Origin of the sequence: Endozoicomonas sp. ALE010 (assembly GCF_049310165.1) — a bacterium.
Classification (GTDB): domain Bacteria; phylum Pseudomonadota; class Gammaproteobacteria; order Pseudomonadales; family Endozoicomonadaceae; genus Endozoicomonas.
This window is the reverse complement of the sequence record NZ_JBLYNV010000051.1, coordinates 1-40,482: the sequence shown is the minus strand read 5'-3', so window position 1 is coordinate 40,482 and position 40,482 is coordinate 1. Positions and strand designations below refer to the sequence as shown.

33 protein-coding genes are annotated in these 40,482 nt (G+C 48.6%); 12 read left to right on the top strand and 21 right to left on the bottom strand.

Annotated elements, in window-relative coordinates; translation table 11 throughout:
- From ACO6UY_RS18245 to ACO6UY_RS18220, 6 genes are all read right to left on the bottom strand, one after another.
- The coding region (locus tag ACO6UY_RS18245) for an Ig-like domain-containing protein (protein WP_422490825.1) at positions 1–925 on the bottom strand (925 nt) is incomplete at its 3' end.
- 70 nt (positions 926–995) lie between these two features.
- Positions 996–2,321: an HlyD family type I secretion periplasmic adaptor subunit gene (locus ACO6UY_RS18240; RefSeq protein WP_422444646.1), complete on the bottom strand. Its 1,326-nt coding sequence runs from the start codon at positions 2,319–2,321 to the stop codon at positions 996–998.
- Position 2,322: 1 nt separating this feature from the next.
- On the bottom strand, positions 2,323–4,086 hold the full coding sequence (locus ACO6UY_RS18235) for a type I secretion system permease/ATPase (protein WP_422444644.1): 1,764 nt from the start codon (positions 4,084–4,086) through the stop codon (positions 2,323–2,325).
- Between the two features lie 306 nt (positions 4,087–4,392).
- Positions 4,393–4,854 carry a nucleoside deaminase gene (locus tag ACO6UY_RS18230; RefSeq protein WP_422444642.1) on the bottom strand — a complete coding sequence of 154 codons (462 nt, stop codon included), beginning with the start codon at positions 4,852–4,854 and terminating at the stop codon, positions 4,393–4,395.
- Positions 4,855–4,942: 88 nt separating this feature from the next.
- Complete coding sequence (locus tag ACO6UY_RS18225) at positions 4,943–5,512, bottom strand: hypothetical protein (protein WP_422444640.1); 570 nt, start codon at positions 5,510–5,512, stop codon at positions 4,943–4,945.
- Positions 5,513–5,878: 366 nt separating this feature from the next.
- Complete coding sequence (locus ACO6UY_RS18220; protein WP_206679410.1) at positions 5,879–6,148, bottom strand: hypothetical protein; 270 nt, start codon at positions 6,146–6,148, stop codon at positions 5,879–5,881.
- A gap of 215 nt (positions 6,149–6,363) precedes the next feature.
- Between ACO6UY_RS18220 and ACO6UY_RS18215 the strand changes: the two genes are divergently transcribed.
- The 3 genes from ACO6UY_RS18215 to ACO6UY_RS18205 all read left to right on the top strand — a co-directional run bounded on the left by ACO6UY_RS18215 (position 6,364) and on the right by ACO6UY_RS18205 (position 9,029).
- Positions 6,364–6,963: a glutathione S-transferase family protein gene (locus ACO6UY_RS18215; protein WP_422444638.1), complete on the top strand. Its 600-nt coding sequence runs from the start codon at positions 6,364–6,366 to the stop codon at positions 6,961–6,963.
- Between the two features lie 256 nt (positions 6,964–7,219).
- The gene (pyrF, locus tag ACO6UY_RS18210; protein WP_422444636.1) at positions 7,220–8,047 is read left to right on the top strand and encodes an orotidine-5'-phosphate decarboxylase; all 828 of its coding nucleotides are present in this window, start codon (positions 7,220–7,222) and stop codon (positions 8,045–8,047) included.
- A gap of 349 nt (positions 8,048–8,396) precedes the next feature.
- Positions 8,397–9,029, top strand: a complete 633-nt coding sequence (locus tag ACO6UY_RS18205) for a hypothetical protein (protein ID WP_422490824.1) — start codon at positions 8,397–8,399, stop codon at positions 9,027–9,029.
- 106 nt (positions 9,030–9,135) lie between these two features.
- Here ACO6UY_RS18205 and ACO6UY_RS18200 read toward each other — a convergent pair whose 3' ends face one another.
- The 4 genes from ACO6UY_RS18200 to ACO6UY_RS18185 all read right to left on the bottom strand — a co-directional run bounded on the left by ACO6UY_RS18200 (position 9,136) and on the right by ACO6UY_RS18185 (position 15,505).
- Positions 9,136–11,964 carry a putative Ig domain-containing protein gene (locus ACO6UY_RS18200; protein ID WP_422490823.1) on the bottom strand — a complete coding sequence of 943 codons (2,829 nt, stop codon included), beginning with the start codon at positions 11,962–11,964 and terminating at the stop codon, positions 9,136–9,138.
- Positions 11,965–12,172: 208 nt separating this feature from the next.
- Complete coding sequence (locus ACO6UY_RS18195) at positions 12,173–13,021, bottom strand: ABC transporter ATP-binding protein (protein ID WP_422467896.1); 849 nt, start codon at positions 13,019–13,021, stop codon at positions 12,173–12,175.
- Between the two features lie 16 nt (positions 13,022–13,037).
- Positions 13,038–14,054 carry an ABC transporter permease gene (locus ACO6UY_RS18190; protein ID WP_422490822.1) on the bottom strand — a complete coding sequence of 339 codons (1,017 nt, stop codon included), beginning with the start codon at positions 14,052–14,054 and terminating at the stop codon, positions 13,038–13,040.
- 41 nt (positions 14,055–14,095) lie between these two features.
- Positions 14,096–15,505, bottom strand: coding sequence for a CmpA/NrtA family ABC transporter substrate-binding protein (locus tag ACO6UY_RS18185; protein WP_422490820.1), 1,410 nt, complete (start codon positions 15,503–15,505; stop codon positions 14,096–14,098).
- Positions 15,506–15,887: 382 nt separating this feature from the next.
- On the opposite strand from ACO6UY_RS18185, the gene can reads away from it, so the two are divergent.
- On the top strand, positions 15,888–16,562 hold the full coding sequence (can, locus tag ACO6UY_RS18180) for a carbonate dehydratase (protein WP_101749220.1): 675 nt from the start codon (positions 15,888–15,890) through the stop codon (positions 16,560–16,562).
- Between the two features lie 144 nt (positions 16,563–16,706).
- Here the strand turns inward: can and ACO6UY_RS18175 are convergent, their stop codons facing one another.
- Complete coding sequence (locus ACO6UY_RS18175) at positions 16,707–17,840, bottom strand: phosphatase PAP2 family protein (RefSeq protein ID WP_422444622.1); 1,134 nt, start codon at positions 17,838–17,840, stop codon at positions 16,707–16,709.
- Between the two features lie 196 nt (positions 17,841–18,036).
- On the opposite strand from ACO6UY_RS18175, the gene ACO6UY_RS18170 reads away from it, so the two are divergent.
- Both ACO6UY_RS18170 and ACO6UY_RS18165 read left to right on the top strand, forming a co-directional pair.
- Positions 18,037–18,570, top strand: coding sequence for a cytochrome b (locus ACO6UY_RS18170; protein ID WP_101749222.1), 534 nt, complete (start codon positions 18,037–18,039; stop codon positions 18,568–18,570).
- A 154-nt stretch (positions 18,571–18,724) separates the two neighbouring features.
- Positions 18,725–19,627, top strand: a complete 903-nt coding sequence (locus ACO6UY_RS18165; protein WP_422444620.1) for an ankyrin repeat domain-containing protein — start codon at positions 18,725–18,727, stop codon at positions 19,625–19,627.
- 85 nt (positions 19,628–19,712) lie between these two features.
- Here the strand turns inward: ACO6UY_RS18165 and ACO6UY_RS18160 are convergent, their stop codons facing one another.
- The 3 genes from ACO6UY_RS18160 to truC all read right to left on the bottom strand — a co-directional run bounded on the left by ACO6UY_RS18160 (position 19,713) and on the right by truC (position 22,239).
- Positions 19,713–20,762 carry a Fic family protein gene (locus ACO6UY_RS18160; protein ID WP_422444618.1) on the bottom strand — a complete coding sequence of 350 codons (1,050 nt, stop codon included), beginning with the start codon at positions 20,760–20,762 and terminating at the stop codon, positions 19,713–19,715.
- A gap of 259 nt (positions 20,763–21,021) precedes the next feature.
- Positions 21,022–21,456, bottom strand: coding sequence for a hypothetical protein (locus ACO6UY_RS18155; RefSeq protein ID WP_422444616.1), 435 nt, complete (start codon positions 21,454–21,456; stop codon positions 21,022–21,024).
- A 30-nt stretch (positions 21,457–21,486) separates the two neighbouring features.
- A complete protein-coding gene (gene truC / locus ACO6UY_RS18150; protein ID WP_422444614.1) occupies positions 21,487–22,239 on the bottom strand; it encodes a tRNA pseudouridine(65) synthase TruC in 753 nt (250 codons plus the stop codon).
- Between the two features lie 437 nt (positions 22,240–22,676).
- Between truC and ACO6UY_RS18145 the strand changes: the two genes are divergently transcribed.
- Positions 22,677–22,925, top strand: coding sequence for a hypothetical protein (locus ACO6UY_RS18145; RefSeq protein WP_422444612.1), 249 nt, complete (start codon positions 22,677–22,679; stop codon positions 22,923–22,925).
- Positions 22,926–23,070: 145 nt separating this feature from the next.
- Here the strand turns inward: ACO6UY_RS18145 and ACO6UY_RS18140 are convergent, their stop codons facing one another.
- From ACO6UY_RS18140 to ACO6UY_RS18130, 3 genes are all read right to left on the bottom strand, one after another.
- The gene (locus ACO6UY_RS18140) at positions 23,071–24,375 is read right to left on the bottom strand and encodes an HlyD family type I secretion periplasmic adaptor subunit (RefSeq protein WP_422467369.1); all 1,305 of its coding nucleotides are present in this window, start codon (positions 24,373–24,375) and stop codon (positions 23,071–23,073) included.
- Positions 24,375–26,084, bottom strand: a complete 1,710-nt coding sequence (locus ACO6UY_RS18135) for a type I secretion system permease/ATPase (RefSeq protein WP_422444608.1) — start codon at positions 26,082–26,084, stop codon at positions 24,375–24,377. The genes ACO6UY_RS18140 and ACO6UY_RS18135 overlap by 1 nt, the downstream gene beginning before the upstream one ends.
- A 124-nt stretch (positions 26,085–26,208) precedes the next feature.
- Entirely contained in the window at positions 26,209–31,242 is a 5,034-nt protein-coding gene (locus ACO6UY_RS18130) for a 5'-nucleotidase C-terminal domain-containing protein (RefSeq protein ID WP_422490818.1), read from the bottom strand.
- A gap of 339 nt (positions 31,243–31,581) precedes the next feature.
- On the opposite strand from ACO6UY_RS18130, the gene ACO6UY_RS18125 reads away from it, so the two are divergent.
- Positions 31,582–31,812, top strand: coding sequence for a hypothetical protein (locus tag ACO6UY_RS18125; RefSeq protein ID WP_422444604.1), 231 nt, complete (start codon positions 31,582–31,584; stop codon positions 31,810–31,812).
- Here the strand turns inward: ACO6UY_RS18125 and ACO6UY_RS18120 are convergent.
- Together ACO6UY_RS18120 and ACO6UY_RS18115 are read right to left on the bottom strand one after the other, a co-directional pair.
- The gene (locus ACO6UY_RS18120) at positions 31,783–32,127 is read right to left on the bottom strand and encodes a hypothetical protein (RefSeq protein ID WP_422444602.1); all 345 of its coding nucleotides are present in this window, start codon (positions 32,125–32,127) and stop codon (positions 31,783–31,785) included. The two genes, ACO6UY_RS18125 and ACO6UY_RS18120, sit on opposite strands and share 30 nt — an antisense overlap.
- 195 nt (positions 32,128–32,322) lie before the next feature.
- Positions 32,323–33,279, bottom strand: a complete 957-nt coding sequence (locus ACO6UY_RS18115) for a hypothetical protein (protein ID WP_422490817.1) — start codon at positions 33,277–33,279, stop codon at positions 32,323–32,325.
- Between the two features lie 402 nt (positions 33,280–33,681).
- Between ACO6UY_RS18115 and ACO6UY_RS18110 the strand changes: the two genes are divergently transcribed.
- Entirely contained in the window at positions 33,682–33,948 is a 267-nt protein-coding gene (locus tag ACO6UY_RS18110; protein WP_422444598.1) for a hypothetical protein, read from the top strand.
- Here the strand turns inward: ACO6UY_RS18110 and ACO6UY_RS18105 are convergent.
- Positions 33,945–34,778, bottom strand: coding sequence for a Cof-type HAD-IIB family hydrolase (locus ACO6UY_RS18105; protein ID WP_422444596.1), 834 nt, complete (start codon positions 34,776–34,778; stop codon positions 33,945–33,947). The genes ACO6UY_RS18110 and ACO6UY_RS18105 overlap by 4 nt on opposite strands.
- A 310-nt stretch (positions 34,779–35,088) precedes the next feature.
- Between ACO6UY_RS18105 and ACO6UY_RS18100 the strand changes: the two genes are divergently transcribed.
- On the top strand, positions 35,089–36,153 hold the full coding sequence (locus ACO6UY_RS18100) for an OmpA family protein (protein ID WP_422462981.1): 1,065 nt from the start codon (positions 35,089–35,091) through the stop codon (positions 36,151–36,153).
- A gap of 50 nt (positions 36,154–36,203) precedes the next feature.
- Here ACO6UY_RS18100 and ACO6UY_RS18095 read toward each other — a convergent pair whose 3' ends face one another.
- A complete protein-coding gene (locus ACO6UY_RS18095; protein WP_422462979.1) occupies positions 36,204–37,952 on the bottom strand; it encodes a hypothetical protein in 1,749 nt (582 codons plus the stop codon).
- A gap of 277 nt (positions 37,953–38,229) precedes the next feature.
- Between ACO6UY_RS18095 and ACO6UY_RS18090 the strand changes: the two genes are divergently transcribed.
- Both ACO6UY_RS18090 and ACO6UY_RS18085 read left to right on the top strand, forming a co-directional pair.
- On the top strand, positions 38,230–38,940 hold the full coding sequence (locus tag ACO6UY_RS18090) for a hypothetical protein (protein ID WP_422490815.1): 711 nt from the start codon (positions 38,230–38,232) through the stop codon (positions 38,938–38,940).
- 769 nt (positions 38,941–39,709) lie between these two features.
- Positions 39,710–40,075, top strand: coding sequence for a hypothetical protein (locus tag ACO6UY_RS18085; protein ID WP_422444588.1), 366 nt, complete (start codon positions 39,710–39,712; stop codon positions 40,073–40,075).
- Positions 40,076–40,482 lie beyond the last annotated feature (407 nt).

Genomic DNA, 40,482 nt, shown 5'->3' with positions numbered 1-40,482 from the left:
TCGCGATGGTCAGGGTGTCGGCTGGCAGGTCACTGTCTGTGTCGTTGTCACGGATGATGTTGCGGCCACTGAGCTCACCACCCTCTTCCAGGCGGTAACGGTCATTCTCCGCCTTTGGGGAGTTGTCATTCTGCGGTGCGACATTTACAGTCAGGGCTTGAGTATCGACCCTGAATCCATCACTAACTTGAACTTCAACCTCATAGCTTATTTTACCACTTTCAAAGTCTGGCTCTGTTATGAAACTGAGAGTGCCATCAGCTTCAATCTCAAAAGAACTAGAATCTGCCCCTCCTGAAATACTGAAAATAAGATCACGACCGCTTTGATCGACATCTATCGCTGTAACTTTGGTCACTGTATTACTATTTTCCAGAACTTCGATTACAGCTTTATCGCCGCCGCCATTACTCGTAATTATTGGGGCGTCATTTTCATCAATGTCTAATAGTTCATCAGCAACAAAGCTTTCACTGTCCTCAGTCCCCCTCTGAACCCCGGAAGTATCAAAACCCGCCTCCGGTTCCACCTGAATACCGCTGAGATCGAGAATAGTCTGGCTGCCAAAACCTGAATTAACCTGACTATCCGGCTGGCCTGTTGCGGGTAGAGGAGCATCCGGGACTGGCGGAAGTTCAAACTGTTCCGCTTCTATTTCTATTTCTGCATCGTCTGGCAGGAAATTCTGATAGAAGGCGGTAAAACTGAACTCATCATTATTGCTCAGTTCAAGTACCTGGCCATCAAACAGGTCGATATGAATAAAACCGTCGGCTCCGGTTATGACTGTTTCGTTTGGGTAGACGACATCACCAGCCTGAAGTACACGACGAGTTCCGTCAGGGGTAATGGCCTCGACCTTGCCAATGGCAAAGTGAATGGATCCGGCAGATTTGCTGGCAGTAGCTTCCTGAATAGTGTCCACGACTGGCTCCTTGTTATTGTTCCCGGGCAACTCCGGCCCTGTGTCAGTTGTAATTTTCAGATCAAAATGTTTATCGTTCACTGAAGGCCAGCTGTCTGGCTCTCAACACCGGCTTTAACAGGTACTCAAGGAGTGTTTTCTTGCCGGTTAAAATATCTACTGAGGCGACCATTCCGACGATAACGGGGCGGCTGTTATCACCTTCATTGCCCAGGTGGCTCTTGTCGGTTTTGATTCTGGCCAGATAAAAGCTTTCGCCCTGTTCATCCGTGATGGTGTCGGCACTGATATGCGTCAGTTCTCCATCAAGACCGCCGTGGATAGTAAAGTCATAGGCGGTAAAGCGAACCGTGGCTTTCTGGCCCGGGTGCAGAAATGCAATATCCTGTGGCCGGATTCTGGCTTCAACCTCAAGAGTGTCGTCTACGGGGATGAGTTCCATCATCACCATACCCGGCTGGACAACACCGCCTTCGGTGTTGACAAGAATCTGCTTTACCACGCCTTTCATTGGTGCCTTGACCCGGGTACGTTCAACCTGGTCACTGACGGCGGTTTCTTTTGCGGTTAGTTCATGCAATTGGGCAAGGGTTTCGTTTAACTCTACTCGCGCTTTATTGACGAAGTTCAGCCGTGCCTCATTAATTCGTTGTTGTGTCTCTTCCTGTTGTGCAGCGATCCGCTCCAGATTTTTCTCGGCAATGATTTTTTCACCCCGGGTATCACTGACCTGTCGTTCAAGGCGGAGCACTTCGACTCTGGACACTGCGCCTTCTGCAGACAGGTCACGGGCAAGCTGGAGTTCTTCATCCAGCAACGCAAAGCGGCGAGCCAGCATCTCTCGCTGCGCTTTTGTCTCAAGTGTCTGTTTCTTCTGCTGGGTCAGCTGTTGTTGATAAACACCAATACTACTGGCCAGTTCCAGCTGGCGATGATGAAAGAGTTCCTTCTCCCGGTCGGCAAGCACCGGCACGTTTGCTGTCAGCAACTCAGGCATGACCGGCTCTCCGCCTTCCACTTCTGCCAGCAAACGAGCCCTTCTGGCCATCAATGCATGACGGTTGGCCAGCTGGCCCTGGCGGGTGGAGGTAAACCGGGTGTCGTCCATCACCATCAGCACCTGCCCCTGTTCCACCAGTTCGCCTTCAGAAACCAGAATATCATCAACAATACCACCTTCCATATTCTGGACATTCTGCACCTGGCTGGAAGGAATCACTTTTCCTTCTCCACGGGTAATTTCATCCAGCTCACACCAGCCTGCCCAGAGGATAAAAGTCAGAAGACAGAGGGCAACTGTCATGATCAGTGGACGGCTTCCCCTGGTGATTTTATTGATTTCCGCCTCGCTGGCAGCATGCCAGTCAGAGCCTTGATGGTTGGCGAGGTCACTCATTTCAAATCACAACCTCCTCTGCGGTCTTCGGTGCAGAGTGTTGAGCCTTGTTCGCCCCCCTTAACACATCATTAGTACTGCCACTGACACTGATTTTTCCCTGATCAAGCACCACAATATGGTCCATCGCATCCAGCAGATTCATTTTGTGTGTCACCAGTATGACGGTGGTCTCTTTCAGTTCCAGAAGTAGCTGGCGAAAACGCGCCTCCGCCTGTGAGTCCATGGCACTGGAAGGTTCATCCATAATAATGGCCAGCGGGTTTGTCACCAGAGCCCGTGCCAGGCCAACAGCCTGAGCCTGACCACCGGACAGATGCCGTCCGCCCTCACCCACCATAAAATCCAGGCCTGTACTGCCTGCCTGGATTATGTCCTGCAAACCGGACTGCTCCAGTGCTCGCACAATATCGCTGTCGCTGATCCCTTCACGGTGCATAGTGATGTTGTCACGTAATGAGGCGTTAAACAGTTCGGTGCGTTGCCCAACATAGCCTACGTGACGACGGAACCAGTTCGGATCAATCTGACGAAGATCCATACCATCGACACCAATCAACCCTTTGCCAGGCTCCCGGAGCCCCATCAGCAGTTGCAGGAAAGTGCTTTTTCCAGAACCCATCCGCCCGAGAACGGCCAGCCTGGTTCCCGCCGGAATCTGCAGATTTATATCACTCAGCAGGTCAGGAGCATTCGGGTAAGCAAACGACATATTATTGATATAAAAATGCCCCTGAAACCTATCAGGCCGGAGCAGTTTGCGCTCCTCTGGATACTCCTGGGGAAGGTTCATGATCTGCCCGGTATGATCCAGCGCCTGCACTGTTTTTTCATACTGGTTCAATAAACCAATCACCTGTGAGACAGGGGCAGCACAACGACCGGAAATCATCATGATGGCGATTAACCCGCCCATGGAAAGATCACCCACACTGATGAGATAAACACCGGATATAACCAGTGCAACGGTGTTCAGCTGAAGCATTAATGTGGTGACCTGGCCGGTAATGGTCTGCAGATGACGTATTTTAAGCGAGGCATCGGCAACCTCGCGGTTCATTTGGCTCCACTGCTTCTGATTCTGGCTTTCAACATTACAGCTCTTCACCGAAATCAGCCCGAGTAACAGCTCCATTAAAAAGTTCTGCCGCTGGGCTGAGGCCCCCTGCTGCCGGGCAATCACGGACTGAAGAGGCCTGTTCAGCAGCCAGGCCACAGTCAGGGCAATACCAATGCAAACAACCGGAATAATGACCAGCCAGCCGCCCAGCCAGACCACCAGCCCAAGAAACAGCACAACAAACGGCAAATCGATGAACGCCATGACCGTTGTCGAGGTAATAAAAGAGCGAACGCTGTCAAACTCGGCCAGCTGATTCATAAGATTACCCGCACTGCCGGGGCGACTGGATAGCTTCAGCCCTAACAGGCGATCCATCAGGCGGGAAGACAGGGTGAGATCAACCTGTCGTCCAGCCAGGTCAATATAGCGGGATCGGATCAGTCGAATAACGCCCTCAAAAAAGAACGCAAGGACAACGCCGGTTGCCAGCATCCACAGGGTTTCAAATGCCTGGTTAGGAACAACCCTGTCGTATACATTCATGACAAACAGAGGGGATACCAGGGCAAAGAGATTGACCAGCAAACTGGCCAGCAGCACATCTCTGTAGACACGCCAATAAGGTGCAAGGGCATGCCAGAACCATGGGTAGAGAGAAGCCTGCTTATTGTTATAAGTGGTTTCTTTGTTGGTTGTATGCACTTTAATTCTTGTCGTTAGTTGAAACGTGGCTACTGCTGGATGACGGGTAATCTACGGCTCTGGGCACGGCAAATTATCCGTTGCACGAAAAAATCCGGTTTTGGCATCATCAGTGGATCAAAGCAACCTTAGCCAATCCGTAAAAAATGTGAATTCGTGCACATTTTTACCATTTTATAAGTATTATTACCACCCGAACTCACTTAACCCGGAAAAGTCAGCCGATTGAGATCAGCAGAGTTTTTTTGTGGCGGAAGGAATAATAAAAACTTATGGATGATAAGCAAAAGACAGGCAGTAATACTTTTATGACGGGTGCGGCCAGAACTCCATGATCAGTTCGGAGGCTCGCTCTTCTTCAATCGGGCCAACAACATTGATGGCCGGGTGGCAGCCTTTAAAAATCTCATGGCAATCTATATCAATAGACTGTCCTGATAGTTGCTGGAGTGTTTTGCCACTGCAACCAAATACAACTTTAGAGATGCCTGCCCAGTAAATAGCGCCAGAACACATGGCGCAGGGCTCAGAATTTGTGAACAGTGTGCACTGTTCCAGTTCATGCTGAGAGAGTATCTGGTGAGCCCTGGAAATCAGATTCATCACTGAATGCCGGGTTACATCATTATCGGCAATGGACGTGTTTCCCGCTTCTATGACGACACGTCCTTCCTGAGCAAGCAGTGCTGAAAATGGCAGCTGGCCATGATCAGCACTTTGCCTTGCCAGTTCTATGCTGTGTAACAGCAAGGATGAATACTCATTCATACAACATGACTCATGTTTAACAGCGGCACCAGCAGTGTAGACTGTATAAAAATGTCGTGCAGGTTAATTTTCATGCATTCATGCCTGTTCACATGAGTTTGTAGGTTTTATACTGATCAATCAGATCGGGAAGAGAATAATGTTTCCAATAATCATTACCAATATGGAGTTTTGCCGACTCACATCCATAATCATCTATAAACGTAATGATCGTTTTCTCGTTTCCCTCTAACACTTCAACCTTGGCGTTCGCTGTACCGTCTAAAGACATTCCAGGATGAAAACCAATATGAGAAGCTCCTTTGGTTGTGTGAATATCGATGACGACGAGCATTAATTTTTTAAAATTCAGACGTCCGACAACAGAATAGTTAATAGAGCCTTCGAATGTCAGAGATACAGGAGGGTTAAATGGTTCCTCCAGATTAGCCACCCTGGTGTCCTGGTCCGAATTGACGGGTGTTTTTGGAGGATCATGCGTTTGAATCTCAAAGTTTGCAAGACTGGATTGCTCTTCAGGACCAACGGGGTTCTGGCGCTGGGGCCGACTTTCTTCATGAACAGAAACATCGCGACCAGCTAATGAGGCTGCTCTTTCCTTTTTATGATCTGGCGGTTGTATTGCCGAAATCAACACTATCTTTGGATTGAGCAACATTAATAGCTGTGTCCATTGATAAACTCCTTTTCGTTACTCTCTCTGATATAATTCTATGAAGTTAGAGGCTTTTTTGGCTTTTAATTTTTTTAATGCCGTATTCAAATTTAATAATAAAATTAAGTTTGCTGAATTTTGGACAAGCAAATTAACTGATAGTTCAATTTATATCCTGATCCCTTTTCCTTTCATTAAATCCGTTGGCAGGGTAGCGGCCCACTTAAATAGTTAACCAAATAAAACATATTTTCTGACCAGATGATCAGTCACTCCCGGCAACGGCTCCTGCGCTCGCTCCTGCATCCATGCAGTCGTGCGGTGTTAGAATTCTGCGGGAGGCTGACCGAGAATAGACTGCCCTACTACTTAAAGATCCTCAGCCCATGGCATTTCCGGCAGAGCATCCAGGTTCGTGTTATACCGCTGTTCATTGAACGCCGTCTGATGATTAACCACATCCAGCAGCTCAACACACAGGGCGCAGGCGATGTACTGAATGGCTTCTTCCCGCTCAACACCTTCCAGCATCAGCCTCATCAGGGTCTCTTTTACCCTTGGTGGGTTATTTTCTGCCAGCTGGTTTTCAACTATTTCGATGATGGCCTCACCACTCATCAAATCGTCACTATCGATCATTACCATATACCCTGGAATTTTATAGAAAGCCTGCATTCTATCGAGAGTGGCATTTGAATGCTCACTGTAGATAGAAAATGAACAATGTCATTTACTGTCTATGTAGCAAAAGGGAAGCTTGTCGCACCCATTCTTCTTCCACAAAATAGACTTGCACCGTCTTTGAATAAAGAGTACCAATATCGGACAAAATTTTGGCAAACAGGAGGAAGCCTGTGTACAAAGTTTACGGAGATGCCCAGTCCGGCAACTGCTACAAGATCAAGCTGCTGATGAGCCACCTGGATATTGACTGTGAGTGGGAGCACACCAATATTCTGGGTGGCGGAACGCATACCGATGAGTTTCTGGCCATGAACCCCAATGGCAAGATTCCGGTCATGGCATTACCCGACGGGAATTACCTGTGGGAGTCCAATGCCATTCTGAACTATCTGGCTGACGGCACTGACTATCTCCCTTCAGACCCTTTCCTCAGGGCAAAAGTTCTCCAGTGGCAGTTTTTTGAGCAATACAGTCACGAGCCTTATATTGCAACGGCCAGGTTTATCGTGAAATTCCTTGGCAGACCCAAAAAGCATGAGGCTGCTCTGCAGGCCAAGAAAGCCAGTGGCTACAAGGCACTACAGGTAATGGAGACGCACCTGGAGCATCATGACTGGCTGGTTGGTGACCAGATGACCATCGCTGATATCAGCCTGTATGGCTACACGCATATTGCACCGGAGGGCGGGTATGGTCTGACCGATTTTCCTTTTATCATGGCCTGGCTTAAACGGGTCAGGGAACATCCAAAGCATGTGAAAATGGGGTAATGGCTTTAACCCGGATATTTCATAAACTGCCCCGAATCTCGCGCCGGACTTTGTCGCTCTAAGGGATTTTGTGAGGGAGCGCCGTACCGCGGAGTACGGTCGACTGAGCAAAACTCCCTTAGAGCGGCAAAGGACAAGCGAGATTGGGAGCACGTTTATGAAATATCCGGGTTAAGCCCCACCAAAGCATGTATAAAGATAACGGATACTGCTAGACTCCCCGCTCAGCACTTTTTACCTAACGCTGAGGTTAACAATGGGGTTTCTTGATCGGGTTCAGGCTGCCATGGAGAACAACAACACACTGTTGTGCGTTGGCCTTGACCCTTCACCCGAGCGCTTTCCTGCCGCTATTCAGGCGATGGATAAGTCCATCTTTGCATTCAATAAAGCCATCATTGATGCAACCGCCGACCTGGTCTGCTGTTATAAGCCCCAGGCGGCCTATTATCATGCCCATGGTGCTGAAGATCAGCTGGCCATGACCATTGATTACATTCGTACTCAATATCCGGCTATCCCGGTCATTCTCGACTCCAAGCGTGGTGATATTGGCAGCACTGCCAGCCAGTACGCCATTGAAGCCTTTGAGCGTTATCAGGCCGATGCGGTGACCGTAAACCCCTATATGGGGATTGATACCATAGAGCCATTCTCAGGCTATGCAGATAAGGGAACGGTAGTTCTGTGCCGCACCTCAAACCCCGGCGCTGCTGCTATTCAGAACCTGTCGGTCCGCCAGGCCAATGGTGAGTCGGCCATGCTGTATGAAGTGATTGCCCGGATGTGTCAGGAGCAGTGGAATAAGCATAACAATATCCTGCTGGTTGTTGGTGCCACAAACCCAACGGAGCTAAAGCGTATTCGGGACATTACCGGAGATATGACGTTCCTGGTGCCGGGCCTTGGCGCTCAGGGTGGCGATGTGGAAGCAACCGTTAAAAATGGCCTGAACAGCAAAGGCCAGGGAATTATTGTGAACTCATCCCGTGGCATTATTTATGCCAGTGGTGGCGATGACTTTGCTGAAGCCGCAAGGAACGCAGCGATGGAATTACGGGATCAGGTAAACCGTTATAGATAGTCCCAGTCTGCGACTATTGACTGGTACATCATTTCAATAAGTTTGATGTGTACAATCTCCGTTCACCCTGAGCGCCCTTCGGCTCGGCTCAGGATGCACGGACGAAGGGTGATTGGCACAGTCTTTATTCAAGGCACGGTGTTTACGCCCTTCGACTCCGCTCAGGACGAACGGAGCTTGGGAGTCATTGATCGAAGGAACCCATCAATTACATTGAAACCATGTACTAGAGTCGTTAATAGCCATCGGTAATTTAGCAAAATTATTCTCACGTCGGCATGAACACCACGATCAGATTGATGTCTCTTTCATGGGTAACTTCTTTAAATTTGCCTAACAAGGTTGTTCCATGGACCGATCGTCACCAACACCCTTCTCTGTTGACCACTCAACCACTTTTCCTGATCACCGACCGTCAACAGAAAACCAATCGGAAGTACAAGCATTAAACAGGAGTTTGCGAAGAGAAGAGCCGGAAAAAATGCTCCCGGATGGTCAGACCAGGGGAGATCATGATCCATCAAAATCTTTAGCGTCTTTGCGAGCCTCCCGGCATTCAGATCCGGAAGTTTCAGTCCGTCAGAAACCATCGACAACACATCCTGCAGCGGAAGATTCAGTGGAAAGAGTCAAAGACAAAACATTATTTTTTGAAGGGAAAATATCAGAACAACAGATCCAGACATTTCAACCCAGGCCGTATAGTTCCCCTCACTTATCAAATCAACACTGTCAACCGGCAAAAGTCAGTGCCGAAAGTCAGAGCATGCAAGACCTTCGTCATTATAGTGATCGCTCTTGTGCGCCATGGGAGCAAGAGCTCAAGAGCATTGGCCAAAACCCCACAGCATCAGCGACCACACAGCAGCCAACAGAACCATCTGCCAAAACGCCTGAAAAGGTGAAGCAAGAGTTACAAAACGTGATTGATGATCTTCATGGATACCTTGTGCAATTGGGTGTCAGGCCGGAGGGTGAGTGATCAGGATATAAATCTGTGACTTGTTTTTATTTCTTCAAGTCAGATGTAAAAGACCCGGTTACCACGCTTTACGCAGGAACCGGGTCAGGGATGGAAAACTACCTGGTTATTCTTGTGATGCCTCCCGGATGCGCTCCTGCCATTGCAGATAAATGCCGGTGGCCAGGTTTTCCTTCTCGGTCATAATCACGGGTTTGTTGCTGACGGCGGTATTGGTGGCAATAACCACGTCACCGGTTGCAGCCAGACGGTCTAAGATCAGATCAGAGTCACCAACCGGGAAGTCAATGGTCAGCACCCCGCCGCTAATGCTCCAGTCCATGGCATTGTCAGTATCACCGTCCATCACCACCGTTGTATTACCAAAAGCAAATTCAACGATCATTGGATCAGCGTCATCGGTGGTACTGTCATCGTCAACGTAATACCAGGTTTTACCGGTCAGCTGCGCCGTGGTCCAGCCTGCATTGGTGAAATCAGCTTTTGACCAGGCAATCAGATCACCCGAATCAATGGGAACAGCAAAGGCATTCTCTTGAGAGACATAAAGGAACTGATCGGTTTCTGCTCCATCATTATCATTAGTAGTCAGCCGGTCACCATCCACAGAGTATGGAAAGCAAACATCAGGTCCGTTATCAGCCTTCTGGCAGGCTTGGCCCTGATAGAGAGAAGCCTCAAGAACACCTTCGTCACCAAACTCCACTTCGTTCAGACTCGCTATAAAGCGGTAGTCACTGGCAGAGCTGCCGAGCAAAAAGCTGTTCAGGTCACTGGCCGTTACTTCTGGCAGATAGTTCTGCTGGATGTTGAAGTACAGACTGCTCATCTCCGCTTCGAGGGTATCATTGGCATAGGCAATTACGCCAAGAATCTGGTCTTCTTGGGTTGAGCCTAAAATATCAAAATCGACGATACAGCTGTCTGCATCCTCAACAAAGTATTCCGTGTCAACACTCAACGGATCAGCGAAGTCACTTCGTACAATCTCAAAGCTTCTGAACAGGTTTTTGACCCGGGTTTCACAGGTGCCGCTGGTAGGCAGGCCATCAAAATACAGATCAATATCAAGATCCCCATCATCAGACCCAGGCAAGCCCAGAGTCACGGAAACCTCGCCTAATTCATAGCTGTTACCATTTTTCCGGTAGTACTGGAAATCACCATTTTCTTCCGGCATGGCGCTGGTCAGCTGGATTCTGGCTTCTGCATTGGCCTTGCTCTTAAACCAGGTCAGTGCTTCGGTTCCTTCACCAGTTTCAAAGTACTGTACCAACGTACCGTTATCGGAGGAATCAGTGGATGCAAAACTGTCATCGAGCAATGAAAGCTCAGCTGTTGAATTATCAGACCAGGTTATCTTTATCATCTTGTCAGATACGACAGAGTAACTCCCGGCTGAGGTTGTTGGCGTATCCGTACACGTCGTGCGATTGGCAGCGGTGCGAGTATTCAGGTAGGCAATGCCACCGGCAAACTGCAACGTGTCACACCATACACGAGTGTAGTCGTTTGTAATATCGCCATCACCATCATCGGAACCTCGCTCAATCTGGTACCAGACTGTGTCTTCCAGCGGGTGTGAGCCTATACCTTCTAGAATGGTCAAATTGAACTCGGCTGCAATAGTATCAGCATGTGCGCCATCACCAGCATTAACCACAAAGGACAATGGGTTATTTACAGTGTTGACTGTAGGGGTGCCGCTGAAGACCAGCTGGTTATTGTCGTAGTCAATTTCCAGTCCGGCGATATTCTCATTGACAGTAATGGTCAATTCATCGCCGTCATCATCGGTAAAAAGCCCGACAATAGAGACAGTTTGATTAACCTCGATACCTTGTTGCAGCCCAAGGTCGTTGATCACAGCCTGGATAGAATTTTTTACATCATCATCTACCATGGGCGGCGTATTGGGTGCGATAACGTTCAGGTCAAAAACGGCAGGATAGGAGCGAACGCCTTTGGCATCCCGGGCATAAACATAGATTTTGTAAGTGCCTGCGGCAGGCGGTGTTCCAGTAATAGAGCCAGAGTTTGCGTCAATTACCAGGGTAGAATCTGACTCCGAATCGATCTCCAATTCGTATGTCAAGGCATCGTTATCACCATCTTCGAACCAGTTGGCTACTGATAAAGAGAATGCATCACCCAGATTAATATTCTGGGCTGCGCTGCTCGCATTCCCGGTTACGGTTGGAAGACTGTTTGGCGTTGAAGTCACCCTACCATCATTAGCAACTGAAATAACCGGTTTGAAATCGTCAATATCGGTAGAGTCGATGGCGTCCTGCGCATCTTCCGACACCTCTTTAACAATCGCCAGCTTCTCCGTTAATGTCAGGTCGGAATCTTTGGCATCTTCCTCATACAGAATCTCAGCAATAATATTAATCGCCTTCCCTTTATCATCGCCGCTCTTCTTTGCTGCAACAAAATCCCCAAATACATCATCAGCGGTGACGCCAGTTAAACCAACAAGCTCTTCAATTACTTTATTTTTAGCTTCATCTACCGTTAAAGAATCATCCTGTTCCAGCTGCTCTACCACCAGATTGGTCAACGGGCTGACAACGGTCTCACCGGCAGGTGCTTTTAATTCGAGAGGACGTTCAACAGGGCCCTGGTCTTCATCAATCGTTTTACCGACTATGGTTTTAATACAAATCGTATTGTCCTGATACTCGATGGGAATATTCACCAGACCGCCATCACCGGTTTCTAATCCCAGATCCAGTTCACAACCATCATCAAGGTCGTTATTAGCATCTACCCACACATCGGCATTTTTCAAATACCCATCCATCGCGGTAATACTGAATGTACTGCCGGATCCTGCGCCTGAAGAGCTGTCGCCCCCACCACAACCGGTTAATACCAGGGCCGACGCCACTGCCGTGGCCAGCGCAGCAAAATTCCTTTTTATTGTTAACAAGTCCGTTATCCTAATGGTTATTTCGTTATTATTTATTTGCCACTACATTCTCTTTTTAAATGACGAATGTCGTCAAGCGTGTTCTGTAACTTTCACAAGCCCGGCAGTGATAATAAAGTATTTATTGAATGGTTCTGAATCATTCAATCTACTTCAGGACGAACGGAGTTTGGTGGCTCCAAAATGTGGAAATGATTCAAGACTATTCCTAAGCAGCTTCATGCTGCCTGCTTTCCTGCACTTTTTTTCTGACCCTGGGTTTAACCATGGGTTCAACCTTTCTTTGCTTCTCATACAGGAATTTCAATACTTCGGAACGCAGTCGTGTATATTCCGGATCCTGTGCCAGCTCCAACCGGCCCCGGGGTCTTTCCAGGTTGATCTCGAGAATCTCGCCCACCGTTGCAGCGGGGCCATTGCTCATCATCACAATACGGTCGGATAACAGAACCGCTTCGTCTACGTCATGGGTGATCATGATGACGGTGTTATTCAGCTCCTGCTGGATTTCCATCAGAGAGTCCTGCATGTGGGCTCGGGTCAGGGCATCCAGGGCACCAAAGGGTTCGTCCATCAACAGGATTTCCGGCTGCATGGCCAGTGCCCTGGCAATACCCACCCGTTGTTTCATGCCGCCACTGATCTCATCCGGACGCTTATGCATGGCATGATCCATATGCACAAGCTGAAGGTTATGCTCAATCCACTCTTTGATCTCTGCCCTGGTTTTTGTACGACCAAACACCTGTTTCACCGCCAGTTCAACATTTTGGTAAGCCGTTAGCCATGGCAGGAGTGAGTGGTTCTGAAAAACCACCGCCCGGTCCGGGCCGGGCTCGGACACCTCCCGGCCATTTAAAATCACACCACCACTGCTGGCCTGCAGAAGTCCTGCGACAATATTCAATACCGTTGATTTACCGCAGCCTGAATGGCCAATCAGTGAGACAAACTCCCCTTTGGCGATTTTCAGGTCAACCCCTTTGAGTGCGGTAAAAGGGCCTTTCGGTGTATCAAACACCATATCGATATGACTGATATCCAGCAGTGTGCTCATGTGCAGGTTCCCTTTATTAATGAGTGGCTTTGCTTTTATCCCAGGAGGCAAAACGCTGGATGGCCAGCATGGCACGATCAAGGCCAAAGCCAATCACACCAATGACGATCACGGCAACCATAATGCGTGCCAGCGAATTTGAGCTGCCATTTTGAAACTCATCCCAGACAAATTTGCCCAGCCCGGGGTTTTGAGCCAGCATTTCTGCCGCAATCAGCACCATCCAGGCAACTCCGAGGGAGAGTCGCATACCGGTAAAAATCATCGGTACCGATGCGGGCAGTACAATTTTCTGAACGTGTTTCAGGGCAGGCAATCGCAATACACGACTGACGTTTATCAAGTTACGGTCCAGGGAAGAGACACCCACCGACGTGTTAATCACCATGGGCCACAGACAGCAGAGCATCACGGTGATCATCGAATTTAAAAAAGACTTGGCTACCAGAGGATCAGGGCTGATGTAGAGTGCACTGACAACCATGGTCACCAACGGCAGCCAGGCCAGGGGGGAAACCGGTTTGAATATCTGAATGATCGGGTTCACTGCCGCATTCAGGGTTTTATTAAGACCGATGGCGATACCCAGGGGGATGGCAACCAGGGCTGCCAGCAGAAAACCACTCATTACGGTGACCAGGCTGGTAACGATCTGATCAAGAAAGGTTTCCTTGCCAGTATAGGCCCGGATTTTTGGCACATAGTCAGGGTCTTTGGCGACACGGGCAGCATTGCGTTTTTCCTGCCGCTGATAGAAGGCTTCTGCCTTTTCCCGTTCGGTGACATGCTCCTGGTAGAGGGAGCCAAACTGCTCCCACACCGCCACTGGCCCGGGAAATTTGCCCAGCGAGGTATCAATATTCTGCGCAGCGCCAGACCAGATCAGCAGAAAGACGACGATGCCAATGATGGGCATCAGTACCGTGCTGAACACTTTACCGGGATTCACCGTAATGCCCAGCCCGGCAAGAAAAGACAACGGTGATGACTTGCTCTCATTGACTGACTGACTGACAACCGAGGCATCCGTCATAATCCACTCTCCCTCACTTCCCTTAAAAAAAGGTAACAGGATCAAATCCTGTCACCCTGCTTCAGACCGATGTTGAACTGGTTGATGTAGTCGTTTGGCTTTTTGCCGTTATAGACCAGGTTGTCGATAAAGTGTGTCTGTGGATCACGGAAGCCATCTTCTGACTCGAAGTCCGGAAAGTCCTGCAACTTAACCAGTGCTTCATCCACCAGCGACAGTGCCGCTTTTTCATAGATATCCGGGCGATAGACTTTGGCAGCCAGCTCTTTGTACCACTCATCGCTCTTGTCTTCTGCAATCTGCCCCCAGCGGCGCATTTGGGTGAGATACCAGATCGCATCGGAGTAATAGGGGTAAGTGGCGTTGTAGCGGAAGAACACATTGAAATCTTCTACTGGTCGTTTGTCGCCTTTCTCGTACTCAAAGGTACCGGTCATACTGTTGGCAATGACTTCATAATCAGCGCCAACATAGTTGGATTGTGACAGGATTTTCACCGCCTCAGGCCGGTTGGCATTATCGTTGGCATCCAGCCACTGGGCTGCACGGATCAGGGCCCGTGTCAGGCGTATGGTGGTATTGGGGTATTTGTTATAAAACTCCTCGGTAATCCCGAACACCTTCTCTGGGTTGTTTTTCCAGATCTCATAATCGGTCACCACTGGCACGCCGATATTCTTGAAGACCGCCTGCTGATTCCAGGGTTCGCCGACACAGTAACCATAGATAGTGCCAGCCTCCATGGTGGATGGCATCTGTGGTGGTGGTGTGACGGAGAGCAGGGCATCGGCATCGATCTGGCCAGAGGTATCCCCTTTATGGGGCGCATAAAATCCGGGGTGAATACCACCGGCGGCCAGCCAGTAACGAAGTTCATAATTGTGGGTAGAGACGGGAAAAACCATCCCCATATTAAACGGCTTGCCTTCAGACTGGAATTTCTCAACCACCGGTTTCAGGGCATCCGCCTTGATCGGGTGCTGGGGTCGGCCATCGGCCATTTTGGGGATATTGGGTTTCATCTGGGCCCAGATCTCATTGGACACCGTAATCCCGTTACCATTCAGGTCCATCGAGAATGGCGTAATGATATTGGCCTTGGTACCGAAGCCCATGGTGGCCGCCAGAGGCTGTCCAGCCAGCATATGGGCACCATCCAGACGCCCGTCAATCACGCCATCAAGCAGCACCTTCCAGTTTGCCTGGGCTTCGATGGTGACGTAGAGCCCTTCATCTTCAAAAAAGCCCTTCTCGTAAGCAATGGCAATGGGTGCCATATCGGTCAGCTTGATAAAGCCAATGGTCAGCTCTTCCTTTTCCGGATAGCCAAGCTCAAAGTCTGCCTTGGCGCTGGCTTGCCCGGTGAAAGCACTCACCCCCATGACGGCACTGATGGCAGCAACCTTACCTAACCTAACCGATGCCTTCTTAAAAGGCTTGAACCACTTCATTATTCCCCTCCCCTGTATAACTGATCTCTCTGCCTTGAACTGTGATCACCGTAATCAGGCATCACTCTTTTCCGGTATCAGTCAACGCACAGAGATCGACTGCCGGTGGTTGAGCAGAAAACATGCCAAATACCAGAAAACCTGATAACCAGCTGAATTTACTAGTGTTAGTTTATTCTGGCGGACAAATACCCTGCCTGTTTAAGCCCGTAAGAAAACTTCAGAGATAGCAACAACGGTGCAGCTACATCCGCTGCCCCCCAGAGCTTGCACTAATCTGGAACATCGCCACCGCATGCCCCGGTTACAAACCTCTTACATTTGAATACTGGTTTTGCCAGAGCGGAGTTGCTATAACGTTTTCCAGTTATGGAACCGAAATATGGATCAGGAAACTATGTCCAGTCTGGCAAACCTCCTTGAAAACAATAACCAATGGTCCAAGTCCATTCGTGAAGAAAAGCCCGGCTTTTTTGAACAACTCTCTGAGCAGCAGGCACCCAAGTATCTCTGGATCGGGTGTGCCGACAGTCGGGTCCCTGCCAACGAAATCGTCGGCCTCCTTCCGGGCGAACTGTTTGTGCACCGAAACGTGGCCAATGTGGTGGTTCATACCGACCTGAACTGTCTGTCAGTCCTCCAATATGCTGTGGACTACCTGAAGGTAGAGCACATTATTGTGACGGGGCATTACGGCTGTGGCGGTGTGCGCGAAGCCATGAACAACTCCAAACTGGGGCTGATCGATAACTGGCTCAGGCATGTGCAGGACGTTAAGAAGAAGCACACTGAGCTGCTTGAGAACGCTGGCAGTGATGATGAGCAGTTTCAGAGAATGTGTGAACTGAACGTTCTGGAGCAGGTGCTGAACGTCTGTCAGACAACCATCGTTCAGGATGCCTGGGATCGCGGCCAGAAACTGACCGTAAACAGCTGGGTTTATGGTTTGAAAGATGGCCTGGTCAGGGATCTCGGTCTGAGCGTTGGTTCCAATGAAGACATCGATGTGCAGTACCCGGCAGCGATTGAGAGCATCGCCAGTAAGCTGGAAGGGTGATTGCCTGCTCTTAACATCTGTTGGCAGTAGACGGGGGCGGGTCGCAAGATGCATTGTGATCCGCTTTCATCGAGTCATATAATTTGCTGGCTCCTGAAATTTGCCAGCCTTTTGTCCTACATGATGATTGTATTATCAATCCCATCACATCATCGCCTCTGCCTCTTGATTATCCCTATCCTGCATCGGCCCCTCTGCTTCAACAGCTCGACTATACACGTCATCGTCATAGTAATATCCGGTATTTTTATCCACTACAGCGCCATGGTTAAAAACCCCACTGCGAATATATGGGGAGCAAGCAGCGGCAATGATGCCTATACCCGCGCCGACGGACACATCAATAACATCATGTTTGGCCGCCAGAACCCTTAGTGCCCCAGCCAGGGCTCCAAAACCCATGGCACCCGCAAAGGCAATAAGTCGCTTCCCGGCCGGTGAAGAAAGCGGCTGGTTTGAGAAGACTGCCATTTTTGACAGCAAGCGCTTGAAGGCGGGGGAAGACATCGCCGCAGTATCTATAATGTTAAGGACAACCTGCGACCAGGCAATAGCCGAAACTGACGCATGCCCCGAGGGCATGGCCTTGAAATCATCCGGATCCATACACAGATTTCCATGGATATAGTCAGGATTCAGGACATAGGGACGTTCTCTATCAATTTTCATTTTCATATAATCAACAATACCGGCGACACTTGCCACCAAGACCAGGGATTTCACCACTTCACTGGCCTCTGTACGGAACATTTTTTTCGCCAGCTCCTTGAAATTATTTTCCATACGACCCGGTTCCGGCACCTGCTCACTTGACTGTTTACCGGAATACAGCCGCGCTACGAATCTGGCAATGTGGCTGGCAAGCAGCGTCGCACAGCCACCATACAATACAACATCACTTGCCCCATCGGCCCACTCCACTTCCGGCTCAGGAAAACCCAGGTGAGGATTCGCCGACAGTGTTCCATTTCGTGAACCTGAAGGCCCCCATTCACACCCGTTAGCAGTGGGCAGGCTATTGATGATCAGTAAGGAATAAACAACAGGTACCGCAGACATCAGGCGAGTCATGAGGCGATTGCCCCCTTCCTGTGCCTGTCGGAGCCAGAGTTGGTCATCCGCCCCGGCCCGTTGCAATATAGACGTGACCCCGGATCTGAGGACAGCACCAAATCCTCTGAACTGTTTGGCATCATCAGGCTTATCGATGGACTGGTCAAAAGCGTTTTCTGAAACGTCACGACACGCTTGCAATGGTGTTGTTGAGACAATATTCATAAGCAAAGATCTAACTTTATCTGCCTACTCGTTAGTCTCGGATTGCCATCACAAAGTTCCTTGCCTGAAGCGAAAAGACTCAACCAGGATTTTTCAGCAACGGTTACGCTTTGAGACAACCTCTATGAATTCATATAGCACCAAAACACTATAATAAATTATGATATCCATTAACTAAAAAAAGCAGGGCAAACCGATGAGCAACTCTGATAAATACCCCGTACTCATGCGCCTGATGCACTGGACTGTCGGTCTTCTTATTTTGGGCATCATTGGTGCTGGCTGGTATATGGTCGGCCTGGAAGACAACGTCAGCTATAAATACGACATTTACCACTTACATAAATCCTTCGGTGTTCTGGTGATCTTCCTGTTGTTCGCCCGTCTGGTGATTCGCTGGGCCAGCAAGATTCCAAAACTACCGGACAGCATGCCGACTTATCAGAAAAAACTGGGAACACTGGTGCACTGGCTCCTCTACCTCTTTATGTTCCTGGTACCGGTGAGTGGCTACCTGATGTCTGACGCTGCCGGTCGTAAGGTGCCGCTGTTCAACCTGGTCATGCCCAGCTTCCTAGAAAAGAATCCTGAGCTGGCGGGCCGACTCCACGATATCCACGTCATTATTCCCTATGTTCTGTTGGGCATTGTGGTACTGCACATTCTGGCCACCATTAAACATCGTTACTTCGATAAGCCTGAGCATGATGTTCTGCATCGGATGCTTTAAAAGCTCCCCGGGTCAGCTCCGGTTAAGGTGCTGATCCGGGAAAACAGAAAATACGATTTCATTTGGTTAACTACTTATAATCACACCTTCTGAAACTATCGACTCTGGTATTGGTCTAAACGGTTTTAACGTGTCTAAAATTGAGGAGGATATTTTGGATACCAATGCAAAACCGCTCTCATCTGCTCCCTCTTACGAAAAGACATATCCCCCTGCCAGTGCTGCCAATAGTGGTGCAGGCAGTGCTGCCAATAGTGGTGCAGGTCTGGAAGAGCGACTGGCAAAAATTACGACATCCTGCCATCAAGTCGAGAGGAATGAATCTCACCAGCGTACTTTACCCCAAAGAGCTTTATATCCCGCTGAATGCCCACCTAAATTACCTGCAAACACTCAGTTACAGCTACTGACCTTAATTAGGGAATATCCTGATAAAGATGGGGATGCTCTTTTACACATGGCAGCGGTGCATGAAAAACTGCCAGTGGCTCAATTATGGAAAAATGCCTTACCCCAACTTTTTAACAGTGATTTAAATCAACAAAATCATTTAGGACAAACACCGTTACATGTTGCGATCTGTAATAATGACCTTCAGATGATCAGTTTTTTACTTGAAAATGGTGCCTCTGTCTTAATACATGAGGGAAGTGGTAGAACAGCCATTCATTTTGCTTGCCAGTACGGGACGATAGAAACGCTTAAACTAATACTTCAACGTATCGAACGGAGCAGCCTGCCCGCCGTTCTCAATGCAGAAACATGCAATGGGGGGTTAAATAGCCTTCTTTTTTTTGTAAGCCAACATAACCCTGTCAAGGAAGATCAGTTCCCGGTTGTTGATTTACTGATTAAATGTGGTGCAAATCCCAATCATCAGGACAAATGTTCCGGAAAAACGCTCATTCATTACCTTGCTGACCAAAATAATGTTGCACTTTATCAATACCTGCAAACCAACTACGGCTCAATAATAGACTGGCATGCTGCTCGATATGATGGAGGACGGGTTTACTTGCAGGACGGCATCTTTGTGTTTGAAAAAGAGGAGCTTTAGACGTTCAGATCAGGAACAGGCATAGAAGCCACCTCGCTTATAAGAGATGACTTCTTTACTGATTCGCCGTTTTCGCGCTGCCCGGTCAGGGATTACACTTTTGCCACTGGGCACCACGCCCTCTGCCTACTGGTTCCAGCAAGCCTTCAACGCGCATCTGCTGAACCACCTTTTTGACCAGTTCCCGACTGACCGTGGGGATTTGCAGGCAGATATCCGCAATGGAAAAAGCATGACTGGTCTGCTCAATGGCCATCTTTACCAGCTGCGATTTGGGCGCACGACTGCCCTGCCACTGCAGAGTATGAATTTTATCTTCCAGTTCATCGTAAGCCCGAATCAGGGTATTCAGGAAAAAATCGATCCATGGCATCGGATTGTGCTGCCCTTCATGCCAGCCTTTTACACTCAGCTGTAACGCCCTTTTATAGGCCTGTTCATGCTTTACCAGAACCCGCTCCAGGCTCATCAGCTGGGCCACCTGATAACCGTTAAGCGCCAGCATCATCGCCATGATCAACCAGGCGATACGGGCATTGCCATCGCTGAAAGGATGAATACAGAGAAAATCCAGGACAACCGTTGGTATCAGTAACAGCGGCTCAACCTGGTGCTGAAGCCCTTCATGGTAATAGGCAACCAGCTCTTCCATGGCCCCGGCAATGGCCCTGGCGGGCATGGTTCGATATAGAACACCGATTCTCTGCCCCTTGCTGTCCCGCTCAACAATCTCTTTATTGGTAACCCGCCAGCGTCCGCCTTCGTGGGGCACATGGGCATATAACATGGCATGCAGCTGGCGGATAAGGCTAACCGACAGGGTCATGTGTTCGCCCGGCTCAACCACCATCTCCAGGCCATCGCGGTAGCCGGCAACCTGCCTCTCAACCGGTACAGTCGGACGGTATTCCCGGTGCACCAGCTTACGAACCAGCTCTCTGGAAGCGACAATGCCATCCAACCGGCTGCTGTATTCCACAGACTCCAGTACCGCAACCTGACGGAGCGTATCCAGAACCTCCGGCTGCTGACGAATAGAGACCAGCTGGCGGCCTCTGAACTCTCCCAGTTGCCTGAACAGACCCAGCTGATAACTGCTGAAGACATAACCGGATAAATGCTGCAGTGTTTTCATACAATACGACTAAAAATATAATAGGTATTTATCGGGTACAATGCTGAGAAACAAACCGCAGCTTTAATTATTACCCATTAAATTCAGAAATTTAAGAAAAACTCATAAATAGGATATTTATTGGATAATATTTAATCAAACTCGTAAAAACACCTATCCATCAGCAGGATGGAGGTCAGACAAACACTTCAAGGGGAAATTTAAGGAAAGAGAAAGGTCGCTCGCAAAACCAACCAGATGACTTTGCGAGATCGATGGATTAAAACTTACAGACTTGAACACACATCAAATTGCACACCATGGCGTCCGGATCATTTCGACAGGATGATGCGCAAGGGTTGAATTCACCGCCCAGCTGTGTGCAGGTTTCTTCTGCCATGAACTCACACTCCTGGTGCTCTTCCAGCCAGCGGCTCCCTTCCGTAGCGATACAGGCCAGAACATTCTCAGGTCCGGTTGCGGTGATCTGGGCAGGAATAGAGCGGGTCATGCGAACATCCTTCAGGACACCTGCCTGGCTCAACGCCATCACCTGCTGCATAACGGGATCCGGGGTCATGGTGGAACCGGTAAACTGACGGGTTACGACGGCTTCCGGCTTTTCTGCATTAGCCTGCTGTGACTCCTGGGTGGATGCACAACCAGCCAGAAAAATTGCCAGCGACACCAGCATTCCAGACATGATGTTTTTCATTGGTATACCTCAATCCGACAAAAAGGGCATTTATACCGTGGGATTTGGCATTGTCCAGCCAAATCGCTGCAAAAGTTGATCAAAAACACTATCCATCGGCGCATAAAAAGCGATGGGCTTACCGGTAACCGGGTGGTTCATTGCCATGACAGAACAGTGCAACAGTAATCGGTTCGCAGCAAAGTTCTCGGCAAAATACCGATTATGGTTTCCCTTGCCGTGTTTTGCATCACCAATAACAGGATGGGCAATATGCTTCATATGCCGACGAATCTGGTGCTTGCGACCGGTTTTGGGCTTTGCCTCCACCAGCGAATAGCGGCTGCATGGGTATCGATCAATGGCTATTGGCAGCTCAACCGTCGCCAGCCGATGATATTCGGTGACCGCTTCCTGGGCAGGTTTATCCTGACGTGCCTTGCGATCGGCTATATTATCCAGTTTTTCCTTCAACGGGTGGTCAATCACACCGGACTGGGGCACATAGCCCCTGACAATGGCATGATAGATTTTACTGATCCGGCCTTCCTGAAACTGCTCACCTGCCCGTTTGGCAACTTCGGACGACAGGGCAAACACAAGCACTCCAGACGTTGGTTTATCCAGCCGGTGAAGGGGAAACACAGGTTGACCGATCTGATCCCTCAATAGCTGAATGGCAAAGCGGGTTTCATGACGATCAATCATGGAGCGGTGCACCAGCAAGCCGGAGGGTTTGTTGATAGCCACCAGCCATTGATCCTGATAGATAATATCAAGTTGTTCCGCAGGCGCTTCGATCATGCCTTTTGTCCAACAAAAAAAGTCCACAAGAATAACGGATAAATCAGAACAGTGCTGGAAAAGTGACAGTTAAAAAAAAACGATTATTTGCCGCTTATTGTCATTAACTATCCCGACACTCTTTCACTTTTCTGCTCTTTGGTCGCTATACATCTTCACTATTGCTTAACCTCTTAATAAGTAACTGGCCATATGGAATCAAATATTTCTGGCTACTTGGGCAGGTGCTATGCGAGGCACAACGGAGGAAGCATAGCCGTAGCTATGTGACCGGAGTTGTAACGAAGCACGACTGCATGGATGCAGGAGCTAGAGCAACGCAGGAGCAGTTGCCGGGAGTGCCTGAACAAGGAGTCAGAAATATTTGATTTCATATGGTTAGCTACTTAACAGGGGCTGGGAATAGGTCGTCTGCTTACTATCAACGGAGAACAACCATGAAAAAGACACTATCTGCCATCGTATCTTCTTCTGTCATTCTTTTCAGCGCCAATGCTTCAGCGGATCGGGACTATGCTGCTCAGGCCATGGAAAGACATGGCATGGAAAAACCGGTATCAATGCCTGTTATGAATATGGTGAATGCGATGAGTACCAGAGAAGCACTGGACGCTATTACGGTTCCTACAAAGCAGGAAGAGCTACAGGCCAGAATGGAAGAGCTTGCTGAAAGAAGAGAAAATTAATTTTCCTTTGACTGTATGGTTGTGGTTAATTCCTGATCACAACCATATCTCCCCATTCCAGTATCTCTCACACCATCTACCACATGCTCAGGGCTTGAACGAAGTGCTGCCGTCGCTATGCTATCAATGGTTCTGTCAGACGGAATCACGATTCTCGCCATGCCTTATTCATAGAATCACGCAAAGGTTGCGACAAATATTCAAATGCCGTTCTGGAACCTGTTGTAATCATCACATCTGCGGGCATTCCCGGCAGCAAACTCTTGTCACCCAGTCGTTCTATTTCATCTTTACCCACTTCAATATGCACCAGATAATAGGGCTCTCTGGAAACGTCATCGACCAGACTATCTGCAGAGGCATAGATGACATTGCCATTGAGGGCAGGCGTCGTTCGTTGCGGAAAAGCCGTGAGCTGAACCCGCGCAGACTGCCCCACCACGACGCGATCCACATCCAGAGTATTCATTCTGGCTTCTATGATCAGGGCATCCCTTTTTGGAACCAATTCCATTAAGACCTCACCCGCCTGCACTACGCCACCAATGGTATGAACCTGTCGATCAACAATGATACCTTCTGCCGGTGCGCGCACTTCAAGGTGCTCCAGCATATAACGGGACGCCCGGGTGCGTTCGACCAAATCGTTAATCTGGGCTCGGGTACTGTTCAGGTCATTAACCAGTCGTTCCTGCCGTTCCTGTTTCAGCTGCAGAATTTCCAGCTCTGCTTCCGTGATGGATTTTTCCGCTTCGGCAATATCTGCCAGATAATCGCTCACCTGACCATCAAGATCCGCTTCTTCTTTTAAGGATGCATTCACAACCGTTTTCTGAACAAAGCCCTGACCATAAAGTTGTTGATAACCGGACAGTTCATCCTTCACCACAGCCAGGCGACGACCTGCTGCCGATTTCATGCCCTGCATACCGACAATCTTCTGCTGAATTTTTTCAATTCGCTGGCGCACCATCCTGATCTGACCGAAGTGAGACTCCTGACGCTCACTGAATAACCGACCCTGTAACCGTAACGTGTCTTTAAACCGGTCAGCCTGTTCAGACTGCTTAGTCAGTTCATTGGTATAAACAACAACTTTGTCGTTTACCAACTCTGCCTGAAGCCTGGTTTCTGTGGCCCTGGCATAAAATAAACTGTCTTCCAGAATGGCAAGCCCTGCTTCAGCGCGGGTTTCGTCCAACCTGACCAGCACATCCCCGGTTTGCACCAGGTCACCGTCAGTAACCAGAATCTGTTGTACCCGCCCCGGCTGCAGACTTTGTATCGCTTTGCGCTGGCTATGCACCGTTACCTTGCCACTGACCAGTACAGCGCTGTCCATCACAGCCAGAAAGCTCCATCCGAAAAAAACACCGAATGTCATTATCACGACCAATATTCCGATGCGACGATAGAATCGACTGGCTGTCTCAAGAGGATTGATATCCATCAGGCAGTTACCTCTCGCATTGCAGGTTTTATGGCACGTTTAGCATCACCAAATCGTTCAATACACCCGTGGTTCAACACCAATACCTTATCGACACAGTGCAGCAACTGGGGGCGATGGGTCACCATCACCAGGGTTACTTTTTGTTCGTGCAGTTTGCGAACTGTAGCCATTAATGCCTGCACACCATCCTGATCAAGACTGGCATCCGGCTCATCCAGAACAACCAGTGAGGGCTGCCCGTATAATGCTCTTGCAAGCCCAAGGCGTTGTCGTTGACCGCCGGATAAATGCACACCGCCTTCTGTTTCAACCCGGGTATCATAACCATCGGGCAAACTTAAAATCAGAGAGTGCATATCTGCCAGCCTGGCAGCCTTAACTACTGCCTCAGAGTCCACATTTCCAAAGCGGGCAATGTTGTCTTTTATGGTGCCCGGAAACAGTTCAACACCCTGAGGCAGGTATCCCAACCACTGCCCCACTTCAGCACGGTTCCAGCGACTGATATCCACACCGTCCAGTCTGGCTGCACCACTTGTCGGCTCCCAGACGCCAACCAGCAATCGGGCCAGGGTACTTTTACCAGAGGCACTTGGCCCAACCACTGCAAGGCTCTCACCGGCCTCCAAAGCAAAGCCAATGCCTTTTATCACCGGCTTTTCACCGTCAGGCACACTGGCTACCAACTTTTCAATCTGCAGGTACCCATTCGGTCTGGGCAGGGACATGGCCTGAATGTTGTTATGCAGATTTGAGAAAAACTGATTGATACTCGTCCAGGCGGTCCGTACCTGACGAATATTTCCGGACTGACCAATGACCATTTCCAGAGGTGCCAGTGCCCGGCCTAAAAGAATTGAGCTGGCGACCATGGCACCCGCTGTCATCATTTGATTAAGGACCAGCAGTGCGCCTGTTGCCAGCATCGCAACCTGCAACAACGGTCTGAGAAATTTTCCCAACGCCTGAAAATTGCCGCCCAGATCACTGGCTCTGAAGTGTCTGACACTGCCACGCTCACGTCTGGCCAGCCAATGGCGGACCAGACCATCGCCCATACCTAATGCCCGGCATACTTCAACATTGTCCAGCGCCTGCTCAGCAAAACGGGATGATTGCTGGTGTCGAGCACTCGCTTCTGCCATAAGCCCCCGGGTCATGCGATCAGACAAGAAGGCAACCATCGCCAGAATCAACGCGCCTATCGTCGCGACAATCCCCAATGCCGGATGCAGCATGGCGATGACGATCAAATAAACCGGAATCCATGGCGCATCGCATACTGCAAGCACCCCCTGACCAGAAATAAATCCAGTTACTCTTTCAAGGTCTTTTAGTTTTTCCCGCTTTACCACGCCACTGGATTGCAATAACTGCTTTAACAACGGTGCTTCAAGAGCCTGTTCCATTAATCCGGCAAGCCGGACCAGCAAGCGTGAGCGTATCCAGTCCAGCAAGCTCGCCATCAGTATCAAACCAACAGCAACGACACTCAGCGCAATAAGCGTAGGTACACTCCCGGCGGTCAAAACCCGGTCATACACTTGCAGCATATAGAGCGGCACCGTTAACAGGAGGATATTCAGAAAAAAACTGAACCCCAGAACGGATGCCAGTTGACGCTTGATGGTAGATAGTGCTTTTTCCGGGAGCTCTTGTTTCGAAAAATCTCGTTCCGAAAGAGCAGTCGCCTGATTATTCAACAACGGTCACACCCTGTGATGTTTTTGTTTTACAGCTTTTACGACATTGTTTCAGAAATTTGTTACAGAACAATGGCACAAAAAAGCCGGTGATCAACACCGGCCTTTCAGGTTTTCTCAGCAGTGTTTACACCAGCTGATCATCCCACTGCACATTGTGATCATTCAGTTGATCCAGGCTGACACCAATCAAGGTAAGACTGCTGTTGCTGCCCAAATCCACCAGAAGATTTCTGCCCTGTTGGGTTGAGGCATCCCGAACCGCATCAAGAGAATCAAAACCCAGACCATTTAACAGGATAGTATCGCTGCCTGCTTCGAAATCCCGGATCACATCGTGACCACTATTATTTTCAAAGGCAAACTGATCACCACCAGATCCGCCCAGTAACCAGTCGTTACCAGAACCACCGGCCAGGTAATCATGACCACTGCCGCCGGATAATCGATCGGCACCATTGCCACCTTCCAGCCAGTCGTTATGACTGCCACCAAGCAGTTGGTCCTTACCGTTACCTCCCATCAGCACATCGTGACCGTGATCACCTTTCAGGTAGTCATGGCCTTTGCCGCCATACAGCTCATCATTGCCGAAACCACCGTCCAGACGGTCCTTACCAGCGCCACCAAACAGGAAGTCATTGTGCGCCCCACCCTGCAAATCATCAGCGCCCTTACCTCCATTGAGCCAGTCATTGCCATGATCGCCCTGCAGTCGGTCATGACCATCGCGACCATAAAGCTGGTCGTCACCGTAACCACCGATTAAGTGATCATTACCTGCCTGGCCATCAAGCCAGTCATCCCCCGCTGCACCATTCAGGATGTCATCCCCATTACCACCGACCAGCTCCCCATCACCATGATCGTCGATGGAATCAACAGGTTCTGTCGTCTGCTCCTGCAGTACAGAATCCTGCCGAACAGCCAGGTTTTGAATCCGCGTATCGTCAGCAGGGTTCGTTTCAGCACCCTGATAAGGGTTGTCAGAATAGTGAGCCAGCAGATACTCAGCCAGTGCATCCTGCTCGCTACCGGGAGCGGCAAAATCAGCAAGCCCTTTGTCCGTAAGCACATCTCCCAGTTGTACGACATCGGTTCCTGCCTGGAATGGATAGCCGTCGCCACCACCAGCAAGGAAGTTCAGGGTCACAATGCGAATGGCCATATCGGATGGTACGGCTAACTCACCGTTTTCCACCAGAGTCTGCAACAACTCACCATTCTCATTGACCAGTGCTGCCGAACGTATACGTTCACCGGAGGCCAGTGAGGCATCAAAACTGAAACTGATACCACTCACCTGGGCAAACTGTCCCGGGGTTGTGCCAGGCCCGGATGCTGCCACGCCATGCTCCAGAACAGCCAGCAACTGTTCTGCTGTCAGGGTCATTAACGTCAGGCCGTTGTTGAATTTCAGAGCGTTTTCAACGTCCAGCTGTGAAATTTCACCAGCCTGCTTACCCGACAATGGGTTAGCCGCTGGCGGCTGCTCGCTGTAACCACCTTCTGAATCCGGTTCAATGGCACCAATCGGAGCTCGAATACCACCGCCGTTTTTGATAGAAACCATTACACTGCTGTCGTAGCCCTGAGCGGCTGCAAGGTTGGCATCTGCAGTAAGATTCCCCATATTGGTTTCTTCAGTTCTGACGGATTCTCTTCGACCTTCAAGATACACAGCCGTTTTGCCAAGAATATTGCTGTCTTTCTCGTTGACTATGTCCTGCACGGCATCGGTCAAATCCTTAACCAGGTCACCCCGGGTACCTTCTGCAAAGGCATCCTCTTCACCCCAAAGTTGTTTTACCTGCTCATCGGTGGTTGCAAAGGCCCCACTTTCGTTGACGTCAGTTGCATCGCCATTGTCGTCCAGAATGATCTTTCCATCTGCATCAAAATCAATAACCAGTCTGCCAACATAGCTGTACTGACCGTCTGTACTGACGATGACAGCGGGATCACCGTCTTTATTGGTCGTGGTGAAGGGATAATCTTCTGCGGCGACATCGCCATCATTAAGCACATCGGTTTCATCCGCCTGCAATGTGTCGGAGCCTCCAGCGATCACAACATCTACGCCACTGAGATGCTGAACAAGTGCTTTTTCCAGGGCAATTTGCTGAAGGTGTGAAACCAGGATGATTTTATTCACGCCCTGATCCATCAATTGATCAATGACCGGTTGCAGTATATCGGCCAGAGCAGCCATATCATCTGTAGCAGCATCCCCTTTGACAGCCGTGTTTCCCGGTGAAGAGATCTGCGCCAACAATGGTGTGGTGGCACCGACCACACCAATTTTTTGGCCACCCTCTTCCAGTATGGTGGCAGGCGCAATCTTCGGAGTTGATTGCTGGCTGGTAGAGGAAACAGGACCGGTGGCAAAATTCTGTGCAGGAAGAATGTCGTCGGTGTACAGATCTGCCAGCCTGGCATCCTGGCTGAAATCGAGGTTTGCACTCAGGTAAGGAAACAGGGTACCGACCCAGCGGTCGTCACCCAGTCCATCACCTTTGTACTGAGGCACCATCAAATCACCAAGAATGGCAGTACCCATATCGAATTCATGATTACCCAATGCAGCAGCATCAAAGCCAATGGCGTTCATGATGGAAATATCAACACGTCCGCCACCTTCGCGAAGGCCTTCATACATTTCATCGCCAGTCAGCTGGAACAACTGGTTATAGAAATCGTTGAACACACCATTATCCCGAAAGACGCCACGATCTTCCGCTGCCGAAAAGAAAGGTCCGGTCAGGAAGTTATCACCGGCAGATAACGTGATGCTATTGCTGTGGGTATCTTCAAGGGCATCCACAATAGCGGCAAAGTTAGCTGCCCGGGGAATGCCTTCAACACCACCTTCAAGATCCGAAGCATGCAGAATCTGCAGGGTATAGACCTCATTTGCCGACTCACCAATGGTGACTTTGGCAAGTAACGGGTCATGGTCGCTGGCCTGATCAGCAAACTCACTATTGATGTGCACAATATCCACTTCGGCGGAATCAGCCAGGTTGTTGCTCACCAGAATTTGATCCAGAACCTGAGCGTTTCCCTGAAAGTTATAGGTATGGACAGCCCCATCATCCAACTCATCGATCAGGTTGGTCATGACATTGTCATCGCCCCGGCCTTCAATGACATCCGCCGGACCTTCCCACTGGAAAGCGTTGAAATCGCCCAGAACCATGACATTGGCATCCGGATCATTGACCATCAGGGTATCGACATAATCATTGATTGCCTGTGCCTGATCCATACGCTCCTGGTAACCTGCGTTGACAAATGGTTGCTCCACTCCATAGATGGGGGTGCTACCGTATTTAGACGACAAGTGAACATTAACTAGATCAACCGTTTCGCCATTGAATTCGAACTGGGCATGAAGCGGTTTGCGGGTTCCAGCAAACGCCGGAGCATCAAGACGATGAGCAGACTGAGCTACATAATCGACTCTGTCCGGATTATAGAGGTAACCGACTCGAATGTTGCCCCCAGGCTGACCTCCGTCAGCATTATTTTCAGGATCAACCTGCACATACTCATAAACAGGACCTCCGGCATTGGTGATGGCATCAATCAGCTTCTGCCAGGTCATATCCGCTGACGGGTCACCGCTGTCTGTAGCGCCGTCATTATCCTGGATTTCCTGCAGAGCCAGGATATCCGGTGAACTGAGGTTTTGAGTAATCTGACTGGCCAGGGTTTTAAAACGACTGATGTCGTCATTAGCGTCAAGATTCTTGACGTTGTAACTGGCAACAGTCAGTTCATTACCTTCGCCCTTCAGCTGTGTCATGTCTTTATCAAGCCCACCATCGGTGACGGTGAATATTTCCGTCGCCTTAACTTCGTAATTGCCATAGGCATAACTCATAACACCGGTCACATCACCCAGAGAATCAGCAACATTCACCCGGGCAGAAAAATCATCAGGCAGTAGATCTCTATCAAGCTGAATCTGAACCCGCTCTGGATTCAAGTCAGTCTGCCCCAGTGCAATACCACCACGATCATTCATACCGGATGCATTCTTACCCTGGTCAGCAACCGTGAAAATCTCACCGTATTTATTGGTGGGAGAAACAGCAACTGCATCTTTAACGGTAACTCTCATGCCTTCAAGGCTTTCAAAGAAGTCGATACCGTCGGTTTCAGGGTCAAAACTGGTTAAGGCATCATCGTCCACATTATCAGTAGGAAGTTGACGTCCATTTTCACCAATAACGACGGTATTGGGTAAGTCATTACCAGCACTGTTGACGGTTAATTCACTGATGTTACTTAATTGAGTGATAGAGAGGTTGCCGGAACTGCTACCTCCGCGTGTGTATTCACTGACGGTCCCCGCCAGGGAGATATCATCACCAACCGCCACTGATGGCATCGAGTCGGTAAAAACAAATAGAGCATCCGATGTTGCAATATCACCATCTTCCGGCCCCTGAAGATAAAAACCATTACTCTCTAAAGCTGTTACGATACCTGCGGTAGCGACGACCTGACCAGCGAACGCAGATGTATGACCAGCGCCCTGTATTTCATAAATGGCTTTAACCGGAACCGGACTATTCTGTTGACCATCTCCGACCACCTGATTGGGCTTATTGGGGGTATTTACAGCTTCACCATCTTCGGCATCAGGAGCACCAGAAAGAATGCCATCCCCTGAATAATCATTTCGAACGAAATCATTGGCTGAATCAGTATCCAAACCATCAGTTGCCCGTGATGCACCACCAACGGTATAGCTTATACCATCGTATTCCGGGGCTAACACGGTGTTGCTGAATGCCGAGTCAGCAACATCATCCAACACGGCAACAGAATCCAGTTCCGCTGAATACAGACTCTCACTAAACACTTGACCGACAGAACCGGAAAAACCATCCACCAGCAATAAAGTCTGCGATCCATTCTGTAACTGGTTACTGGTTTGAATAGTCCAGAAACCACTGTCATTTGTAGTACCCAGCTGGAATGCCTGGACAACCTTGCCGTGATTAGAACTACTTACATCACCCTCTACATTAATCAGCCAGAGATTGGAATAGTCGGTTAATGGATCGCCAAGCACTTCAATAAATTCATTGGTATCCAACCCACTGTGATTAAACACAAACTCATTAATAACCGGTGACTTTGCAGGCATATCGAATGTCCTTTTCAGGTGTGTGAGCCTCTCTGTTCACAGCAGCAAGAACAACAACGAAAGGATGATTTTGAGTAAGACCCGAACAAATTGCATGAAAGATATGTCAGTGCGATGTCTTTTTTATGAAGATTTATGAAACCCCAACCATTTTGAAAACCGGTGCTTTATTCAAGCTTCGATTGTTCTGACTCTTGAAGTTTCTCTATCCGACGTTTCCAGACAAAGTAGTATTTTGACTTTTTTCCATGAAAGAGAATACTCATGCGTGAGCCCTGACCAAGCGCCTTTATTTCCCTGGTCAAAACTGTGTCTCTCAGCCAAATCATATGTAGAGCTATGTCATTGGATCAATCTCTGGTCTGTCTCCCCGCCTATGCTGACTCGTCCTGTCTGGATAAGATCACCGGTGAAAAAATCATTGCTGCACTTTTGCGGGTAACCTGCATACTTCAAGAGTATGAAGGCCAGTGGTTGTGCGGCACAGCCACCGGTCATTGCCCTGCCCTGATGTTGTTTGAAAATAGACGATATCTGCCTTCAGAGCAGATCAGCAACATCAGCCCTTAGCAGGGGCTCCTTGCCCAGATCAAAACCGGCAACCGCAATATGCAGGGTAAACAGTTGCTTCAGGGCGGCAAAGTCTCTCGGCCCGGGCCACTTGTCTTCATCCTCGGTCCACACAGAGAACTCATTTTCCAGAATGGCGTGCGCTTCTTCACTGACACCATCCAACAGACTCTCTTCAGATTCATGCTCGTCAAACAGATAAGCACCACCTTCGAAGTCCCACGTCTGAGGTAGCTCGGCATCCAAGCTTGTTACCCAATCGATGAATGCTGTTTTTGGCTTCAGGGTTATGACACAACGGTTTATAAACTTCATTTTTTACCTGTCTAATCAATCGGTAAAGTAGTGAGATCAATAGATAACTTAATATAAGTCGGCAGATTAGCACTCTTTTGGGAAAACAGGACAGGAAAGTCGACAGTGCATTCATCTATAAACGTGTTGGCCCCGTTGTCAGCGGCTAAAAACTCAGTTATTTCACGAAACCAGGACACCAGTGTTCATGCCCGTCTAAAGGGTTTTCAGGTATGGAGTGCTCCCATAAATTTTCACTAATTTTTTTTGCAAAGCTTTAATATCTTTATTCAGATGCTTTAGCTCTATGGATATTTTTTCATTCCGTGATTTAAGCCATTTTTTGGCAGGCTTCAGCAAATCGACATGAAATTCAAGTATGCCTATTTCATCTGACTTTCTTTTTCTGGAATTTCTGGCACAAATAGTATTTCTACCTCTGACTCTAATTTTTTTTGCCAACTGGGCAATCTCTTTATTACTTTCTCCTTCAATAATATTATTGAATCTTTCAGTCTTCATACCAGTAATTTTATTAACACTATAGTACTGATTGTTAATTTCTATCCCTTTTACCTGTGGCTTCATAGCTTTAGATTTTTTAGCTTTGGCTACAGTGGGTTTCTTGAACTTTAAACGAGTAGACGAACGGGTTTGACGGACAGGTTTGCTCTCCACTACAGCGTTTGTATTATTATCCATTATTGCCGGTGGCATCTGTAATGTCTTTTTAGCAGAAGATAAATCCATTGTATCTTCCGCAGAATCTGAACCATTTTCACAGTTATTCTGTCCCAGGCAGTGAGTGTTATCATCTAGCGGTATTAGAGGTGTTTCCAGGAAATGATCTGGATCAAGCAGGTTCTGCGTGCTCTTATAGGATGCGCGTAAAGCTTCATCCAATTCACCCGCCGAGTCAGGTTTAAATCCAGCAGCATCTGATGACGTTGGACTGTATGGTAATTCACTGTTATTTACTGGCAATGTCGTTGGCGTAGTCACAATTTGGATAGAATAATCAGTCAAAAACCTATCGTATGGATCGAATTGGTGACCCAAATAACCGATTTTAACAACAGGTGCTGTGACAACGTCACTTACTCCGGAATGATCCAGGGCAGTTGGAACGTTTGATAGGTGCCCCATAAATGCATCTGATACAGGTCGTAGCATTGTTAACCTCCTTGTCATTTATTATCTTGTAGTTTGTTGATAATTAAAGCAATAAACTGATTCTGTGTTGATCGCTTCACTACCAAAAATTATTACTGCTCTTAAGGCTTGTGAAGTTCACAAAACACACCACTGCTGATAGTTAGTACCTTTTTTGAGACATTAGTTCCGCAAAAAGTATAAGATGCCAGATGATCAAGCATACCTGTGAAGCCGATCCAAAGCAGAAAAATTGAGTTTTCAAGGGCTTAACAATAGTCCGTGTTCAGCACTTTCGGTGACTGCCATTTCAGTAACCATCAGGTTGACCCACACTGCCTGCCCGGACTTGAACTTTTTCCAACAATCGCAGTCTAAAGATTACAGGTAACTTAGAGGTTGGTGATAAGGTGTTAAAGGAACATGAATATAAAGACGCTTGGCTCCCTGAATCAACAACGTCCGCCAAAAGAAGATAAAGACCCACCACCTCCTGCGAAGCACAAAGTAATGGGTGAAATCAAAGCGGTTAAGAAAGAGAGTACATCCCCATATTTCACTTACAATGGCAACCAGATGGTTGAGGTGGGTGATGATTCACTATATGGGGACTTGAACCGATTATTCAGAAAACTCAGGATCAACAAGACAGTGGGAAATATAACGCTCAAAGAACCCGATAAGCGCTAAGTTGTCTGGCTGAGCAGATGACTGTTCAGAATATGGTCGATGGTCTCAAGAACGCCCTCTTCATTATTGGCCGGAGCTGAATAACGGGCAAGCTGTCGGACCGTGTCATTAGCATTATTCATGGCAAAACTGAAACCTGCCTTTTGCAGCATTTCCAGGTCATTGCCACTATCGCCAAAGGCAGCCACTTCATGGTCAGCAATGTTCCACTGTTCCTGCAACAGATGAATACCATGTGCCTTATGAACACCGGGAATGATCAGGTCAATCCACTCGTGGCCACTGGTGACTGACACCAGCACATCCCCCAGTGTCTCTTTAGCCCCAGCCAATACGGTATCGTGTCTGGCTGGAGACATTTTGATGGCAATTTTAAGAATTGTGTCGTCGATATCCTGATAGCCTTGTATCAGCTCAAGACGCTGGTAATGATTGCGGGCATTGGCTACTTCTTCAGGATCAGCCGTATGCAAAACATAGGCACTGTTGCGGCCGCAGATAATGGCAGTTACCTCTTGCAGGCTTTCCAGAAACGGGTAGACACGGACCAGGGTTTCCCTGGCAATATCCGCAACAAACAGCTCCCGCTGCCCGTCGTGTACATAGCCGCCATTTTCTGCAACATAGGCAATATCACCAGCATCAATATCCTCAAAATAGGAGCGCAACTTGTAATACTGGTTGCCACTGGCCACGACAAATCGAATGCCCCGGGCTTTCAGGGTCTTGAACTGCTCCAGAAAACGTTCACGGTTATACGTTTTGTTATCATTCAGAAACGTGCCATCCATATCGACAGCGATCAATTTAATTCCGTTGTAGCCTGTCATTGTTATCTCTGTGGGTAAAATTGGCATGATATAGCGCAAACTACAGCAGCCTGATCCGGCTTTAAATAGGGAAAATTACCGCTGATTTCAGGGCATTGCAGCATTAACACCGCAAACCTGATGGAAACCGGTTTTGCCATCCAGATTTATCGAGCCATGGGCAGGGACTACCTGTGACTTTAGTGGCCTTTATGGGTGCAAGTACAAACACATAAGGGCTCAGTATTTATTCCAGCGCAAAAATCACGTAACCTCCTCTCCCTTTTGGCGCATGCGCCCTTAAAGACACACAACACACGGAGAAGACATTATGAAAGTGCAAGGTTTCGCACGCTCACTGATTGCCATTGCCATTGGCGCAACCCTCAGCAGTTCGGTAATTGCCAGTGACATGGCATCACAGGTGGTGGATAAAGGGCTGACATTCACTGTCGGTGGTGCCTGGAACGATCTGGACAGCAATCGCGGCCTGGATAACGCATTGGCACCGGAAATCGGTATTGGCTATCGTCTTAACGACCGCTTCAGTGTTGAAGGCATCTACTCTCAGTACTCTACAGAGCAGAAGACAGGCCCGGATGCAGATCTTAAAGAGTTCCGTCTGGACGCATTCTACGACCTGACCCCATGGGACGGTTCCCTGACCCCTTACGTGGTTGCCGGTGTTTCTGAACTGGAAGCCGATTATGAGATGGGTGCCGAACACGACGACACCCGCATGAATGCCGGTTTTGGTTTGAGAAAGGCATTTACTCCAAACCTGGCCATCCGTGGTGATGTCCGTGCCGTCCGAACTCTGGATTACGCCCAGACAGAAGCCATGGCTAATGTCGCCCTGACCTGGACTTTCGGCAGTGTCGCCAAGGCAGCAGAACCTGTTGCCTTGGTTGAGCCGGTTCAGGAAGAAGTGGTTGCCAGCGTTGAACCTGCTCCGGTTCTTGATGCTGATAACGACGGCATACTGGACAAGGACGACCTGTGCCCGAATACCGCCGCAGGCATTGCCGTTGACCAGACGGGCTGTGAGCCAATGGCAGCCATTGACCTGCTGGTAAATTTTGATTTCGACTCCGAAACCATTAATCCGGAAGGCATTGACCAGATCGCCAAAATGGGTGAATTCCTGCAGCGTTACCCGGACGTTCGCATCCGTATTGAAGGCCATACCGACGCACAGGGCAAAGCGACTTACAATGAACAGCTGTCTGTTCGTCGTGCCGACATCATCCGTCAACAGCTGATCGACACGCACGGTGTCGATGCAGGACGTATTGATGCGGTGGGTATGGGTGAGAGTAAACCTGTTGCCAGCAACGATACCGCCGAAGGCCGTCAGCAAAACCGTCGTGTAACTGCTGAAGTGATTGGTTCTTAAGAGTATCTGAGAGGCTGTTCGGGAATAGCACCCGACAGCCTCACAAGCAATCACTGCGCACCAGGAGCGCTGGCGTTTTTGGTCTGCTTCGGCAGAAAAAGCGTAATATAAGCCTCCCTGATATGGCAGCCGCTCATAAACACCTGACAGAAATCAGTGATATCACCGATACTGGACGAACACTGGACAGATACCGATTTTCTTTTCATATTCACCAGGTACAGTTGGTCGTCATCACAGGCCAGCACCAGAATCTCATCAGATAAAGCGAATACCCAAGGTTCCAGCTGAATCTGAATATAGCCTGTTGTTGCCAGTAAACTATGCATCTTTTTCACGCAATCGGCCACTTGCCGTTGCAGACGAATATTTTCTGCCTGGGTCTCTTTCCTGCCGGACATTTGCGAAAGCTTCAGCCCGGAACTGATGATTTCATCGTGCTCCAGGAAATAATCAAGGTCGTTCAGACGGGCCATCAGGTCCTTGACCGTCAGTTGAGCGTTGCGAAATTTGCCGTCAATCAGTTTATCCAGCAGCACAACCTTGCTTGCATCCTCTTTTTGAATACATTGCATGCCAAGGCTCTGGGCAGCGGCCAGAAGAATTCCCCGATAATTTTTTGACTGTCCACCGACGCCCATACCCCTGGGGGGGAAACGCTGAATAAACTCCTTGATATTGATGTTATCCAGACCGTCGGCATCCGACTCTCCTTCATTGGTCGATCGGACAAACATAACCTGGTCAGCTTCACTGGTCAGAATAAGAAACCGAAGGTATTTCACTAGCTGGGTACCGCTGGCAAAAACCCCAAAAATCAGGTGTCCATGGAGATGTTTCGCTATTGACTCATCGGTAGTAGTTAGCCATATCAGACGATTGTCAGATGGGTGACGAAAAATTTGTGACACTGGTGAGAGCTGTTGTGGCAAACCCGTTATTTTATTCTGGAATGAACAGACGAAAGTAACAAAGAGCCGATGGGACGGTGCCAGCTGATCCAGGTGATGCTGCATAGCGGTAAAAAACGCATTGGTCTCATCAGGCTGGTCAATGTTCGTCTGCTTGCCACAAAGATGGCCTTTGCTATCGCATATTTCCTGCCATTCAGGCACCACACCGGCCTCCATCATTTGTGTCAAAAAATGATACCCACTCTGCATTGCCAGAGCTTCCATCTCTTCCAGCATGAAGGGCTCGGCAAAAAGACGTGCAAAAGTACCGGCCATGCTGTACAGATCGAGGTTATTTGAGGGGAGAATGGCTGGTTTGACAGAATAATCAGCCCGCAATGACACCGCTTCCTGAGTATCCAATCGCGCTTTCTTAAACGTTTCCCGTTGGGAAACTCTTCCGGCATCAATATATTGCTGAGTGTGGGACCCTGATAGCCCGGATGGACCCGGCATCGCCACCAGTGATCCTGTTTCTTCACTGGTGCGATCGATGACAGAATCGGTCGATGCACGCTTACCAGCAGCTACTTGAGTCGCTGATTGAAAAAGACTCCAGTCGTATTTCTTTACCTCTTCGGCAAACTGCGTATCCTGGTAAAAATTGACATAAGTTGCCCGGCAGCCTGAGCACCCAAGCACATCCCTGGTCGCGAGAGAGCAGCAATTGTGGTACATGTGTTCGCAACAACGGGATACCATAAAGGGAGGAGACTCAATAAATTGTCCGCATAGTTGACAAGATCGACGCCGGACAATGGCATCGGGTGGTGGTTCCAGCTCCCTGGGTTGAGCGCTGGTACCTGGAACTGGCGTATTTACCGAATGGGCACGGCTGGCATCCACAGCTTCTCTCCTCTATTGGCTCCTATGACTTGTTTTCAAACAGGTCCCTCTGATTCACCTTTCAGTTTTAATTATCAGAAAGATCTGTCAACTCATAGCAAGGAGCGCCATGTAGCCAGATTATGTCTGTATCCTGCGCAGACTGTTATGACCTGACCTGCCATTCCTAGTCAAAAAAACCAAGGTTAATAGTGATAGGTAGTATTCTTACTGCTTGAAAGTCCGATTGTGTTAGGGCCTGTTTCTTGCAGATACCCTAAAATCAGGAGTCGTTTCCATGCCCTTACAGCGTTCCGCTTCTCTCCAAAACCTCGTACAATCCCGGCACGTTCATGAGCTGGCCAGCAGAGCAGCTCCCAAACAACCAAGCATTGCGCAAGCCGCTTTGCGTTTTGCCAATGTCCATACATCTTTAGGCTCTGGTAATATTGGGGTTGGTCATTTAAGTGCTATAAAACCCTGGACACCCAGCCTACCTGATGCAGATGAGGTCAATGACATCATCCATGCATCACGACAGAAAAGAAAAAAATACAACTTCGAAGAATATATCTCAGAAGTTAAAAAAGTTAAGGCGGGTAACTGTGGCGAAAAAAGCAATCTTGTTTGTTATTTTCTGTCACAACAACCCGGTCCACTGATTTACTACCGTGTCTCCCTCTGGCCGAATAGTCATTGCTTTGTGGTAATGGACCAGAAGCCCAGTGTAGAAGGCGTGTTCCCCGATAATTTTAACGATTGGAATGATCAAGCCGTCATTATTGATCCATGGACCGGGATCTGTGCACCCGCAAGACACTACCCCGAACTCTGGCACATGAAGCTTGATACGATGGCCGCAGTGGGCATTGAGCTGAGAACCCCTTCCCATGAAGAAGGCAATTGGCTGAAGGCTGATGTACCATATTGGAAAAACATGTTGGAAAAAAATAAAAAATATGTGACTGCCAAACGCCCTCCGCTGCCATCTTGGTGTCAGTTGGTGTAGAGCCAGCTATACCTGTCGCCTTTCAAATGGTGACAAAGTGCCCGGAAAGCACTTGTCATCTCCATATTGAATTGTTTGTGTTGGAGAGGAACTTTTAGAAGAAATAATAGTCTTGAACTTTAATTCAACAATTCAATAATTTAACAACTCAATGGATATTTTTAATAGCTCACCTTCATGCAATCTTGCTTTTACCGATATTTATTTCGGCTCATTAGATTTAATAGAACAAAGATATCAATTTGCTACCAGGGAACAACCCTCAACCTATCAGGGAAGGTCTGTTCAGCCCCTGTGCACTTCTTGCTCTTTTTACCATCTTCAGTCAGACATACACCAACAGAATCCTCACTCTTTTCATTCATTGCATGAATTTGATATTGAAACTCTAATACTTTCCTATGCAGTCGACACAGTGCTTCCTGAAATACCACAATCAGTTCTTGATGAACATATTCCCTGGCCTTCTGGCAATGACCCCGATAAATTCTCATCACCGCCAAATATTCCGTTTATTCAGCAGATACGCTTATCAGGGAGTGAATCTGAGATCAGGGAACCAACACCAGACAGCCATTCAAGTCCAGATGATCAGTTAACCAATCTTCCTGTCCTATCCCCCAGTCCACAAGATTTACCATCAATTACTGCAGCTGACCCGCTAAACCTGAATCAAACTACAAGTGATAACCAAACGAACCTGGCAAAAGAAATTGTTGATGATAAAGCTTCAAGAGTTAAGCACAAAAGGGTTTGCAAAAGGGAGTGCATGAAACAATGTCACAGAGACTCCGTTACCACTGAGCGCCGAAGGGAGTACATGAGAGAGCGTCGCAAAGATCCCGTTTTCCTGGAGCGCCACAGGAAGCGCCGAAGGGAGTACATGAGAGCGCTTCGCAAAGACCCCATGTACACCATGCGCCAAAATCAGCGCAAAAGGGAGCGTTACCGGAATGATCCCGAGTTCGCAGAACGCTTAAGGGAGGGCCAAAGGAAGCGCCGGAGGGAGAGCCGAAGAAAGCACCGCCAGAATGATCCCGCTTTTGCAGAGCGTGTAAGGAAGTGCAGCAGGGAGTACCACAGGAAGCTTCGCAAAAATTCAGCCGTTGGAAATGGCAGCACAGTCCATGTTTAGACGTTGGAATTGATAAACTCGATCTCACTGAGTTAAACGCCGCATCCTGCAAGGCTATACAATCTTGTAAAGGGATAATAAATCGTGCACACTGACGCGTTTTTTGACAATAGTTCGTGCACACTAAAAGAAAAGTTATTATAAATCAGCATATTACAGGGCGAACAAAAGAGATCTGATCAACCCCATCACTCTGAAATACAAACTATCTGGAAGGCCTGTTTTTTTACACTGCTTTAATTATCTATCTGCCTTTCACCACCCCTATCAGGAATACACCGACTCGTAAAAATTGCCCAAAATCTGCATGATCGTACATTGTCTTTCCTTCAAACCGACCACATGTTCCTCCTGATTATTGACCGTTAAGACATTTATTCCCTGGAAACAGAAAAACACCCATCTCG

Coding starts and splice junctions, on each gene's coding strand:
- ACO6UY_RS18240 (WP_422444646.1), bottom strand. CDS start 2,321: ATGAGTGACCTCGCCAACCATCAAGGCTCTGACTGGCATGCTGCCAGC.
- ACO6UY_RS18230 (WP_422444642.1), bottom strand. CDS start 4,854: ATGAATGAGTATTCATCCTTGCTGTTACACAGCATAGAACTGGCAAGG.
- ACO6UY_RS18225 (WP_422444640.1), bottom strand. CDS start 5,512: ATGTTGCTCAATCCAAAGATAGTGTTGATTTCGGCAATACAACCGCCA.
- ACO6UY_RS18220 (WP_206679410.1), bottom strand. CDS start 6,148: ATGATCGATAGTGACGATTTGATGAGTGGTGAGGCCATCATCGAAATA.
- pyrF (WP_422444636.1), top strand. CDS start 7,220: ATGGGGTTTCTTGATCGGGTTCAGGCTGCCATGGAGAACAACAACACA.
- ACO6UY_RS18205 (WP_422490824.1), top strand. CDS start 8,397: ATGGACCGATCGTCACCAACACCCTTCTCTGTTGACCACTCAACCACT.
- ACO6UY_RS18195 (WP_422467896.1), bottom strand. CDS start 13,021: ATGAGCACACTGCTGGATATCAGTCATATCGATATGGTGTTTGATACA.
- ACO6UY_RS18190 (WP_422490822.1), bottom strand. CDS start 14,054: ATGACGGATGCCTCGGTTGTCAGTCAGTCAGTCAATGAGAGCAAGTCA.
- ACO6UY_RS18185 (WP_422490820.1), bottom strand. CDS start 15,505: ATGAAGTGGTTCAAGCCTTTTAAGAAGGCATCGGTTAGGTTAGGTAAG.
- can (WP_101749220.1), top strand. CDS start 15,888: ATGGATCAGGAAACTATGTCCAGTCTGGCAAACCTCCTTGAAAACAAT.
- ACO6UY_RS18175 (WP_422444622.1), bottom strand. CDS start 17,840: ATGAATATTGTCTCAACAACACCATTGCAAGCGTGTCGTGACGTTTCA.
- ACO6UY_RS18170 (WP_101749222.1), top strand. CDS start 18,037: ATGAGCAACTCTGATAAATACCCCGTACTCATGCGCCTGATGCACTGG.
- ACO6UY_RS18160 (WP_422444618.1), bottom strand. CDS start 20,762: ATGAAAACACTGCAGCATTTATCCGGTTATGTCTTCAGCAGTTATCAG.
- ACO6UY_RS18155 (WP_422444616.1), bottom strand. CDS start 21,456: ATGAAAAACATCATGTCTGGAATGCTGGTGTCGCTGGCAATTTTTCTG.
- truC (WP_422444614.1), bottom strand. CDS start 22,239: ATGATCGAAGCGCCTGCGGAACAACTTGATATTATCTATCAGGATCAA.
- ACO6UY_RS18145 (WP_422444612.1), top strand. CDS start 22,677: ATGAAAAAGACACTATCTGCCATCGTATCTTCTTCTGTCATTCTTTTC.
- ACO6UY_RS18140 (WP_422467369.1), bottom strand. CDS start 24,375: ATGGATATCAATCCTCTTGAGACAGCCAGTCGATTCTATCGTCGCATC.
- ACO6UY_RS18130 (WP_422490818.1), bottom strand. CDS start 31,242: ATGCCTGCAAAGTCACCGGTTATTAATGAGTTTGTGTTTAATCACAGT.
- ACO6UY_RS18125 (WP_422444604.1), top strand. CDS start 31,582: ATGTCATTGGATCAATCTCTGGTCTGTCTCCCCGCCTATGCTGACTCG.
- ACO6UY_RS18120 (WP_422444602.1), bottom strand. CDS start 32,127: ATGAAGTTTATAAACCGTTGTGTCATAACCCTGAAGCCAAAAACAGCA.
- ACO6UY_RS18115 (WP_422490817.1), bottom strand. CDS start 33,279: ATGCTACGACCTGTATCAGATGCATTTATGGGGCACCTATCAAACGTT.
- ACO6UY_RS18110 (WP_422444598.1), top strand. CDS start 33,682: ATGAATATAAAGACGCTTGGCTCCCTGAATCAACAACGTCCGCCAAAA.
- ACO6UY_RS18105 (WP_422444596.1), bottom strand. CDS start 34,778: ATGACAGGCTACAACGGAATTAAATTGATCGCTGTCGATATGGATGGC.
- ACO6UY_RS18100 (WP_422462981.1), top strand. CDS start 35,089: ATGAAAGTGCAAGGTTTCGCACGCTCACTGATTGCCATTGCCATTGGC.
- ACO6UY_RS18090 (WP_422490815.1), top strand. CDS start 38,230: ATGCCCTTACAGCGTTCCGCTTCTCTCCAAAACCTCGTACAATCCCGG.
- ACO6UY_RS18085 (WP_422444588.1), top strand. CDS start 39,710: ATGAAACAATGTCACAGAGACTCCGTTACCACTGAGCGCCGAAGGGAG.